At 52.5% G+C, this 57,671-nt stretch carries 56 protein-coding genes and 1 pseudogene (2 of these 57 only partly in view); 26 read left to right on the forward strand and 31 right to left on the reverse strand.

Going from position 1 to position 57,671, the window contains the following annotated elements; all coding sequences use genetic code 11:
- On the reverse strand, positions 1-386 hold the 5' end (the start) of the coding sequence (gene ade / locus AWR27_RS01240; RefSeq protein WP_077129516.1) for an adenine deaminase. 1,255 nt of this gene lie to the left of the window's left edge; only the first 386 of its 1,641 coding nucleotides appear in the window; its start codon is at positions 384-386; the stop codon falls past the left edge of the window.
- Positions 387-503: 117 nt separating this feature from the next.
- The gene (locus AWR27_RS01245) at positions 504-2,378 is read right to left on the reverse strand and encodes a cellulase family glycosylhydrolase (RefSeq protein ID WP_077129517.1); all 1,875 of its coding nucleotides are present in this window, start codon (positions 2,376-2,378) and stop codon (positions 504-506) included.
- 194 nt (positions 2,379-2,572) lie between these two features.
- Here AWR27_RS01245 and AWR27_RS01250 point away from each other — a divergent pair, with 194 nt between their 5' ends.
- Entirely contained in the window at positions 2,573-3,433 is an 861-nt protein-coding gene (locus AWR27_RS01250) for a fumarylacetoacetate hydrolase family protein (RefSeq protein WP_077129518.1), read from the forward strand.
- Between the two features lie 98 nt (positions 3,434-3,531).
- Here the strand turns inward: AWR27_RS01250 and AWR27_RS01255 are convergent, their stop codons facing one another.
- The 10 genes from AWR27_RS01255 to AWR27_RS01290 all read right to left on the reverse strand — a co-directional run bounded on the left by AWR27_RS01255 (position 3,532) and on the right by AWR27_RS01290 (position 11,730).
- Positions 3,532-4,425 (reverse strand): ATP-binding cassette domain-containing protein, encoded by an 894-nt coding sequence (locus AWR27_RS01255; RefSeq protein ID WP_077129519.1) that lies wholly within the window; start codon positions 4,423-4,425, stop codon positions 3,532-3,534.
- Entirely contained in the window at positions 4,422-5,729 is a 1,308-nt protein-coding gene (locus AWR27_RS01260; RefSeq protein WP_077129520.1) for an ABC transporter transmembrane domain-containing protein, read from the reverse strand. Before AWR27_RS01260 ends, AWR27_RS01255 begins: the two co-directional genes overlap by 4 nt.
- Before the next feature lie 26 nt (positions 5,730-5,755).
- Positions 5,756-7,114, reverse strand: a complete 1,359-nt coding sequence (locus tag AWR27_RS01265) for a hypothetical protein (RefSeq protein ID WP_077129521.1) — start codon at positions 7,112-7,114, stop codon at positions 5,756-5,758.
- 12 nt (positions 7,115-7,126) lie between these two features.
- Complete coding sequence (locus AWR27_RS01270; protein ID WP_077129522.1) at positions 7,127-7,876, reverse strand: ABC transporter ATP-binding protein; 750 nt, start codon at positions 7,874-7,876, stop codon at positions 7,127-7,129.
- 35 nt (positions 7,877-7,911) lie between these two features.
- On the reverse strand, positions 7,912-8,421 hold the full coding sequence (locus tag AWR27_RS01275; protein WP_077129523.1) for a peroxiredoxin family protein: 510 nt from the start codon (positions 8,419-8,421) through the stop codon (positions 7,912-7,914).
- 3 nt (positions 8,422-8,424) lie between these two features.
- On the reverse strand, positions 8,425-9,003 hold the full coding sequence (locus tag AWR27_RS01280; protein WP_157579035.1) for a hypothetical protein: 579 nt from the start codon (positions 9,001-9,003) through the stop codon (positions 8,425-8,427).
- Between the two features lie 545 nt (positions 9,004-9,548).
- Positions 9,549-9,710, reverse strand: coding sequence for a hypothetical protein (locus AWR27_RS25145; RefSeq protein ID WP_157579038.1), 162 nt, complete (start codon positions 9,708-9,710; stop codon positions 9,549-9,551).
- A gap of 12 nt (positions 9,711-9,722) precedes the next feature.
- Positions 9,723-9,866 carry a hypothetical protein gene (locus tag AWR27_RS25150; RefSeq protein WP_157579041.1) on the reverse strand — a complete coding sequence of 48 codons (144 nt, stop codon included), beginning with the start codon at positions 9,864-9,866 and terminating at the stop codon, positions 9,723-9,725.
- A 199-nt stretch (positions 9,867-10,065) separates the two neighbouring features.
- On the reverse strand, positions 10,066-11,358 hold the full coding sequence (locus AWR27_RS01285) for a glycosyltransferase (RefSeq protein ID WP_077129525.1): 1,293 nt from the start codon (positions 11,356-11,358) through the stop codon (positions 10,066-10,068).
- Between the two features lie 12 nt (positions 11,359-11,370).
- On the reverse strand, positions 11,371-11,730 hold the full coding sequence (locus AWR27_RS01290; RefSeq protein WP_077129526.1) for a hypothetical protein: 360 nt from the start codon (positions 11,728-11,730) through the stop codon (positions 11,371-11,373).
- Between the two features lie 212 nt (positions 11,731-11,942).
- Here AWR27_RS01290 and AWR27_RS01295 point away from each other — a divergent pair, with 212 nt between their 5' ends.
- Positions 11,943-12,767, forward strand: a complete 825-nt coding sequence (locus AWR27_RS01295) for an amidohydrolase family protein (RefSeq protein ID WP_077129527.1) — start codon at positions 11,943-11,945, stop codon at positions 12,765-12,767.
- A 45-nt stretch (positions 12,768-12,812) separates the two neighbouring features.
- On the forward strand, positions 12,813-14,297 hold the full coding sequence (locus tag AWR27_RS01300; RefSeq protein WP_077129528.1) for a gluconokinase: 1,485 nt from the start codon (positions 12,813-12,815) through the stop codon (positions 14,295-14,297).
- Positions 14,298-14,405: 108 nt separating this feature from the next.
- On the opposite strand, the gene AWR27_RS01305 is transcribed toward AWR27_RS01300, so the two are convergent.
- From AWR27_RS01305 to AWR27_RS01335, 7 genes are all read right to left on the reverse strand, one after another.
- Positions 14,406-15,278: a TolB family protein gene (locus AWR27_RS01305; protein ID WP_077129529.1), complete on the reverse strand. Its 873-nt coding sequence runs from the start codon at positions 15,276-15,278 to the stop codon at positions 14,406-14,408.
- Positions 15,279-15,282: 4 nt separating this feature from the next.
- The gene (locus tag AWR27_RS01310) at positions 15,283-16,530 is read right to left on the reverse strand and encodes an MFS transporter (protein WP_077129530.1); all 1,248 of its coding nucleotides are present in this window, start codon (positions 16,528-16,530) and stop codon (positions 15,283-15,285) included.
- A gap of 23 nt (positions 16,531-16,553) precedes the next feature.
- Positions 16,554-16,859: a DUF4926 domain-containing protein gene (locus tag AWR27_RS01315; RefSeq protein WP_083732717.1), complete on the reverse strand. Its 306-nt coding sequence runs from the start codon at positions 16,857-16,859 to the stop codon at positions 16,554-16,556.
- Positions 16,796-17,113, reverse strand: a complete 318-nt coding sequence (locus tag AWR27_RS26080) for a DUF6883 domain-containing protein (protein WP_198045087.1) — start codon at positions 17,111-17,113, stop codon at positions 16,796-16,798. The genes AWR27_RS01315 and AWR27_RS26080 overlap by 64 nt, the downstream gene beginning before the upstream one ends.
- The gene (locus tag AWR27_RS01325) at positions 17,113-18,810 is read right to left on the reverse strand and encodes a sodium:solute symporter family transporter (RefSeq protein WP_077129532.1); all 1,698 of its coding nucleotides are present in this window, start codon (positions 18,808-18,810) and stop codon (positions 17,113-17,115) included. Before AWR27_RS01325 ends, AWR27_RS26080 begins: the two co-directional genes overlap by 1 nt.
- Before the next feature lie 183 nt (positions 18,811-18,993).
- Positions 18,994-20,142 (reverse strand): MFS transporter, encoded by a 1,149-nt coding sequence (locus AWR27_RS01330; RefSeq protein WP_198045138.1) that lies wholly within the window; start codon positions 20,140-20,142, stop codon positions 18,994-18,996.
- A 203-nt stretch (positions 20,143-20,345) separates the two neighbouring features.
- A complete protein-coding gene (locus AWR27_RS01335; protein WP_077129534.1) occupies positions 20,346-21,614 on the reverse strand; it encodes an MFS transporter in 1,269 nt (422 codons plus the stop codon).
- Positions 21,615-21,780: 166 nt separating this feature from the next.
- Here AWR27_RS01335 and AWR27_RS01340 point away from each other — a divergent pair, with 166 nt between their 5' ends.
- The 3 genes from AWR27_RS01340 to AWR27_RS01350 all read left to right on the forward strand — a co-directional run bounded on the left by AWR27_RS01340 (position 21,781) and on the right by AWR27_RS01350 (position 25,098).
- Positions 21,781-22,986 (forward strand): hypothetical protein, encoded by a 1,206-nt coding sequence (locus tag AWR27_RS01340; protein ID WP_157579047.1) that lies wholly within the window; start codon positions 21,781-21,783, stop codon positions 22,984-22,986.
- Between the two features lie 47 nt (positions 22,987-23,033).
- Complete coding sequence (locus tag AWR27_RS01345) at positions 23,034-23,744, forward strand: glycosyltransferase family 2 protein (protein WP_077129536.1); 711 nt, start codon at positions 23,034-23,036, stop codon at positions 23,742-23,744.
- A 121-nt stretch (positions 23,745-23,865) separates the two neighbouring features.
- On the forward strand, positions 23,866-25,098 hold the full coding sequence (locus tag AWR27_RS01350; RefSeq protein ID WP_077129537.1) for a hypothetical protein: 1,233 nt from the start codon (positions 23,866-23,868) through the stop codon (positions 25,096-25,098).
- Here AWR27_RS01350 and AWR27_RS01355 read toward each other — a convergent pair.
- The 8 genes from AWR27_RS01355 to hemA form a co-directional block, all read right to left on the reverse strand.
- Entirely contained in the window at positions 25,082-26,029 is a 948-nt protein-coding gene (locus tag AWR27_RS01355; RefSeq protein ID WP_083732718.1) for a hypothetical protein, read from the reverse strand. The genes AWR27_RS01350 and AWR27_RS01355 overlap by 17 nt on opposite strands.
- 35 nt (positions 26,030-26,064) lie before the next feature.
- Positions 26,065-26,562: an NADH-quinone oxidoreductase subunit B gene (locus AWR27_RS01360; RefSeq protein ID WP_077133727.1), complete on the reverse strand. Its 498-nt coding sequence runs from the start codon at positions 26,560-26,562 to the stop codon at positions 26,065-26,067.
- Positions 26,563-26,601: 39 nt separating this feature from the next.
- Positions 26,602-27,120, reverse strand: coding sequence for a hypothetical protein (locus tag AWR27_RS01365; RefSeq protein ID WP_077129538.1), 519 nt, complete (start codon positions 27,118-27,120; stop codon positions 26,602-26,604).
- A complete protein-coding gene (locus tag AWR27_RS01370; protein WP_077129539.1) occupies positions 27,117-27,596 on the reverse strand; it encodes an NADH-quinone oxidoreductase subunit A in 480 nt (159 codons plus the stop codon). Before AWR27_RS01370 ends, AWR27_RS01365 begins: the two co-directional genes overlap by 4 nt.
- A 64-nt stretch (positions 27,597-27,660) precedes the next feature.
- On the reverse strand, positions 27,661-28,272 hold the full coding sequence (locus tag AWR27_RS01375; protein WP_077129540.1) for a porin family protein: 612 nt from the start codon (positions 28,270-28,272) through the stop codon (positions 27,661-27,663).
- A gap of 88 nt (positions 28,273-28,360) precedes the next feature.
- Positions 28,361-28,921, reverse strand: a complete 561-nt coding sequence (locus AWR27_RS01380) for a YqgE/AlgH family protein (protein ID WP_077133728.1) — start codon at positions 28,919-28,921, stop codon at positions 28,361-28,363.
- Between the two features lie 23 nt (positions 28,922-28,944).
- A complete protein-coding gene (locus tag AWR27_RS01385; RefSeq protein WP_077129541.1) occupies positions 28,945-29,520 on the reverse strand; it encodes a DUF4230 domain-containing protein in 576 nt (191 codons plus the stop codon).
- 87 nt (positions 29,521-29,607) lie between these two features.
- The gene (hemA, locus tag AWR27_RS01390; protein WP_077129542.1) at positions 29,608-30,885 is read right to left on the reverse strand and encodes a glutamyl-tRNA reductase; all 1,278 of its coding nucleotides are present in this window, start codon (positions 30,883-30,885) and stop codon (positions 29,608-29,610) included.
- Between the two features lie 332 nt (positions 30,886-31,217).
- Here hemA and AWR27_RS01395 point away from each other — a divergent pair, with 332 nt between their 5' ends.
- Complete coding sequence (locus tag AWR27_RS01395) at positions 31,218-32,414, forward strand: sensor histidine kinase (protein ID WP_077129543.1); 1,197 nt, start codon at positions 31,218-31,220, stop codon at positions 32,412-32,414.
- On the opposite strand, the gene AWR27_RS01400 is transcribed toward AWR27_RS01395, so the two are convergent.
- Complete coding sequence (locus AWR27_RS01400) at positions 32,411-32,959, reverse strand: hypothetical protein (protein ID WP_077129544.1); 549 nt, start codon at positions 32,957-32,959, stop codon at positions 32,411-32,413. The genes AWR27_RS01395 and AWR27_RS01400 overlap by 4 nt on opposite strands.
- Before the next feature lie 36 nt (positions 32,960-32,995).
- On the opposite strand from AWR27_RS01400, the gene AWR27_RS01405 reads away from it, so the two are divergent.
- Positions 32,996-34,111 (forward strand): acyl transferase, encoded by a 1,116-nt coding sequence (locus AWR27_RS01405; RefSeq protein WP_077129545.1) that lies wholly within the window; start codon positions 32,996-32,998, stop codon positions 34,109-34,111.
- 124 nt (positions 34,112-34,235) lie between these two features.
- On the opposite strand, the gene AWR27_RS01410 is transcribed toward AWR27_RS01405, so the two are convergent.
- Positions 34,236-35,387: a sigma-54-dependent transcriptional regulator gene (locus AWR27_RS01410; protein ID WP_077129546.1), complete on the reverse strand. Its 1,152-nt coding sequence runs from the start codon at positions 35,385-35,387 to the stop codon at positions 34,236-34,238.
- Between the two features lie 238 nt (positions 35,388-35,625).
- Here AWR27_RS01410 and AWR27_RS25020 point away from each other — a divergent pair, with 238 nt between their 5' ends.
- Both AWR27_RS25020 and AWR27_RS01420 read left to right on the forward strand, forming a co-directional pair.
- Positions 35,626-36,459 carry a DUF4190 domain-containing protein gene (locus AWR27_RS25020; RefSeq protein ID WP_083732719.1) on the forward strand — a complete coding sequence of 278 codons (834 nt, stop codon included), beginning with the start codon at positions 35,626-35,628 and terminating at the stop codon, positions 36,457-36,459.
- A 29-nt stretch (positions 36,460-36,488) separates the two neighbouring features.
- On the forward strand, positions 36,489-36,884 hold the full coding sequence (locus AWR27_RS01420) for a hypothetical protein (RefSeq protein WP_077129547.1): 396 nt from the start codon (positions 36,489-36,491) through the stop codon (positions 36,882-36,884).
- A gap of 61 nt (positions 36,885-36,945) precedes the next feature.
- Here AWR27_RS01420 and lacZ read toward each other — a convergent pair whose 3' ends face one another.
- Positions 36,946-40,191 carry a beta-galactosidase, LacZ type gene (lacZ, locus tag AWR27_RS01425; protein ID WP_077129548.1) on the reverse strand — a complete coding sequence of 1,082 codons (3,246 nt, stop codon included), beginning with the start codon at positions 40,189-40,191 and terminating at the stop codon, positions 36,946-36,948.
- A 65-nt stretch (positions 40,192-40,256) separates the two neighbouring features.
- Here lacZ and AWR27_RS25155 point away from each other — a divergent pair, with 65 nt between their 5' ends.
- The 15 genes from AWR27_RS25155 to AWR27_RS01495 all read left to right on the forward strand — a co-directional run bounded on the left by AWR27_RS25155 (position 40,257) and on the right by AWR27_RS01495 (position 54,910).
- On the forward strand, positions 40,257-40,427 hold the full coding sequence (locus AWR27_RS25155; RefSeq protein ID WP_157579050.1) for a hypothetical protein: 171 nt from the start codon (positions 40,257-40,259) through the stop codon (positions 40,425-40,427).
- Between the two features lie 33 nt (positions 40,428-40,460).
- On the forward strand, positions 40,461-40,769 hold the full coding sequence (locus AWR27_RS01430) for a nucleotidyltransferase family protein (RefSeq protein ID WP_083732970.1): 309 nt from the start codon (positions 40,461-40,463) through the stop codon (positions 40,767-40,769).
- Complete coding sequence (locus tag AWR27_RS01435) at positions 40,762-41,100, forward strand: HepT-like ribonuclease domain-containing protein (RefSeq protein WP_077129550.1); 339 nt, start codon at positions 40,762-40,764, stop codon at positions 41,098-41,100. The genes AWR27_RS01430 and AWR27_RS01435 overlap by 8 nt, the downstream gene beginning before the upstream one ends.
- Before the next feature lie 47 nt (positions 41,101-41,147).
- Positions 41,148-42,098 carry an alpha/beta hydrolase gene (locus AWR27_RS01440; protein WP_077129551.1) on the forward strand — a complete coding sequence of 317 codons (951 nt, stop codon included), beginning with the start codon at positions 41,148-41,150 and terminating at the stop codon, positions 42,096-42,098.
- 162 nt (positions 42,099-42,260) lie between these two features.
- Complete coding sequence (locus AWR27_RS01445; protein WP_077129552.1) at positions 42,261-43,520, forward strand: efflux RND transporter periplasmic adaptor subunit; 1,260 nt, start codon at positions 42,261-42,263, stop codon at positions 43,518-43,520.
- A 68-nt stretch (positions 43,521-43,588) separates the two neighbouring features.
- Positions 43,589-45,064: a TolC family protein gene (locus AWR27_RS01450; protein ID WP_077129553.1), complete on the forward strand. Its 1,476-nt coding sequence runs from the start codon at positions 43,589-43,591 to the stop codon at positions 45,062-45,064.
- A gap of 82 nt (positions 45,065-45,146) precedes the next feature.
- On the forward strand, positions 45,147-45,842 hold the full coding sequence (locus AWR27_RS01455) for an ABC transporter ATP-binding protein (RefSeq protein ID WP_077129554.1): 696 nt from the start codon (positions 45,147-45,149) through the stop codon (positions 45,840-45,842).
- 75 nt (positions 45,843-45,917) lie between these two features.
- Complete coding sequence (locus AWR27_RS01460; RefSeq protein ID WP_077129555.1) at positions 45,918-47,159, forward strand: ABC transporter permease; 1,242 nt, start codon at positions 45,918-45,920, stop codon at positions 47,157-47,159.
- Between the two features lie 100 nt (positions 47,160-47,259).
- Entirely contained in the window at positions 47,260-48,432 is a 1,173-nt protein-coding gene (locus AWR27_RS01465) for an FtsX-like permease family protein (RefSeq protein ID WP_077129556.1), read from the forward strand.
- Positions 48,433-48,537: 105 nt separating this feature from the next.
- On the forward strand, positions 48,538-49,926 hold the full coding sequence (locus tag AWR27_RS01470) for a sigma-54-dependent transcriptional regulator (protein ID WP_077129557.1): 1,389 nt from the start codon (positions 48,538-48,540) through the stop codon (positions 49,924-49,926).
- Positions 49,927-50,022: 96 nt separating this feature from the next.
- A complete protein-coding gene (locus AWR27_RS01475; protein ID WP_077129558.1) occupies positions 50,023-51,291 on the forward strand; it encodes a sensor histidine kinase in 1,269 nt (422 codons plus the stop codon).
- 43 nt (positions 51,292-51,334) lie between these two features.
- Positions 51,335-52,369 (forward strand): TIM barrel protein, encoded by a 1,035-nt coding sequence (locus tag AWR27_RS01480; RefSeq protein ID WP_077129559.1) that lies wholly within the window; start codon positions 51,335-51,337, stop codon positions 52,367-52,369.
- 22 nt (positions 52,370-52,391) lie between these two features.
- The gene (locus AWR27_RS01485; protein WP_157579053.1) at positions 52,392-53,732 is read left to right on the forward strand and encodes a glycoside hydrolase family 140 protein; all 1,341 of its coding nucleotides are present in this window, start codon (positions 52,392-52,394) and stop codon (positions 53,730-53,732) included.
- Positions 53,733-53,812: 80 nt separating this feature from the next.
- Positions 53,813-54,301 carry a hypothetical protein gene (locus tag AWR27_RS01490; protein WP_077129561.1) on the forward strand — a complete coding sequence of 163 codons (489 nt, stop codon included), beginning with the start codon at positions 53,813-53,815 and terminating at the stop codon, positions 54,299-54,301.
- 114 nt (positions 54,302-54,415) lie between these two features.
- The gene (locus AWR27_RS01495; RefSeq protein ID WP_232325942.1) at positions 54,416-54,910 is read left to right on the forward strand and encodes a CdiA C-terminal domain-containing protein; all 495 of its coding nucleotides are present in this window, start codon (positions 54,416-54,418) and stop codon (positions 54,908-54,910) included.
- Between the two features lie 94 nt (positions 54,911-55,004).
- On the opposite strand, the pseudogene uvrB reads toward AWR27_RS01495, so the two are convergent.
- Positions 55,005-57,025, reverse strand: a pseudogene (gene uvrB / locus AWR27_RS01500) (excinuclease ABC subunit UvrB).
- Positions 57,026-57,131: 106 nt separating this feature from the next.
- On the opposite strand from uvrB, the gene AWR27_RS01505 reads away from it, so the two are divergent.
- Positions 57,132-57,671, forward strand: partial view of a GNAT family N-acetyltransferase gene (locus AWR27_RS01505; RefSeq protein ID WP_198045088.1) — the 5' portion only. 72 nt of this gene lie beyond the right edge of the window; the window shows 540 of its 612 coding nt (coding positions 1-540); its start codon is at positions 57,132-57,134; the stop codon falls past the right edge of the window.

Genomic DNA, 57,671 nt, shown 5'->3' on the forward strand with positions numbered 1-57,671 from the left:
TCGCGGACGCTGATGGTGGCCCCGGCAGTTTCAAACGTAGTGGCCGGTACGCACGAGGGCGCACCAAACATAAACTTAAACGGTACTCGGTTTGCTTCCCGAATCATGTACTCCACCCCCGGCACTCCCAGCACGTTGCCAATCTCGTGCGGGTCCGACACGGTTGCTACGGTGCCATGCACCACTGCCAGCCGCGCAAACTGCGGGGGCGTCAGCAGCGAGCTTTCAACATGAACGTGGGCATCAACGAAGCCGGGTAGAATATAGGGTTCGCCGGGCTTTTCGGGACCGTACCGGTCAATGCGGGCAATGCGCCCATTTCCAAGCGTTAGGGTACCGTAGCTAATGGTTTGATCGAAGAGGTTCAGGATGTTGGCAGTTGGCATAAGGGCATGTTCCCAGGGGCGGGGCGTGTTGTTCGGCAAATATAGCTTCCGCGAGAATGTAAAACCCCGGCTGTTTTTATCGAATCAGCCGGGGTTCTGTTCTGTTGTGGATGGTGGCTACTGGCCCGCTTTTACCAGTTTTACCGTGCGTCGGGTTTGGGCGTCGTAACGCAGGTGCAACAGGTATGTGCCGGCATTTAGCCCATTACCAAACGAAACCGTTTGACCAACAGGCACGGCTCCGAGTCGGATGCGTTCGCGGCCCATCGCATCGGTTACGCTCACACCCTGAATGGCGCGTTTGGCAATGAACGTAAAACAATCTGCCGAGGGGTTTGGAAAAACAAGGTCTTCGGCCTCTTCAACCGATGCGGCCACCCGCGCTCCCGATCCACATCGGCTCACGTTTTTGCAGAATTGTTTGTACCAGGGTGCCGCCGAGTAATTTACGCCTACACAAACCTGCCCGCCCGAAAACCACGGCCCGAAATTGACGCTCACCTGCCCCGCCGAACCAGGCGTGATGCGCTGCGTCGAGCCGTTGGCCCACCACGAAAAGGCCGTAGCGTTGGGCATGTTGACCGGGTTGAGCGTAAACGACAATACGGCGTTTACCGACGCGCAGTTGGCCCCTAAAATCTCGCCCGTCGCACTGGTTGGCGGAGTCGGCGGCTGAGTGGGTGGATTGTTCACCCGAATGCTCACCTGCGCTGAGGTGGTTGTGACTCCGGCGTTGTCGATAGCTTTGGCGGCAAGGGTGTACGTTCCGGCTGCTACGTTAGTCCAGTTAAAGCTGTAAGGCGACGAACTGCTTTCGCCCACTTTTGTGCTGCCGCTGAAAAATTCGACTTTGCTGATCGTACCATCTGCGTCGGTGGCAGTGGCTGTCAGGTTGATGCTGGCCGGTGCGGTAAAGGTAGCATTGTTGGTCGGGGTCGTCAGCGCAACGGTCGGCGGCTGGTTGGCGGGGGGCGGAGGGGTGGCACCTGCCCAGCTATCGGCGGGGTTCAGAATTTTGTCTTTCACCCACGTGCCCGACGGGCTGGTGTTGTTCCACTGCTGATTGTTGCATGAGCCCGGATTCAGCGCGGAGGACGTTTCGGCTTTGTCGGCGAAATTCCAATTGGTCCAGCTAATCTTCTGACCACCCCGATTTTGACCTGCCATCAGCGTAAGCCATGCTTGCGCATTCTGGTAATTCACACTGCCATTGCCCGAATAGTCGGGGGTGCCCCATTCGCTGCAAAACATCGGAATCCGGTTGGAAACATTATCTACGTCGTCCTGAAAAAAGTGCGAGGTGGCGTAGAAGTGAAACGTGTACATCACGTTGTAGGCATTGGCTCCGGTGAGCGGATTGTTGAGTACGTCCTGCGGTTTCTGGCCCCATTGTGGCGTACCGACCAGAATAATGGCTTCGGAATCATACTGTCGAATTACCGGAATCACCTGATCGGCGTATTGTTTGATGGTGTTCCAGTCAACGCCATTGGGTTCGTTGCAGATTTCGTAGATGACGTGCTTTTTGCCCGCGTGGGTCTGGGCCATTGTGCGAAAAAAGTCGATGGCTTGCGGCAGACGGTCGTTAGGGTTGCCAGGGTTCAGTATGTGCCAGTCAATGATGCAGTACATACCAGCCTGCGCTGTCCAGCCAACAAGCTGATTCATTTTGGCCGTTAGCCCGGTTGGGTTGCTAAGGTAGCCGCCCTCATCGACATACAGAGCGGCCCGAAATACGTCGGCTCCCCAATCGCGGGCCAACGCCTGCACTGATGCCTGCGTAAAGCATTGGTCGAACCAGTGCAGGCCGTGCGAACTCATACCCCGTAGTTGAACGGCCTGTCCCGTTTCGTTGGTCAACTGAACCCCAGTCAGTTTCAGTCTGCCGTTGGCAGCTAATGGCGTGGGTGACTGACCGAAGGTGAAGGTAGTTATGCCGGAAAAGATGATAAATAGAAAGAGGCACAATAGTAAACTTGTAGTCGTTTTCATAAGGCATATCGGTTAAAGGTTATCGTAAACTACTTGTCTAATAGGAACTAAAGGTATCGTAATCAGACAATAGTACTATGAACGGTAGATAAAATTATTGGTAAGTTTTTAGGGTTGCTTCTGCCGAAATTTGGGCCGTATGGTTAGACCAACCGCATCGCCTTCTTTACTGACAAAGCCTGAATTTTCCATCCATGAAATTATTTCGTTTCGGTCCCGACGGCCACGAACAGCCCGGCGTTCTGCTCGCCAACGGTCAACACATCGACGTTACTCACTTTGGCGAAGATTTTGATGAATCGTTCTTTGCCAGTAACGGTCTTCAGCGGCTCACGCACTGGCTCGAAGCCCACGCTCCCACTTGCCCTGCCATACCCGCCGACGCCCGCTTTGGGCCGTGCATCAAACGCCCATCGAAAATTGTGTGTGTTGGCCTGAACTACGCCAAACACGCTGCCGAAACAGGCGCGGCCAGCCCCGCCGAGCCAATCATGTTTTTCAAGGCGACTACGGCTATCTGCGGCCCCAACGACAACCTGATTATTCCCAAACGTTCCGAAAAAACCGACTGGGAGGTTGAGTTGGCCGTTATCATTGGCAAGCGGGCCACCTACGTAGAATTAGACGACGCGATGGACTATGTGGCCGGTTACGCCGTGCATAACGACTACTCGGAGCGGGCGTGGCAACTCGAACGGGGAGGGCAGTGGATGAAGGGCAAAAGTGCCGATACCTACGCACCCATCGGTCCGTATTTGGTCACGACAGATGACGTGCCGAATCCCAACTCGCTGCATTTGTGGCTGAACGTGAACGGCGAACGCCTACAGGATTCCAACACCGACGATATGATTTTCAATGTGCCGACCCTCGTGAGCTATATCAGTCAGTTTATGACCCTGCTCCCCGGCGATGTCATCTCAACCGGCACCCCGGCGGGCGTGGGTCTCGGTCTGAAGCCCCCGCGCTACCTCAAACCCGGCGACGTAGTCGAGCTTGGCATCGAAGGACTGGGCGAACAGCGGCAAGTAGCAGTAAATCTGAACCAGGATTAGCCAAGATTGATAAGATTAAACAGGATTCTACGCTTCGCTTTTTCTTCAGGATCAAATAAGCGTAGCGCACAAATCCTGTTTAATCTTGTCAATCTTGGCTAATCCTGGTTCAGATGGTTCAGATGTTGACACAGCAACGTTCCCTGTTTCATTGTATAAACCCGGTCGGCGATGCTGACCGATTGGCTGCGGTGCGTGACCATCACAATGGCCGTGTTGCGTTTGATGTGCTGGAACAAGTTAAGCACAAACTGCTCGGTATGGCGGTCAAGGGCCGAGGTAGCTTCATCTAACAGTAACAGTTGCGGACGGCGGTACAACGCCTGTGCCAGCCCAACCAACGGCTGCTGACCGCCCGACAGGTTTATGCCTTCCTCGCCCACCAGCGTCAGGTAGTTTTGCGGTAGTTTCATGAAATAATCGTGAAAGCCGTAATCCTGACAGAACTGCACAATTGCTTCGCCTTCCTCTATTGAATTGCCCAGACAAATATTGTCTAACAATGTGCCATTGAAAATCTTGATGGGTTGCGGTACGGCGGCTGTCAGACTGCGCCAGTCGCTGACCGCAATAGTAGCCAGATTTTGATGAGTAGTTTGGCGGCTTTTATCGGCAAAAGCTACGCTGATTTGGCTGTTGCCTTCCGGTTCATAAAACTTCTGCAAAAGCTGGAGCAGCATACTTTTGCCCGATCCGGTTTCACCTACAATGCCAATAATTTCGCCCCGCCGAACCGTGAACGAAACGTTTTGCAGCAAGGACGGACGACCGGCAAAACGGTATGTTAACTCCTTAACTGAGAGGCTCTCAAACATCGGCATGTCTGTTGTCGCATTACTGTCAACGGCGTTAACAACCGGTTCTTTGGGCATTTCGGTAAACTCGCGCATCCGGTCGAAGGCAACGCGGGCCTCCTGCAACTGGATGTTGGTTGTCGACAGCTTCGATACCGAACCGACAAGCGTACTGGCTAAACTGACTACGGCCATCATCTCGCCAATTTCAGCCCGTTTTGCAGTACCAAATAAGCCGTTAGGCCAATGACCGATACCAACACGCCGACGCCGATTAGTTCGCTGAAAAGGCCGTAGCGATTGCCGAGTAGACCGAGGTCGTAAAGCTGTTGTTGAAAAAAGCGGTAAATGCCTTGCGTAATGCGGGCGAAGAACGCTTCCTGCCGGTGGGCTTTGATTGCGCCAATGCCGCCAATGCTGTCGATAAAGTGGCTTTCGGCGCGGGCATAAGCTGTCATAACGCCCCGCTGACCAGCAATGATGCGGCTGTTGTACGTCCAGACTAACCAGCCATAAAGCGGCAAACTCACCAGCGACAGCAACCCGATTTGCCAGGCATAACCAAACAGAAAGCCTGCCGTCAGCAACAACACAAGCGCGTCGATGATAACGCTGCCAGTCAGGAAACTGATGGTAGCCTGAATCCGGCTGGTGTCGGTTAGCCGGGCTACCAGATCACCGGTTTTACGGTTGTCGAAAAACGCTTTGGGCAGTTGGAGCAGATCGCGGAAGAAACTGTCGGTAATGCGAACATTGAACTCGCGGCTTTGCCGAAGTAGCAGAAACCCACGTAGATAGCCTATGCCCGTTCGGGCCAGTAGGAGCACTGTCAGCAGCAATAACCCCATCGACAGCTTTTCGAGATTACGTTTCGGCAGAATCTCATCGAGCAGTTTCTGCGAGAACAACGCCATCGACAAACCCAGCCCGGCCATTACCACGCCTAATCCGGCAGCAATTGCCAGCAGCGGCACGTCGTCATGAATCAGGTTTCTAAACCACTGCCACTGCGTTTGCCGACTTTGCGCCGTACTGACAAACCGCTCGGTTGGTTTCAGCGTCAGCAACGCCCGCGACTGCCAGATACCCGCCAGTTCGTCGCCCGTCATCTCAATAACCCCCCGCCCCGGATCACCAATCACATACCGCAACTCCCCTCCCCTTGTTTTGAGGGGAGGGGCTGGGGGTGGGGTGTTCGGGTAATATACCACATAATGCTGCCGATTTCCGTCCATAACCACGTGCAGAATAGCCGGTTCAGTCACCTCGGCCAGATTATGAACGCCTTCGGCTTCCAACCCCTCGGCGGCAAAACCCAGCGATTGTGCTGTTTGATACAACCCCAACAGCGTAGTACCCTGGATGCTTGTGCCACTCAGTTCGCGCAGCCGTTCGCGGCTGGCATCGCCCCCGTAATAGCGAATGACGGATAATAGGCAGGCAATGCCGCAATCGGTTTGGTCGAGTTGTTGGGTAAAGGTTTTGTAAATGTAATTGTGCATGGATGAGTGGGATAAGCCCAAATAAATCAAACTTTGTTTGTGAATAGCTGCCTGTAAAGTGTGTAAGTGTTCTGTGTGTCGCTCGGCAAAACTTTACTAAGTATGTACCAGAATATAACTATCAGACACAAGCCAAATATGAATGTAGTCATCAACGTCTTCAGGGCTAACATTGTCAAACCCAGCAGGACCGAAGCCGTGAACACACTCCATCCATTGACGTTATTTTTCATTTGCCCAAAGTTGAAACTGCTCTGTACGTAAAACGCTTTGTAAAGTGAGAATACAAGCCCATTAATACTGAGTACTATTGTAGTTAGCGCGTAAAAGACCAGCAGCTCTGAATCAACTTTACCTAAATAGAGCATGATGCCGAGCGTAGTTAGCAGGTCAAGTAAAAGGGGTAGTGCTATGAGCTGGAAATAGATACGGTAATTATCAGACCGCTTCCCCAATGTACTATTGACCCAAAGGACCGGAAAAAAACCCCAGATATTATTGGCGACGTAGGTGAACAGGATTAGGGGAGCTACATAGAGAGCCTCTAAAAAACTGGACATGGGGAGTTGATCGAACGTAAAAATTCCCGCAAATGATAGAAACATCGCTTTCAACCCAAGACCAAATAGAAAGGCATTTCGTGATTTTGGACTGTTCAGGAACGCAACATAAACCGGCGATAATTGCCTGAACAGAGAAAAACTACTCACAAAAACGGGAGAATTATTAGTTTCGGCGACCGACCGGTCAGCATACGCCAATACTGTAAACTGACTTGCTAAACAGAACGTCAGTCCGCTCATGAGCAGGTAGTCGTCTGGTAATTTGTAAACTACCAATATGACGACGGCACTTGACAAAATTGCCCAGGCGATTAACAATAGAAATCGTTTACGATGAACGTTCTCAACAAATGCCTTGGCAATTTGCACGAAAGCAAGCGTGTTTCCGAACAACAATACCGAGTTGGCGAGATGTGCGTGGGTGTATGTTTTCGACAATGCATCGATTAGGCAAAAGGCCATAACCGTTCCGACAGTGGTTGCGGTGATCATATCATACACTAAATTAGTTACCCATCGTTTCATGAAGTGAACCGGAAATACGCCCGAGACTAACTTTGAACGTTGTGTGTAGGTAGGGAAAAACTCCAGCAATGCCCATAACCCACAAAACCCTGCACTGATAAGTTGAATAAGCCTGTCACCTGTTATATCTCCGGCATTTGACGTAATAAATATGTCGATAAGCCAGCCAATCATAGCCGCGTTGACAAGCAGCACCGTAACGTAAAGAATACGCAACATCAGGCTCATTGCCGATCCGCCATTGCTAACATAATCTATAAAACGTCGGCGCAGGGCAAAGAGTAGTATAGTGTGCATACTATTGAGTGGTCAAATCCAGTCAAAAGTCATTACTTTCTTCCGGGGTGCTAAAAAATCAAACAGGGCCTCGCTAATCACCTTTGTACCCTGGGCTGTAAAGTCAGTCAGTTCACCGTCAAATTTAATTTTGGCGTCATCTAAAACGAGGATACGGTTAGCTACTTCCTCAACGTAATTCAAGTCGTGAGAGGCAATAAGAATAATCCGGTCGGGTCGGCGATACATTTGCAAAAAGGCGATTACCTGCTTAACCGCCACCGGGTCAAGACCGGCAAACGGTTCATCTAAAATTAGCATCGACGGCACGTTCAGAATGGCTCCGCATAAGCCAATCTTTTTGATCATACCTGTCGAATATTGGCTAATAGTTTTGTTGAACATATTGGTATCATCAAAGAAAAAATCAGTTAACTCTTTTGACCGCTTTTGAAAAGTAACTGCATCGATTTTGTGAACTAAACCAATAAATCGCAGATAATCGGTTCCCGTAAACTCGGGTATAGGTGGGATTACATCCGACAAAATACCAAGTACCTTTTTAAAGGCCAGCCGGTCGCCAGTCAATACCTGACCATTAAAAATAAACTGACCTGCATCGGGAGCAACCAGATCAATCAGGCAATTGATTAAGGTACTTTTTCCGGCCCCGTTCTTTCCCAGCAAACCAACCACATCACCTCCCTGAAAAGTTAGGTTAAGTGAGCTTAACACACTCTTACCTTGATATGATTTGCTAAGATTTTGAATACACAGTTCCATAATACGTTTGATTGAATAAGCTGGCCAAATAAGAATCAATGAAGGTATTTTGTCAGCGCGTCTACCTTCACTTCGCCTTTGTACTCTCTCTGCAATTGCCCATTGGCTCCGTAGATGAAAATATGCGGAACGCCCGCAGCTCCAAACGCCCGGTACGCTTCTTCGCGGGTGAGCGTGCCAACGTGCATCATGTTAAGCGAGTCTAACCCATACGCTCTGGCAAATGCCTGAGCGCGGGCGAGGGGTTGTGTGGTGAGCCAGTACAGACCAGCCCCGGCAAAATCGGCCTGACGAAGCCGCATCTGTTGCGCCTGATATTGGCAGTGTTCACAATCGGGGTCGAACAAGACAATAAGTGTGAGTTTGTTATGGAGCATGGCGGGCAGGGGTTTACGAACGAAGCGCACCGCCGACAAATTGGGCCGGTGCCGGAGTTGGGCCGAAAGGGCGGTTTGGGCAGTGAGCGTTTGCCGCATCTGAAAAACGGCTCCGCCCAGCCCACCCGCCAACAACACGAGCAACCCGATTTTGAGGTAGCGTTTCATGGCTTAGGCGTAGGTTATGGTAAGAAACATGACCAAAACCACCCATACTAATAGCCCCAGCCCGTAGCTCGACATAACCAGCCCGAACGCCCGCCAAAATGAAAGGTCCGTAACCTCATTAACGCCGTAGGCCAGTAGAAACCAATAAGCCACTTCGAACAGGTTGAGCGTAGCCAACGGGTAATGCCAGTAGCGGGGTAGTGTATCGGCGTCGAACAGATTGAGGGCCGAGAGCGGGTAGAATTGAGTCAGGTCGTCGAGGTCGTAGTCGGTTTGAACGAACAGGAACCAGAGTAGTTTGATGAGAATTGGAAGGAGGAAGATAAGTTCGGCTTGCACCAAGAAGTTCCAGAAGGGCTTGAAAGCAAAGCGATTACTGGCGAAATAAAGGCCCAGGCTCAGACAGGCAGCAAAAAATGAAAATTTCATCAAAAGCAGAATCGGCGTAAGAACGTAGCCGACCCATTGCCACTTTTTGCCCTGAGTAATGATCCGCTCAATCTGCTCATAACTCAACTGTGTTTGTAGCGCGTTGAAGTAAAGATTTTCGGAGAACAGCAGGTATTGGAATGCGGCTTGCAAAACAAGCATTAAACCGCATGATGCAATAAAATAGCTGAACGTAGGAGGTTTATTTTTTGCTAAGGAAGTGTTTATTACTATTTCCATGTCTCAGTTTTGTTTATCCCTTATAGCGTTGTAATAACCAATTACTACAACTATAACCAGTGTAAACCCATACAAGAAGTATGTTTCAGACTTCCCAACTTCAATTCTCACTAAAATCAATACCCATGTAGTAATTAATAGTGGTGACCAGTTTCTGAGAAATTTTCTAATGTTCATTCCGAAAAGTTGAATGATTAGTATTGATACCTTAGGCAATGGATTTACTACATAACGGGAATTTATGCACTACCTGATTGACCGGGCTGATGCATAAGTTTATCCTATTAGAAGTATTTCTGTAAGAAAGTCGTAATTTGATTCCGAAACAGGAAGTAAAAAAGAATGGCATCACCAAGCCCATTCACGACTACAACCAAAACTTTCCTCCAATTTATTTTATTAACCATAATTATCAATGTTTCAAAGAGCGACATATAAAGTATGTCGCTCTTTTTTAGCTAAAAACAGCCATAAACTGCTGAACCAGCACTAATTGTAAGAGCCGCTGGCCAAAGACCAAAGGCAGCAGCACCCATCACCAACCCTCCCAAGATCATACAAGTTCTGCCTGGACCTTCAGCCGAATAATCGGCTAATTGATCAATTGTTAGTTTTTTCATGGGTAAAACAAATTAGCTGTTCCAGCAATAAACGACTTTGGCAATGGCAAATCCCATTGATGCAGGTACAAAAGGTGAGCCAAGCAGAGCAGGTATTGCAAAAAAGCAACTCGCACCACTTATTCTCTCCATTTCGCTGACTTGAAGCGTTTTCATAGCTATTCTAAACATTTTTAGCCTACTCTGTTTCAGGCTTTTCGGCATCCGCCTTCGTCACGTTTAATTCGTCGGCCAACTCTGTCGCGTATGACAATTCAAACTTCGCGGTTGCCACTGCATTCTGAGTGCAGTGGGGTTAAAATTTTCAGTATTGCAAGATTTTTTATGCAAAAGATGTAGTTAATCCACACTTGCATCAAGCCAGCCTATTTATAGCACTATGTTCTTCTAAAATTCGTTCAACCACATCGCCAATGCTGGCGGTGCTGGCGTCGGCGAGTTCGTACATGGTTCCCCGGCCCTGTGCCACTACCCGTGCGCCATAGCCGGGCTGGTCCCAGAGGTGGCTGAGTAGGTACACCAGCATCGGCACGTTCAGGGCCGTAGCTTCCAGTACGGAGTTCAACCCGCCGTGCGTAATAAACAGGTCGCAGTGCTGCAATACGTGCAGTTGCGGCACCGACGTAAACACAAACGCATTCGCCGGGCAGTCGAATCGGGCTACATCGGCCCCGTCTCCAATTGCCAGAATCAGCCTCCAGTTGGGTTGCTGCCCAACGGCCTGTAGCAACTTACGGTAAAAAGCGGCCAGTTCGTTTTCGGAGCGGTGGGCCAGCATCACCGTACCGAGTGAAGCGTATACCAGTTTCAAATCGGCGTTGGTCTGCCGTTCCTGCCCGATACGTTCAAGTGCCATTGTGTAGGCCGGGGGCAGGGTTTCGGCGCGGCTCAGGTCGGGCATGGTGTTTTTAAACGTTTGGAAGGTCAACAGCCGCCGTTCGGCAAAGTCAAAGTCTTGGGGCGGCATAATCCACTCTGGCAGGTTGTCGATGCCTGCGTGAAATACTTTGTCGTAACGGAGCCGGTACGTATCGGGCAACTCGTTTCGGCGAAAGGCTCGCCGAATCTGCCGGTGCGAACTATACCCGGCATATTTTACCGTTTCCCATAATTGCCTGAAAAAGCGATTGCGGTATTCGCGCTGCCACGCCCGCCGAATGGCCTGTGGGCTGTCGCGGCCCGGAATCAGCGAGCTGTTGAGTGGTGGCGTGTGCCCGTCGTCGTAGGTCGAGAGCATGGTTTGAATCAGTACAACGTTTGCCGGATATGCCTTTAGCAATGGATATAGGACAATGAAATCGGTACTCAGAAACGCATCGAGCAGAATCAGGTCGGGCCGTAGCTGATGCAGCGTTCGCTGCCAGTCTGCCGTGCGGGTTTTCAGGTCGCGGCCCGTGATGCGGTCGAAAAGTGTCTCCAAATACGATTCGCTGCGGCCCTGATTCAGCACCTCGTCGGTGCCAACGCCGAAGGGGTAGCTTTCGAGCCAATGCACGGCAAAGCTCTGCTGCACAATGCGCTGCGCCAGTTCGGGCGGACCGAAATAAGCATAGATAACGCGGTATCCGTCGGCCTGTAGTTGCCGGGCCAGCCGAAACGTGGCGTTCAGGTGGCCCTGTGCCGTAGCCATAGCAAACAAAGCAATCATGGTCAAAACCGTTTACGGGGCCAACCTACCAAAAGCCACTGCATTCAGCGTGCAGTGAGCCAATGAATCAAAAAAAGATGCTGGCGAATCAGGCTGGTAGAGCCGCCCGCCTTCTAAGTTTTCCATACTGTCGGTGTCTAAGCGTCGGCGGAATTGAAAAATCAGTTCGCCTTCCTGCTCGTAGTAGTAGGTTTTACGGACGGAGCAGTAGGCAAGGGGAACGCCGATGTCGTTGATGAGTTCGTCGCGGAGTTTATACCAGGTTCGTTCCGATAAGCCTAATTTCTGTGCGAGTTCGCGGGGTGTTCCGGTAGCGCGTTTACGGATGAGAGAGTCGAGATACTGAAAGCGATTTCGGATTGTGTAAAGCACAAAGAATCCTGTTGGATAGAGTACGTTGCATTAGACGCTCAAACTACGCAGTTGTTTCGTTCCGAAAACCCCTATTTTTGTATGAAATCACCATTTTTCTGGACGAAATCACTCAAAAAGTTATGATAAAACAATATATGTTTAATTGTAAATATTTTTATATTGGTGAGATTTTGTCTTAACTGCCTACATCAAGGCTAATTCCAATTCAGATGACTATCGACGCGCACCAGCATTTCTGGCATTTCGACCCCGTTCGCGATGCGTGGATTACCGACGACATGGCCGTAATACGGCGCGATTTTCTGCCCGCCGATCTTGAACCCATCCTGGCCCAGAACGGCATCGATGGTTGCGTGGCCGTGCAGGCCGATCAGTCCGAAGCCGAAACACAGTTTCTGATTAATATGGCCCGTGCTTACGGTTTCATTCGGGGCGTAGTGGGCTGGGTCGATTTGCGGGCCGATACGTTGCATGAGCGGCTTGCGTATTATTCAACGATTGACCAGGTTAAAGGATTTCGGCACGTAGCACAGGCTGAACCCCACGATTTTCTGAGCCGCCCCGAGGTAGTGAACGGTATCCGCCAACTGGCTGCGTTCGGCTTTACCTACGATATTCTGATCTATCCGAATCAGTTAAAGGCCGCGCTCCATCTGGTGCGGGCGGTGCCGGAAGTGAAATTCGTAATTGACCACTTAGCCAAGCCATACATCAAAAAAGGCGAAATCAGCCGCTGGTCGAATTTCATGGCCGAGATTGCCAAACAGCCGAACGTTTCGTGCAAACTGTCGGGTATGGTAACGGAGGCCGACTGGCATAGCTGGAGCAAAAAAGACTTTTTTCCGTATCTCGACGTGGCATTCGAGCATTTTGGCCCCGACCGGCTGCTGTTTGGTTCCGACTGGCCGGTTTGCCTGTTGGCTGCCAACTACACGCAGGTCAAAACGCTCATCGAGGAGTATGTTCTGCTCTGGGGCGACGAGGTTCGGGCAAAAGTATTCGGGGCGAATGCCGTAGCTTTTTACGACTTGTAAATTATCAAGGTATTATACAACTCGAAAAATGCGTTGTTTTGGCGTATGAATACCCCCATCGCCAAAACCTGCTTTGTTGGTGTCGATATTGGCACTACCAACGTGAAAGCCTTAGCCCTGCCCCCCGACCTGAGCCGCGAACTGGCCCATGCGTCGCGGCCTGTCGAAACGCTGAATCCGCAGGCGGGCTATGCCGAGCAGGACCCCGAACAAATCTGGTCGGCCTTTGCTGATGTTATGGCTGAGGTTAGCCGGGAAGTGGCTCGCGCGGGCTACGAAATCAGCCACATCGCGTTCAGCACGGCCATGCATAGCCTACTGGCAATGGATGAAAACGGCAAGCCACTGAGCCACGCCATCATCTGGTCGGATAACCGGGCTGAACCGCAGGCGGCTGAATTGCGCGGTCTGCGGGCCGATCTGGGCCGGGCTATTTACGAACAAACGGGCATTCCGATGCACCCGATGATTCCGCTTTGCAAACTGGCGTGGCTGCGCGAACACGACCCGCGACTATTACGCCGGGCGGCTCATTTCGGCACCATCAAAGAATTTTTGTGGCATAAGCTGACCGGCCATTTTGAAGTCGATTACAGCATGGCTACCTCAACCGGCCTGTTCGATGCGACCCGCCTGACCTGGAGCGATCTGGCCTTAAACTACGCCGGTGTGCGGGCCAACCAACTCTCAACGCCCGTACCGACCACGCACCAACGTCCGCTTCAGGCCACTGTGGTTGGCGGGCGAACGGGTTTAGCCGAAACGGTGTCGCTACTGATTGGCGCGTCGGATGGCTGTTTGGCGAACCTCGGCGCGGGGGCTATCAAACGCGGCACCACTACGCTCACCATCGGCACCAGCGGAGCCATCCGGCAAACTGTCCGAAAACCCCTCCGCGATGAGCAGGGCCGGTTGTTTTGCTATATCCTCGACGACGACTATTTCGTGGTGGGCGGACCAACTAACAACGGGGGCAATGTGCTGGAGTGGCTTACTGAAAAACTGACGCAACAAGATACCACCACGCTACTGGCCGAGGCCGAAACCATTGCGCCCGGCTCCGATGGGCTGCTGTTTCTGCCGTATCTGCAAGGCGAACGCGCTCCACTCTGGGACGCTCACGTGCGTGGGGCTTACCTGCACGTTGACTGGCAGCATACGCGGGCGCACTTTGTTCGGGCTGCACTCGAAGGCGTATTATTTAATATGTTGAGCATCAACGAACTGCTAATGAAAGAAACCGGGCCAACACGCGTGATTCATGCCAACGGCGGGTTTGCCCAGTCGCGGTTTTGGGTGCAGATGCTGGCCGACATGGCAGGCGTTCCGGTACGACTCAATGCCAGCAATGAAAGTGGCTCGATGGGGGGTATTCTGCTGACGATGAAGGCCATCGGCCTGGTAAAAACGCTGGACGAAGCGGCCAAACTCGTAGCCTTCGGCGAGACATTCGAGCCCGACCCGAAACGGCACAGAGCCTATCAGCAAGTTTTCGCGAAATGGCAGGCAGGGCTGGGAAAGAATACATGAACCCGTTTTACCCCACCCCAACCCCTCCCCTGAACCCAGGGGAGGGGCTTAACAAGCCGGGTCCTTTAGCCCCTCCCCTTGTTTTAAGGGGAGGGGTTGGGGTGAGGTTCACTCATCCAGCACTATGGCTAACGTTTTGCCCTGCACGGCCAGCCGCGACAGTTTTTTGCGGGGTAGCGTTGTCGGCAATGGCACGGGTTGCCATTGCCGGGTAGTAGCGTCGAAACGCCACAACTCGTTGCCCCGGCTTTCGAGCAGCGTACCGGCATCCGTCCAGGCGTGGTAATGTTCTGAATCGGGGTGGCTATCGGCAATGTCACGAATCTGATTGCGGCCCGGCTCGAACGCCCGGATTTTCCATGAACTGCCTACCTGCTGAACAAAACTAAATGCATTCTGCCCCGGAATGCGATGCAGCGAACGGCCAATCTGGCTGGCAATAACCGTATCTTGCCCGGCACTTTTGTTCAGATAATGCATTGAATTGGGTTCGCCCAGTACAAATACCACAGCCTCATTGGCGTTGAGCCACGCCTGATAACCAATTTTGCCCGTTTTCTGCGACTCCAGCAGTATTTCAGTAATCGCTGGTTTGTCGAGTTGGTAGCTGACGAGGTCCTGGTCGCCGTTGCTTTTTCGCTGCACAATGCACGACAGATGACTCAGGCCGGGTAGCACCGTTGGCGAATATTCAGCGTCAGGGGTTTGGGTTAGTTGCGTGCGCGTTCCGGTTTTGAGGTCATACGCCCAGATGTCAGTCTGGTTGTTAGCCATCATAGACGTGTAGTAGAGAACGGGCTTCGCCGGGTGAAAAAACGGCTGATTATCGTAGCCCGGTTTATTGGAGATATTGCGCGGGTTCGCTACCGCCAGCCGACCGGCTTTTTCGGTCAGGTCTACCAAATAAATTTCGGTGCCGTTCTGGGCAAAAAGTGGCAGCGTTGTCAGCCACAGACTAAGTACAAAGAATCTGGTTCGCATCGGGTTATATCGTGTCTTCGGTAAAGTCGAGTTCCTGCTCGAACGTTTCGGGCATGGTTGCCAGCGACCAGAAGCCGATAATAAAGCATAGGGCTCCTACCAGCGCACCCGCTCCAAGCACACCCATTGCCGGTTTTAGGGCTTGAAACACTGGCAGTGTGAGCAACGTAGTCGCCCGGACATTGTTGGCTACTGAGGTTGTGGCCGTAGCCCTCAGGTTAGTGCCAAACTGCTCGGCAGTCACGGTCAGAAACAGGGCAATGTAGCCAATAGCAAAGCCCATACCCCCACAAACGAGGTAGAACGTGTCGGCGTCCTGTATACCGCCAAACAAGTAAATAAGCACGAAAACCAATGTCAGCGTTAGCATCAGCCCGATGGCCTTCAGCCGCGATTTCAGGAAATGGCTTAACGGGCCGCTCACCAAATCGCCAGTTGCCACGCCAATGTATACGAACAGAATACCCCGCCCCACCTGCACGTCGGCGATGCCGAGAGCCGCGCCAAACTCGTTGCCAAACGTTGCCAGAATGCCAATCACAAAATAGGTAGGGATTCCTACGCCGATGCAACGCAGGTAGCGCACAAGTCGGCTGCGGTTGGTAAAGAGGTCGAAGAAGTTGCCACGCCGAACGCTCGTCTGTTTGAGACTTGTGAACACGCCCGATTCCAGCACGCCCACCCGGAGCAGCAGCAGGGCCATGCCCATGCCACCCCCAATGAAATAGGCTACCCGCCAGTCGAACTGTTGTACGGTCAGAAACGCTACCACCGCACCCATCAGGCCGACCCCGGCCACCAAGGAGGTGCCATAACCGCGCAGGTGCTTTGGCAAAGTTTCGCTTACGAGCGTGATACCTGCCCCCAGCTCGCCCGCCAGACCCAGCCCGGCCACAAACCGCAGAATGGCGTAGGTATTCGGATCGTCGACAAATCCACAGGCGATATTTGCCAGCGAGTAGGTGATGATGGAGCCGAACAGTACCGACATGCGCCCGCGCTTATCGCCCAGAATACCCCACAGAATACCGCCCAGCAGTAGCCCCGCCTGCTGGTAGTTATAGATTTTGCCGCCAATGAGCGATACGTCGGCGTCGGACAAGCCTAATGCTTTCAGGCTTGGTACACGAACAATGTTGAACAGCAGCAAATCATATACATCAACAAAATACCCCAGCGAGGCTACAATGACCGGCAGCGAAAAAAGCGGGCGAAAGGACACGGTGGGGGCAGAGGAGGAAGCAACTTCCATAGGTGTGAATGGTTTTCGGCTTATTAAGCCGCCCGTTTCAACTCGCGATATGTTAGTACTGTGTTGGGTCGGGGGTGCTCCAGGTCTGATTCCATCAGAGGAACTACATCAACCGTCTGCCCCTGAGCGTCAAAAATTTCGATGATGTAGCCATCCTCTGCCGAAGATCGGGCAACATATTCGACAATCACCCCCATATCGCCCTTCTTAAGTCCATATTCAGGGAAGTCTTTTGTGAGAACAGCTCGGCTAAACAGTTTGAATTTCATGACTTTTGCGGAAATAGAGTTACGAAACGCCACGATGTAGGCTCGGCCAAATAAAGCCATACTGTAATAACACCGAAGTTACGCAATGTGCCCTTTACTTGGTACAAATCGCCCCCAAAAGGAGCCGGACGAGAGTAAATAGCAGACCCCTCGGCAATGATATAGCGAATGTCTGCTTCTAATTCTTGCCAGTTATCTAACGAGTATCCCAACCGTTGCAGGAAGGCCGATTTGTCGCTCTCGGCCTTCCATATCAATAAGTACTCGGTAATCTTACGACTTTCGATAATAACCTTGCCGTCAATTCTCAACATCACCAGAACCGCACGTATAAGGCGGAGATGCACAACAGAATTACAACAATCATGGCCGTATTGACCGGAGCCAGTTTGAACATCCGGGCGTCGATGTCGAACGCTTTCGGATTAATGACTGGCCCTCCTAAGCTAATCGCTACCATCACCAGCACCGTGAACACGAACGACCAGCCCATACAGATCAGGAATGGAATTTCGTAGCCGCCGTTGCCGTTCGGGAAGGCCGTATACAGGATGTTTTCGTTGCCCAGCACGGCGGGGGCATAATGGTTGAAGAAAACAGCCATAGCGAAACCCGTCAGAATACCCGCCACAGCCGCCGGGCCGGTGGTGCGTTTCCAGAAGAAACCCAGAATAAAGACCGCGAAAATGCCGGGACTGATGTAGCCCGTATATTTCTGAATAAACGTGAAACCGCCCTCGCGCCCGATGCCGAGCGTATCCTGCCACGTCAGGGCAATTGCCAGAATCATAGCACCCAGAATAGCGACGCGCCCTATCCACACCAACTGCCGCTCGTTGGCGTCTTTTTTGATGTATTTCTGATAAATATCCAGCGTGAAAATGGTGGAAATCGAGTTGGCTTTACCCGCCAGCGAAGCCACAATTGCCGCCGTCAGTGCCGCCATCGACAAGCCTTTCAGACCATTGGGCAGAAACGACAGAATGGCCGAATACGCATTGTCGGCCAGCAGCTTACCGCCGGGTGCCATTTGCTCCTGTAAACTCCCGTTTTTATACAGTACATAAGCGGCAATGCCCGGCAACATGACGATGATGGGCATGAAAATTTTCAGAATGGCCGCGAATAGAATGCCTGTACGGGCGGTTTTCAGGTCGGCACCGAGGGCACGCTGGGTAATATACTGGTTACAACCCCAGTAGTTGAGGTTTACAATCCACTGCCCGGCGAAGTACATGGCAATACCCGGCAAGGTCAGGTATTTGTTAATGTCAACCTGCGACGTGTTGGGGCCGGGTTTCTCGAAAATCATATGAAAGTGGTCGTCGGCGTCGCGCAGCATGGCCGACATCCCCGCGAAAATATCGTTGCCGAGGCCGAATTTCTGACTTACTAATGTCAGTGCAATGTAGGTCGTGACTAAGCCGCCGAAGATAAGTACCACCACCTGAATTACGTCGGTATAGCCAATTACTTTCATGCCACCGAGCGTGATTACCAGCGCGAACAGACACAGGCCAATGATGATTGGGTGAAAAAACTCCGTGCCAACCAACGTGCTGATTGCCAGCGCGCCCAGAAACAGAATCGACGTGAGGTTGACGAAGATGTACAGAAACAGCCAGAAAATCGCCATAATCAGGGCGACCGTTTCGTTATACCGCGTTTTCAAAAACTGCGGCATGGTGTAGATGTGGTTTTTGAGGTAAATGGGCATAAACCACACCGCCACAATAATCAGACAGACTGCCGCCAGCCACTCATACACGGCAATAGCCACGCCGAACGTAAAGCCGTTACCCGACATGCCGATGAACTGTTCTGCCGAGATGTTCGACGCAATCAGCGATGCGCCAATGGCCCACCACGTCAGCGACCCTTCGGCCAGAAAAAAATCTTTGGTATCGAGATCAGTTTTTTGCTTGCGTTTGTAAATCCAGTAGCCATAGGATGAAACGCCAATGAAATACAACAGAAAAATAATGTAATCCGTCTGGTTAAGTTGGTTCATTGCGGGTAAACGGGAAAAGGGTTAATCAGTTTATCACGTAAAAAAGCAATTATTTCTTCATTTTGCCCCTAAGATGGTACACAGATTTAACGGATGCTACGGATTGCCACGGATTTTTAGTGCCTAAAGTGACTCAAAAAGAAATCCGTGGCAATCCGCAAAATCCGTTAAATCTGTGTTCTATCACACCTCCACGAAATCGAGTTCTTTGCCAAAGGTTTCTTCTATGCGACTCAGCGACCAGAACGCCAGCCCATATACGACCACACCCAGCAAACCCGCCGACAGCAACGCGCCAACCGACGGTTTCAGTGCCTGAAATAGTAACGTCATCGGAATGAGTGTACCGCGCACGATGCTCGGCACCGAGGTGGTGGCCGTATTGCGAACATTGGTGCCGTATAGCTCGGCCACGGTGGTCAGATACATTGCAATATAGCCCGTGCAAAAACCCGTCAGCAGAAAAACGGTGTAGACGCCCGCTGCCGTATCAAGACCGCCAAAAAGCAGAAAACTACTCAGGGCCATGCTGGTGATGAGCAAACTGGTAATGGCCTGAATTCGCGACCGAAGCCATTGACTCAGCGGGCCGCTCAGCAAATCGCCCCCGGCCAGCCCGACGTATAGCAGCATCACGCAACGGCCCGGTTTCACGCCCTCGGCTATGCCCAACGCCTGCCCGATTTCGTTGGCGAACGTGGCTAAAATGCCCACTACAAACCAGGTAGGCATACCCACCGCCACGCAGCGCAGGTACTTGATTGTTTGCGGCCACGAACTAAAAAATTGCAGAAAATTACCCCGGCTAACGTGCCCGTGTTCGGTTTTCATTCGGTTAAATAACCCTGACTCAAGCACCGAAACGCGCAGAAGCAACAGGGCCAGTCCCATGCCTCCACCAACCCAGAAGGCTGTGCGCCAGTTGAAATATTCGACGGTGAGGTAGGCCGCACCCGCACCTAAATAGCCCACGCCCGCTACCACCGCCGAACCGTAGCCACGTATGTCTTTCGGCAGAATTTCGGACACCAGCACGATAGCCGCGCCAATCTCGCCCGACAGCCCTACGCCCGCAATGAAACGCAACAGGGCATACGTATTTACGTCCTGCACAAACCCGCAGGCAATATTGGTGAGTGAATACGTGATGATGGAGCCGAACAGTACCGACATGCGCCCGCGCTTGTCGCCCAGAACACCCCACAAAATACCACCCAGCACGAGCCCCGCCTGTTGGCAGTTCAGAATAAACGTTCCGGCTGTTGATACCTCCGCTTCCGAAAGCCCCAGCGATTGCAGACTCGGTACGCGTACAATACTGAAAATCAGCATGTCGTACACATCCACAAAAAAGCCAAGTGCTGAGACGATAACGGGCAGGGCGAAGAGTTCTGAACCAGGATTAGCCTTGATTTTCAAGATTATTAAAGATTTTACGCTTCACTTATTCGGTTCTGTAGTTAAACAGGATTGTACATCTTGTTTAATCTTAATAATCAGGGCTAATCCTGGCGGCCGGCGTTCCGGTTCAAAGACTACTCTTCCAGATAATTCAAATCCTTCCCATGCGTTTCGGAGATGGTCAGGATGGAGTAAAAGCCGATGGCGAAGCTGATAATACCCACCACAGCCCCGGCATTGATGACGTCGAGGGAGGGTTTGAGCGCCTGATAGGTGAGGGTCATAGGAATGACTAAGCCGCGTACCATGTTGGGAATGGTGGTGGCGGCAGTGGCGCGGAGGTTGGTGCCAAACTGCTCGGCTCCGATGGTTACGAACATGGCCCAGTAGCCGATGCCAAATCCCATTGCCAGACACAGACCGTAGAGCGCAGCCGCGCTGCTAACACCGAAATAGAGATAGATAACGCAGAAAATCAGCGTAAACGCCATGAGTAAGGCTACGGCTTTTTTGCGCGACGCCAATGCCTGACTGATGAATCCACTCGACAGGTCGCCGACAGCCAGGCCAACGTAACACCACATAATTGCCAGACCCGGCTGAATTTCTTCGGCAATGCCGAGGGCCGTGCCAAACTCATTGCTGAGCGTAGCCAGAATGCCAATCACAAACCACGTTGGCAACCCGATGCCAATGCATTTGAGATAACGGACCAGCCGTTCGCCGTTGGTGAAAAACGACAGAAAATCACCCCGGCTGACATGCTTCTGATCGGTTACGTCTTTGAACATGCCCGATTCAACTACGCCCACCCGCAGCAGCAGCAGGCCAATGCCTAAGCCACCACCAATAAAGAAGGCCGTTTGCCAGTCGAACAATTTTACGGTGAAATACGCCACCACGGCTCCAGAAAGGCCAATACCCGCCACCAGCGACGTGCCGATAGCGCGTTTCTCTTTCGGCAGCACCTCGCTAACGAGGGTAATGCCTGCGCCCAACTCGCCCGCCAGACCGATACCCGCTACAAACCGCATCAGCGCGTAATAGGTAGTCGGTTCCATGAACGTGACGTTTTTAACGAACCCGCAGGCAATATTCGCCAGTGAGTAGGTGATAATGGAGCCGAACAGCACCGACAGCCGCCCGCGTTTATCGCCCAGAACGCCCCACAGAATACCGCCCAGCAGCAGCCCGCCCATCTGCCAGTTCAGAATCGACACGCCCACGGTCGAAATCTGCTCGGGCGACAAGCCGAGGTCTTTTAGGCTTGGTACCCGAACAATGCCAAAGAGAAGCAGGTCGTAAATGTCGACGAAATAGCCCAGTGCAGCCACAATAACGGGCAAACTAAATAGACGAGCCGGTGATGTATTGGGCTTGGAAGAAAGGGTAGGAACAGCCATGCGGCAAAAAGAGCGGTTACAACATAAATATTCCGCAATAATACAAAATGAGCGAAGAAGATTGGGTATATGGAGGGTGAAAGGACCGTATACTCGAAAGGATTCGATAGATTTGGTGGAAAACCGGTACTTTGGGCCGATCAGTGATAAGCAGAAAGAACAGAGCATGTCTTACAGTACAGAAGCCGTTGAGCTACCCGTAGCGGCAAAGCCGGCAAGTCTGTTCCCATATTATGCATTAGTTATACTCGCCACCTGTCTATCTCTTTATCTGGCCCTTACCTGCCAACCGAAGGGTGACGAAGGTGGCCTGTATCTGCCCGCTTTTGAACAGGCGTTTGACAAATGGCCAGCCATCGACATGAGTCCATACTGGCCGATTTCTTCGGTTTATCTCTGGATTATCGCCTTGCTACAGGCACTGACAGGCGATAGCTTTGGTACACAGTTTATTAGGATTGGCCGAATCGTTTCATTGCTTTGCTGGATGGCTGTGGTCGTTGATTTACTGCGCACGGGTCGTTATCAGGGGTTTATCGTACTATTTAACCCGTATGTACTGATCTACGCCATCCGGGCGCATCCGTTCGTGCCGAGTATTCTGCTTTTTTATCTTTTCTGGAACCTATCCCGGCGAAACAAAGTGGCAGGGCTCTTCTTTCTTCCATTTGCTGTTAATTTTCAGGTGTTTATGGCGGGTGTGGTGGGTTTGTTCATGCCTCCGTGGCCGCTGCATCCAACGCCCGTCATGCGTGCTTTTGGCTTGGGCCTGCTGGTTATAGTTGGTGTTGGCCTGACGTTTCTGACGTGGGGTGGTATCTATCCTATAAACTTCACAAAACACCATTTCTATAACCATTACCAGAAAACAGGTTCGCCTACATTCGCTTATGTGATCTCGGTACTGTTGCTGGCCGGTATGGTTTTCTGGGTCGTTGGTGAGCGGTCGGTAGCTCAAATCAGGCATCATGCCGGCTATTCACTGGCAGTGGTTGGCGGGGTGTTGTTGGGGAGTTTATTTCTTTTCTTTACAACCGATATTATTGGTATCGCCCGTGAAGTTAGCGTAGGGGTAATGGGCCGGGCTCATCCGTATGGCTGGGTAGGTGCCTATGGCTTGCTCGGGTTGGGTTGGCTACGGCTTCACCGCGATCATTACATGGTCTTTTTCGGCCTGCTGGTTTCAGCGTTAACGTTGGTTTCGCTACACTATTTCTACGAACGATTGTCGGTATTTGCCTTCGTTGCGCCGTGCTTAGCCTGGTGTCTGGCTGGTGTTGCACCCGGTAGGCGGCACTCGTGGCTGCTTCCACTTATATGCAGTATATTTCTGGTCTGTTCTATTCTATATCAACGTTATGGCTCTTTGTAAACACATTGTCTGTTGCCCATCAGGCTTACAACACGTCCTTCCTCTCCATGAAGCTATCCGTTATTGTACCTGCGTACAACGAAGAGCGCACAATCAACACAATTCTTCAGCGAGTTGCCAATGTAAAACTCTTAGATGATACGAAGCTCGAATTAATTGTAGTAAACGACTGTTCGACAGACCGAACAGCAGAGCAGATACTGGCCTACAGGCAGGCTAATCCGACTGTGTGCGTTCTCTACCTGGAACACAACATCAACCGGGGCAAGGGCTACGCCATCCGAACGGGCATTCAGGCGGCAACCGGCGATTTTATTATTGTGCAGGATGCCGATCTCGAATATGACCCCGACGAGTTCAATGTCTTACTACGCCCTGCCCTGCGCGGAGTGGCCGATGTTGTCTACGGCTCGCGATTTATGGGCGGCAGACCCCACCGCATTCTGTTTTTTTGGCATACCATTGGCAATAAGTTTCTGACGTTTTTCTCTAACCTGATGAACAACCTGAACCTGACCGATATGGAGACTTGCTATAAGCTGTTCAGAGCCAGCATTGTAAAGGGAATTGAGTTGAAAGAAGACCGATTTGGGTTTGAGCCGGAAGTTACGGCGAAACTTGCCAAACTCCCCGGTATCCGCATCTATGAGGTAGGAATTTCATATTATGGCCGTACATATGAAGAGGGCAAGAAAATTAACTGGAGAGATGGCTTTCGGGCTATTTACTGCATTTTTCGCTACGGCGCGTTCAGTTGAACAAAAGATAAACAGGCTTAGGTAAATGATTAACGGGGGCGTTAGTGTAGTCGATCAATTTATCCGAAGACAGGTTTGATTCAAAACTGGTATTTTTGTGCAGAATTATTAATCTGCTTTCATGCGTCCCTATCGCTCTATTGCCGCCGTTGTTTTGCTTGCCGTGTATGTGGTTGTCTTTTTTCTGAGAGACAAACTGGCCTACGCTATCGCTGGCGATGAAGTACACTTCTGGCCGACTGTGCTGATGTTTGCCAAAGAACCCATTCCGTCGGTACACCTGCTCAACAACTATCCTGAGGTGATAGCACCTTTGCCGTTTATGATGGGTGGGTGGCTGGTCAACCTCTTCGGCGAAAGCATACAGCCGTTACGCGTACTGAACTTTCTGCTGAGCTTCGGCCTGCTCATGGTATTTCTGACCCTCAGTTCGGGGCCGCGCCGGTTCTGGATCGCTGCGCTGGGGCTAATTGCTTTTCCTTACTACTATTTCTGTAGCACGATTTACTACACCGATATGATTGCCCTCACCTTTATCCTGCTTGGCTGGGTGGGCTACCTGAAGGGTGTTCACTGGGCCGCTTGCCTGGCGTTTGTAGCGGCTATTTGTTCTCGGCAGTACGCAATCGTTTTTCCGGCCACTATCATTGCCTACGAACTGGCCCCTGCGGTGATGCGGTGGCCTGTGCAAATTGCGTCGACCTGGCGGCAGGTGCTGGCAAAACCGTATTTGTTGTACTACGTGCTGGCTGGTGTGACTTTGCTGGCGTGGGTGCTGTTCTGGGGGGGCTTAGGCCCGGCCCCCGAAGTAGCCCGGCAGAAATACAATGACACCGTACATGAGTTTATGTACAAGCCCGGTTTCGTGCTGTATGCGTCGGCCTGTCTGGGTGTGTATTATGTGCTGCCCGAAATGATTCTGGCCCGCACCAACACGCTTCTGGCTCTGCGGCCTGTGCGACCGCTTTGGCTGGCCGCTGGCGTGGGGTTGGTAGCTGTACTGGTGATTTTCTTCCCGGCGATACAGATGAACGACGGCTTTTTTGTGGTGCCGGTCATGGGCATGCTCGATCAGGTGCTGATTTTCTTCGGTATCGTCGGTACGGTCAAACAAATCGTTTTAGGTGGGCTGATGCTGCTGACATGGCTGCGGTTTGCCTCTCCGGCAAGCGGATTGGCCGGTTGGGTTGTGTTGCTCAATTTAATACTGATGGGCAAAGCGCATATCGCCTGGGACAAATACCTGCTGCCTACCATCGGCACGCTCTGGCTACTGACACTGTGGGATAAACACTGGCCGTTCAGCCGAATTGCCGCCGAACAACCCCGCTCTGTTACTATTCAGGAAGCGTAGAAAGGCCCCGCGTGGATTCGCCCCGCGCGGTCGGCGTCCCGATGGATTCGCCCGTGAGCGAAGGTGCGTTTGCAGGTTTGGGTAGCAACGTATAGGAGTGATAGGCCGTGCCGAGCCACCAGATTTTCAGACCAATTCGTTTAACGATTACAACCTGCTGCACCACCGTCATAATCAGTATGGTGGGCCAGTTGCGCATGGTAATCAGGTCATCGAGAAGAAAATAAACGCCAAACAATATCGTGCCAAGCAGAATCATGAGCCAGTACAGCCCATACGTCCGGGTCAGATTTTGCCAGACGAGTTGCCCGGCCCGGCCAAACGCCCGAAATGCGTTACGCTCATCTTCCCGAAACATAAGCACTTTGGCGTAATCGCCAATGCACAATACATACGTGGCCGTAAGCGCGAACAGGCAAAAAAAGCCACCGCCAATCCAGAACAAACCGCGCTCAGTCAACGTATCGCTGAGGGCTATGCTTACCACCGACCCTGCCACCAGCCAAACGCCTGCCCCTGTCAGCACAAATAACAACGTAACGCCGAAGAGCCGCAGAAATCGCCCGGCATAATGGCTGCAAGCCGCCAGAAACGCACCGACGCTAAATCGTCCGGTCGGTTGCGAAAACCGGAATAAAACGCCACCGGCCAGAAAAACGCTCAGGAAAACGTAGAGAATACTCATCCACCGGCCAGCCCGTAGTAACGGACTGATTGCCCGTTCGCTGCGGTGCATGAAATCGGAGTAAATAGTATAATCGAACCCATCGAGCAATGTCAGAAATGCCCGCGAATCCTGATCTTCAACTTTTAAGGTGCTATAAAATGGTAGGGCTACCACTAAGGCCAGTACCAGCGTAAGGCCATAAATCAGGCCAACGAGCCGTAATGAACCAAGCGTTTGGCGAAAAGAGAGAAGCAGGATGTTCACAGGAAAAGGCTGGGTTGGCTTGACCAGACACAGCGTCAGATTTTCTGCGCCAGTGGGTGTTCTGTTCGGATTTTCTCCTGCAATTTAAGAAAACCATCGATTAGTGCTTCGGGGCGGGGCGGGCAACCCGGCACGTACACATCAACCGGAATAATTCGGTCGACACCCTTAACGACGTGGTAGCCATGTTGCCAGTAAGGGCCACCACAGTTGGAGCATGACCCCATCGAAATCACGTAGCGCGGCTCGGCCATCTGCTCGTAAAGCCGCCGGATGCGGTCGGCCATTTTGTACGTTACCGTACCCGACACAATCATGATGTCGGATTGCCGGGGCGACGGGCGTGGAAATACGCCGAAGCGTTCGAGGTCGTAGTTGGCTGCGAATGTTTGCATCATCTCAATGGCGCAGCAGGCCAGTCCAAAACTCATAGGCCACAGCGACTTCTCGCGCGACCAGTTCAGGAGTTCTTCCGAGCGCATCAGCAGCACGCTCGCATCGCCCGATTTTTCAGTTGGAGGAGTCAGATTCATTGGGTAAATAAATACGTGCGGGTATGCCAACAAAACACATCACGGCTGAACTCGGTTCAGTACGTCTTGTTGAGACCGGCTGGTGAATGGGTCGAGTTGCCGACGCAAATTCTCAGCCACCTCGTTGGGAGCGGCTACAATCGGTCGGATAACCCGCCTGTTGATCGGCCCGATGGCATAACCGGCCAATGCACCGGCACCAGCCCCTATCGCTGCAGTCATGGTCAGGCTCAACCCAAACAGAATCGGACTTTGAAACCGACTTTTCTGATTCGACCTAATAGATAAGAAGCCCGTTGTCAGCCCGCCAATGATTGCACCGTTGAGCGCGGCCCCCCGCCGGTTGGCCCGCCGGATGATGATTTTGCGAACCGTTACCAATGGCACTTGTTCGTCGTCAATATGCACATGAGTAGCCGTAACGTTGGTTAATATGCCCTGAACCCGATACCGGTCTTCGGTAACGACCCTTGCCTGATAGCGGTTACCCGTCAGCAACTGCGCGTGCGTTTCATAGGCACACACCAGCAACAGCAGCAGACCCGTAGCGTAGCTCATGCAGGCTTCCGGGTAGCATATTTCCGATTAACCTGCTCGTACAAACTCATCGGCACGTTGGTGTTGGCCGTTGGTAGTTTAGGTTGTGGTTTCACCCAGTCGAGGTAGCCTTTCGCCCAGACATACGCCAGCCCCAAGGCCAGAATCGCTACGAAAATAGCGGCTTCAGCGAGTGCAAACCAGCCCCAAAGCCCGTCGGTTTCGCGGATGAGCTGCTCCTGCCCGAACACCGTAGCCCACGGAAACAGGAAGGCCAGTTCGACGTCGAACAGCACAAATACTAACGCCACCACGTAAAACCGTAGATTGAACTGAATATTGGCATTGCCAATTGGCTCCTCGCCCGACTCATACGTACTGTTTTTCTCTATGTTAGGCCGGTGTGGTCGCAGTAGCCGCGCCACAAACAGCACCACCGCAATGAACGCAAACGCGGCCAGAATGAACAACAGCAATATGCCAAAATCTGAAAGCATAACAGCTATTATTTTATAGAGACGCAAAATCTTTTATTTTATAGAGACGCAAAATCTTGCGTCTCTACTTTTTCTTCTTTTTATACAGATTATACACCATCGACACCTGTAGGTTCCGGTTGCGATAGGTTGCCAGCGGTTCAGGTGAAACATTGTTCAGGCCGTATACGTACCGAACGTGCAGACTGAATTTATCGAGCATGTCCAGGAAATCGTAGTGAGCACCCACAACAATACCAACGTCGCTATTCGAGCCGGGGCCACCCGTTTTCCCGGCATTAAGGGCGTAACTAAACTCTGGCCCGGCCTGAAGCGTCAGCCCCTCGGTTGGGATGTAACCCAGCAGCAGCGGCACACTGACGTAATAATATTTGGTCGGGAAATTGATGCGTTGGGTGGTGCCAATTTGTGTTTGTTGCAGGTTGGCTCCTTTAACGGTCAGCAATACCTCGGGTTGGGCCACAAATCGCTGATACCGATACCGATACATAACGCCACCATGCAGTTGAAGCATCTGTTTGGGAATACTCGATGAGATACCCGATACGTTCAGGCGCGTTAGGCTGCCGCCTGCTTTAAATCCAAAATGCCCACCAATGGGGTTATTGCTTTGTGCCCGAACAGATGCGAACGAGAAAAGAAAAATGAAAAAAAATAGAATTCGGGACGTATGCATACAAGGAATGAGTGGTAGATGAACAACCACACTAATAACGGCTGATTAAGCTGCAAATTTGGTTAAAAAAAGTTAAGATGTCGTCCGTTTAGTTCAGGCGCGGGTCAACGGGGTAATGTGCAATGGCCTTATACTCGCCCCCCATGCGTTTCAGCACACCCCGCCAGAACGCATTGGCGGGCGTACTGAACAGGAAATCGGCATCGGTTTGACTCACAATCCAGGCTTTCTGTTCAAGTTCATTGGCTAATTGTCCTTCGCCCCAACCCGAGTAGCCGATGAAAAACCGAATGTCGCGCTCGGTTAGCGTGCCGAGGTTAACGGCCTGTTTCACCTGATCGAAGTTGCCGCTCCAGTACAACCCGTCGAGAATCTGAATCGACTCGTCGAGTAAATCGGGTCGGCGGTGAATAAAATGCAGGGTATTTTGTTGAACCGGCCCACCTACGTACAACGGCAGATCGGCGTGCATATCTTCGATGACGTCGCTCACGTTTACATCGGTAAGTTGATTCAAGACCAGCCCAAACGTACCCGCCTGATTGTGTTCGCACACTAAAACCACGCTTCGCTCAAAATTGCTGTCGCCCAAAAACGGCTCGGCAATTAGCAAACTTCCATTCACAACGATTGGCAAATTCGTATTCATAGTCGGCCCAATTAGAAAAACGCTCAAAATATAATACCAATTTTTTTGCCAGATGTTCGCTCCAGCAACGGGCGCAGGATGCGTTCGGCATTTTGGCGAGTCTGGGCCAGAATGCCGCTGTTCAGGGCCGACTGCCTGATTTGCCGCTCGGCCTGCCGATACGCGTCGCTCACCAACTGGGCTTCGTTCAAAAACGAAAACCGGGTGTCATATACCCGCGAGCGGTCGTGGCTGATTTTCCAGCCGCAGAGTTCAGGTTTGGGCAGACGAATAGTCAGCGAATCGCCAGTGCCGGTAATGTCGGCGGCACTAATGCGGGTCAGGTCGATGCAGCCGGTGGCTTCGCCTTCCACAATCAGTACAGCATTGGCGTTGGGTAAAAACAGGTTTAGCTGCTCATGCTCAACGATGTCTTTGAAGGTATATTTTACCAGTTCGAGTTTGCCCAGCGTGGTTATTTCTTTCAGCACCACAGTATGCGCGGTTTGGTCACCCCGCCGGAACCGGCTCAGTGCGTCGAACCCGCGAATCTGTTCCCAGAAGGCAATCAGGCCAACGATAAGCAGGGCAAAAACGAACAGGCGAAAGAGGGATTGCATAGTTATCGGAGAAGAATGCCAGCAACTTAACGAAGAACGCCCAAACTGATCTGGTTTGGGCGTTTTACACTGACAATAATTTATACGTTACCGTTTGGGTTCGTCGGCGGTTTGGCTTTCGAGGTCGAACAGGTCATTCAGCACGTCGATGAGTGTTTCGGCTTCACCTCGTTTGCAGGCGGCTTTCAATTGCAGCACCGGCAGTTTGATGATCTTCTGCATGATGCCCCGCGTAATCTTATCGACCTTCTCTGATTCATCGGGAGTAAGGTGTTTCAGGTGCCGGGCAATTTCATCTTTCCGAATCTGCTCCAGCGCGTTTTTCAGCTTGTTGATCGTTGGCGATACAATCATCTCCTTCGACCAGTCGCCAAATTCGGCTACGGCCTGAGCAATAATGGCTTCGACCTGCGGAACAGCCGCCAGCCGCTGATTCAGTGCTTCGTCGGCGCGGTTGCGAATGTGGTCTATGTTGTAGACCAGCACACCCGGAATCTGCTCTACCGATGCATCGACCGAGCGTGGCACGGAGAGGTCAATGAAATACTTGTAAGTCAGCACGTTGACGTCTTGCAGCAGGGCAGGTGTAATCAGCGGCTCGTCGCGCATCACCGACGAAATAATTACGTCGGCTCGCTGAATCTCCTGAGTCAGATCGGCAAAATCAGCTACGCGGAAATTGTACTGTTGGGCAAGCGCTTCGGTTTTGGTTTGCGTGCGATTACAGAGGGTAATATGTTGCACGTCACGCTCGGCGAGGTTCTTACAAACGTCGGTACCAATTTCGCCCAGACCAATAACCAGAATGTTTGGGTTGGGGCGGTTGCCGGTCAGTTCATCAATCAATTCAACGGCAGCATACGACACCGACGCGGCCCCATCACGAAACGACGTTTCCTGCGCTACCCGCTTGTTGGTAAAGAAAATGGTATGCATCAGCCGGTGCAGAAACGGCCCGGCCATGTCTAAATCTGCCGACCATTGGTAGGCTTGCTTTACCTGATTTGGAATCTGCATGTCGCCCACCACCTGCGAGTGCAGACCCGTGCAAACCTCAAACAGGTGCTGTACGGCTTTGGTGTGGGTATCGAAAAACTGAAAATAAGGCAGGTACGAATCCGTATCGGTCAGCCCTTTTTCAATGAGCAGCAGCCGGGCAATGTCGGCGTTGCTGTTCTGTTCGCTGGCGTAGTAAACTTCAGTACGGTTACAGGTCGAAACAACGAGCAGATCGGACAGGCCGAAGAAGTCGCGCAATCGAAGCATCAATTGCTTGGCTTCATCTTCGTTGAGTGCAATTAATTCGCGCACCGACAGTGGAGCCGTTTTGTGCGATAAACTAATTGATTTGAAGGTGTCTAACATGGTTAAAAAACGCGCTGTTCGCCTTTCGGCCTTACAAAATTAAAGCATTCTACGCGGACATGATTATAGAAAACCGGCTATCGCCCTTATTTGGAATCTGTCCAAATAATAAACAGATTTCTTGCCACAATCCTATTCTGACAGAGAACATTTACGAGCAAATGCGGGTTCGTTTTAGCACCATCAATCCACATTATTCGTTTATTTATCGAGCACGTATTCAGGCTGGCGCAGATTGGTATCAAAATTCGGGGCTACTTGTCTGTCGAAACCATGACGCTCGTCAGTTAACAACCTGATAAACGTTCAACTACACGGGGCTACGGCACACCATGCTGAAATCATTTGACATTTATAGTCAGAATAACATTCTGAAAATTATTGTAGCTCTGAACCTGCTGCTGGTGGGTACGGGGTCGCTGTTGTACACGAATCGGCTCATTAGCAGACTCGAAGATCGCGAGGAGCATTACGTTCAGCTCTATGCTAAAAGCATTGCCTATCTGTTCGGCTCAAACAGTATCAATGCGGGTGATCTGAATTTCGTAACGAGCGAGATTCTGGAAGCTAACAAATCCATCCCGGCCATTTACGTCAATCCTGATGGGCAGATTGCCGGCAAACTCAACATTGAGGTGCCGTCAAACCTGACCGACGCCGAAATAGAGCAGTTTCTGCGCAAAACAATTGACGAAATGCGTAACCGGCATCAGGCGTTGGTTGTAGACATGGGCAACGGTGAGCGGGGGCTGGTTTATTACAACAACTCCAGTTTGCTGCGGCAGCTTCAGTATTTCCCGTATGCGCTGCTAACCATTCTGACCGCGCTGGGCGTGTTGGCGTATCTGGCGTTCAGCTCATCGCGCCGGGCCGAGCAAAACCGCGTGTGGGTGGGGCTGGCAAAAGAAACGGCGCATCAGTTGGGTACACCGATGTCGTCATTGATGGCGTGGGTCGAGTACATGCGCTCCGACCCGGCGCAATACGATGAGTCAATCACCGACGAAATCGAAAAAGACGTTCGTCGGCTCGAAACCATTACAGCCCGGTTCTCCAGCATCGGCTCTATTCCGACGCTCAAAGACGAGAACCTCAACGAGGTGGTTCAGCAGTTCACTGATTACCTCGCCCGGCGCATCTCGACCAAAGTAAAAATGAGCGTATCGAGTCAGCTACCGGCCAATCAGACCGTGAAAATCAATAAGTTACTGTTTGAGTGGGTGATTGAAAATATCTGCAAAAACGCGGTCGATGCCATGAAAGGCGTGGGCGAACTGCGCCTAAACCTGACGCCCCTGCCGCATCAGGAGGTCGCTATCGACATCACCGACACAGGCAAGGGCATCTCGAAAAAGAATATTCAGAAAGTATTCACGCCCGGTTTCAGCACAAAACAGCGGGGCTGGGGCCTGGGCCTCACGCTCGCCAAGCGCATCGTGGAGGAATACCACAACGGGCGGCTGTTTGTGAAAAGCTCCGAGGTGGGCAAGGGCACCACGTTTCGGATTGTGTTGAGTGCTGAGCGTTAGAATCGCGGCCACGGCACCCACACCGTGTCGGTTTCAACCACGTTGCTTTCGTTTAGCTGGCGGTCGCGAATCGTAATGCGGAATTTGGTAGGCAGTAATTGAAAACTGCTGCCATACAGGAACGTCTGGTTAAAATCCAGCGTACCCTGAATGGCTCCGGGCGGTTTCCCTTTTGCCAGATCGGGAAAGAAGAGCGATGAATTGACTCGTTGCTCAACCTCGACGTATTGCCGGTTGATAAGCCGAAAGGTTTGAATGCGGTAGTTACCCCATCGGCCATTCGACGCGTACAGTGCCGAATCGGCCTTTGACAGTGGTAAAGTATTCCCCAAATCGCCCCGGCCATCTTTGAAGTCGATACTGATTACCACCGAGTCGCGTCGGCCCCTACCTACACCGGGCCGGGCCGGCAGGTTTTTGTACGGAAAAATGCTTCTGAACTCGATTTCAGGCTTGTCGGCGAAGTCGGGTTCGTTAAAACAGCCCGAGAGCGTCAGGCCAACGGCCAGCGCGAGGCAATACGTTTGAATTACTTGCCGTTGCATACTGTTGTACTCGTAGCTATCTAATTCGATTTTACTTTGTTTTCTTCCTTAACGCTCCCGGCTGAGGTTGCCCAGTGGCGGCAATCGCTCCGTCAGCAAATTCTGGCCCTGTCTGCCCAACCACCCAGCCGCCCGGCATTCGAGTCGCTGGCGTTGGCTGTATTTCGGTATCAGGCTGCACATAATCCCGTTTACCGGGCATACGTAGGGCATTTAAACATCCGGCCCGAACACGTCAACGAGGTGCGCCGGGTGCCGTTCATGCCCATTGGCTTCTTTAAAAACCACGCTATACTGACGGGTTTTTCATCCGACATTATACAACCCGAAACGATAACCTTTGCCAGCAGCGGTACAACCGGCGTACTGCCCAGCCATCATTACGTGTTCGATGCCGACCTGTACAAGACGGTCAGTACGCAGATTTTCAGGCAAACATACGGTTCACTGGCCGGTATGCCTATTCTGGCTCTGCTACCATCGTATCTTGAACGAAATAACTCGTCGTTAGTGTACATGGTTCAGCAATTTATGGAAGAATCCGGCTCTCCGTTGTCGGGTTTTTACCTGAATAACCACGACAAACTAACCCGGCAGCTACGTCAGTTGGCCGAGCAGCCTGATCCACCCCGAACGCTGCTTATCGGCGTCACGTTTGGTTTGCTCGACTGGGTTGAATCGAACCGCGATTTGTCGTTTTTAACGATGCATCCAAATTTGATCGTAATGGAAACCGGCGGTATGAAAGGACGCCGGAAAGAACTGCTGCGTGAAGAAGTACATCAGCTATTGCAGCAAAAAATCGGCGTGTCGGCCATTCATTCAGAATATGGCATGACCGAGCTGTTGTCGCAGGCATACTCCACTGGCGCAGGCATTTTCCGGCCCAGCCCGACCTTACGCGTCTATCTGCGCGACATCAACGACCCGTTTCACCTCTATGCCGATGCGCCGACAGACACCCATGAAACCACGCCCGGCACTCGTCGCACTGGCGGCATCAACGTAATTGATCTGGCGAATTTAGATTCCTGCGCCTTCATCGAAACCCAGGATTTGGGGCAGTATGCCGATAACGAAAGCGGCCAATTCAGTGTAATTGGCCGCTTCGATAACTCGGATGTGAGAGGGTGTAATCTGATGATAGTCTGAACCAGGATTAGCCAGGATTATCGCGATTAAACAAGATTTATGCGCTCTGCTTGTTCGATTTTGAAAGAAGCGCAGCGTAGAATCCTGTTTAATCGCGATAATCCTGGCTAATCCTGGTTCAGTTTTACGCGTACAACTTCACATCGTCGAGCGTAATTTCGTCGCCACACATGATAATCAGCCGCTCGATCACGTTGCGCAGTTCGCGCACATTACCCGTCCAGGGCAGCGATTGCAGGTAGGTCATCGCATCGGCTGTAAACTCTTTGACAGGTGAGCCGTACTCTGTGGCAATGTCGTGCAGGAATTTGTCGGTCAGCAATGGAATATCCTGCCGACGTTCGGCGAGGGGTGGTACGTGAATCACGATCACGCTCAGGCGGTGAAATAAGTCTTCGCGGAAGTTACCATTGGCAATTTCCTGCCGAAGATCTTTGTTGGTGGCGGCAATTACCCGCACATTGACCTTAATCTCTTTGTCGCCCCCAACGCGGGTAATCTTGTTTTCCTGCAAGGCTCGCAGCACTTTTGCCTGGGCCGACAGGCTCATGTCGCCGATTTCATCCAGAAACAGCGTACCACTATCTGCCTGCTCAAACTTGCCCACGCGCCGGGCGGCTGCACCCGTAAAAGCTCCCTTCTCGTGACCAAACAGTTCGCTTTCGATCAGTTCGCTTGGAATGGCCGCGCAGTTGACCTCGATAAGCGGCTGAGTAGCGCGGCTGCCTTTTTCGTGTATCTGCTTGGCAACCATTTCTTTACCCGATCCGTTGGCTCCGGTAATCAGTACGCGGGCTTCGGTTGGAGCTACCCGGTTAATGGTTTCTTTAACTTTCCGAATCGGCTCAGATTCGCCTACGATTTCATTGATTTTGTAGATCCGTTTTTTCAGTGTCTTGGTTTCCTGAACCAGTTTGGAACGCTCGATGGCGTTGCGAACCGTGATCAGCAGGCGATTCAGGTCGGGTGGTTTAGTGATGAAATCAAAGGCCCCCAGTTTGGTGGCTTCAACGGCGTTTTCGATGTTGCCATAAGCCGAAATCATTACGAACTGCGTGTTTTTACTGGCTTCGCTGGCGCGCAATAGCAACTCCAGCCCGTTGAGTTTTGGCATTCGGATATCACAGAGAGCCACATCGTAGCTGGCCTGCATAATCATCTCCAATCCTTCTTCGCCATCTTTCGCTTCGTCAACATCGTAGCCTTCATACTCTAAAATATCGCGTAGAGCTGCCCGAATGGGTTTCTCATCATCCACGATAATCAGTTTAGCCATACTCCTCGTCGGTAGGGTTTGAACAATGGATTTTGTCACGCCGAAAATAGCGGATTTCAAGTTGCATCTGCAAAGAAGCGGCCAAAATTCCCGGAATAATCAATAATAACACACACAAAAGTTAGGCAATCAGGGCTTTACCTTTCGCTCAAAGTTTAGAGACATACGTAAAAGATAACAATCAGATAAAACCCTTATACCCTATATTCACGGTTGAGTCTATAATCCAACTTTACTTATGTACACACTCTATCGAAGCGCGTCGGCCTGGTCCTTCGTTTACTTGCTTTTTCTTGTTAGTCTGGCAGGCTGTAGCCGCGCCCCGCAAGCGTATTTTCAACCCACCGCCCGAACGGTTTATGAACGCCCCGCTTCAGCAACCCCTCAGCGCGTTGAAACGGCTCCAACGCCCGACCTGACAGCCTCGCTGGCCGAAGTACCCCCCACTGCTCCCCGCTCCGTTTACGATGTCGAAACGGCTCTGCCCGCTGCCAAACCGGCCATTCCAACAACGGTCAGGCGGCCCAATGCGCTCAGTTCCCTGAAACGGATGATGCCCCGAAAGCCAGCCGCGCCCGGCTGCGATCAGATCGTGCTGCGAAACGGCGACGTCATCGACGCCAAAGTGAAAGAGGTGGGTGTCAACGAAATCCGCTACAAAAAATGCGACCGGCAGGACGGCCCCGACTACACGATCTCGAAACGCGACGTGCTGAGCATCAAATACTCGAATGGCGAAGTGGAGCGGTTCAACAGCAGCCCGACCCAGAGTAGTTCGAGTAGTTCGGGCGGACGCAACCAGTCGTACAACAGCCCAACAAATCCGCAGAACGACGGCCCCCGCACCGACCCATTCGCGATTGTGGCGTTGGCCGCTGGTGGTTTAGCCATTTTTACCAGTTTAGGTGCTTTCCTGTTGGGCGCAGCGGCCATCGTGTTTGGTGCGTTAAGTCTTCAGCGCATCAAGCGGCAACCTGAACGCTTCAAAGGCCGGGGTATGGCTATCGGCGGTATGGTGGCGGGTATTGTGGCGGCTGGTATTATCCTGCTTGCTCTTCTGGGGGTTATTTGAGATTCCTTTTTATCTAATCTAACGTACTCATGAAAAATTTCCTCATTGCATTCTTGTTGCTGTTTACAGTAGCTGCTTGTTTGCCGAACAGAGATAAAGATGATCCCGAACCAGAATTGGCCGGAACGTATAATCTTACCAGCTTTCGGGTCAATAACCAGGAGTTCATAACTGCAAACACAGGCGTGACTGGAACTATTGTGGTAACGCGCCCCAGCGATACCCGCATCTCACTAACACTGTCGTTGCGTGGGAACGGGCAAACCCAAACTGACAATTTGGGCGAAATAGAGATTCGGAAAGCAAGCGGTCGAAATTATGATATGTATGAATCAGGAACCCGTTTGGGGTCAATTAATGGTACTGACCTGAATTTCGACATATCGGACGGTAGTGACCGTATTGTAGTTGCTGCCCGCAAGTAGCATTTTCATACTTTTAACGGCCCGGTCATCATTACGACGACCGGGCCGTTCGTTTGTGAAACTATCTCGGCAATACTACCGAAATGGCATTTTCCACATTTGTTTGCGTAACGACGGGCCGCAGCCGGAACGAGTAGCTGTATGGCTTTGTAGCAGGCAGTTGGTATTCGGCATGAACGCGTGGCTCCCAGCTATCGTCGCCACCGAGGCCCATCTGTGCCAGATCGATGTTTACGACCGTACCATTGCCGCGTTCCAGTTCCTGGTTGTCAGGGTTTTTGGCCCGAAGCAGAGCCGCATCGGTGTAGTCGCGGGCGTTTATATTGAGTAGCGGACCGCCCGTAGCCTGATCACTTATGATGAGCAGACCCGTACCGCTGTTATCTGTCAGTTCGGCCCAGCGCACGTCGGTTTTATTGCCGTTCTCCTGCGCCATTATGTACGGGAAAAACTGATCGGCCACGGTGCTTTCGTACAGGCCGACGCGGGCGGCTTCTTTGCGGTCGGCGTAAGTTTCAAACGGACCGCGTCCATACCAGCGCAACTTCGTGAAGGTGGCCGGTAGCTGCATCTGCACTCCAACGCGGGCCAGTGGGGGCAGTGTGCCGGTAGGGGTGTAAGTGGTTGTTACCAGCACGTCGCCGGTGCCGTAGACGATGTAGTCGGTTTGCTGCCGGATGCTGCCGTTCGTAGCCATAATCTCGTTACCGCAGCTAACCCGTACCAGTTGCGGGCGCGATCCATCGATGCTCATACTTACGGGCCGGGCCGTGGCGGTGTCTAACCCTGCCTGCCGCCAGCGGTCAGCAAAGCTCAGCTTGCCGCCCCCTTCGTCGTTGTCGGTCGGTACGCGCCACAGGCTGGGTTTCAATCCGTCTTTCAGTAGGTTTTTTCCGCGAAACAGGTATTGGCTGAGGGTGCCGGTGGCTTTGTCGAACACAACGGCGAAGTCGCGCCCGCGCACGGTAACGCTGGTTGGCGAAGGCGTTGCTTTCACGGGCGGAATCCGGCTCATGCCTATCACTGGCGGCATTGGCACGCTGACCTGGATGGGAAACTGCCCCGTTGCAATCTCATGACCCGCGTCGGCCCAGGTTGTGGCCTGTTTCTGCCGGATGCTGACGTTGAGGAAAAACTCACTCGGCCCGTCGCTCGTGCTGAAGCCAGGGTACTTGAGCGGCAACGTCAGTACCTGCGTTTGGCCGGGTTTGGCTACCAGATTGTTTTCTCCGCCCTGCTGTACGACTTCGCCGTTTCGCACCAGCGACCACTCTACCCTATACGGCTCGAGGGACTGAAAATCAAAGGTATTTTTTACGTTCAGCCTGGCTGGTTGCCCTACCGACAGGGCCGTGGGTGTGCTGAGTTTAACGAACTGATGCACGTATTTTACCTCGTGGATTTCGGGTTGGGGCGTTCGGTCGGGGTTAACGAGTCCGTCGCCTGCGTTGGCTCCGTCGATGTAGTTGATATGGTCAGTAAATTCTTTCCCTGCCCGGTTGCGCGACCGCAGCCCCTGATCGACCCAATCCCAGATAAAACCGCCCTGCAAGCGCGGGTACTTGTCGATAGCTGCCCAGTAATCTTTGAAATTACCGACGCTGTTGCCCATGGCGTGGGCGTATTCGCAGACGATGACCGGGCGCGTGGGGTCTTTTTCCATCATAGCAATCATGGCCGCTACGGTCGGGTACATGGTCGAAATGATGTCGAAACTTGTTAGCGGCTGGTTCGTCGCCATAAACGCCGGGTAGTTGTTGCGGCCTTCGTAATGAATGGGCCGGGTGGGGTCGATGAGCCGGATAATGTCGGCCATGTCGCGGAAATTCTGGCCCATGTCGGTTTCGTTACCCAGCGACCAGATGACGATGCATGGGTGGTTTTTATCGCGCTCGACCATTGCCCGGCCCCGTGCTACAAAGGCGTCGCGCCATTCGGGTTTGGCGGCAGGTGTTTGGCCGGTCTGCCAGAGGTAATGGCTTTCGATGTTGGCTTCATCGATAACGTACAGACCGTATTCGTCGCAGAGGTCGTACCAGTCGGTTACGTTGGGGTAGTGCGAGGTTCTGACGGCGTTGATGTTATGCTGTTTCATCAATTTAATGTCCTGAATCATGCCCTCACGGCTGATTACGCGCCCGGTGTTAGGATCGAACTCGTGCCGGTTTACGCCCTTGAACGTCACAGCTTTGCCGTTTACGAGCAATTGCCCGCCCGTCAGCGTCATCTCCCTAAAGCCAATACGCTGACTAATGGCTTCGGTTGGTTGCCCATCGGCTCCAATCAGTTGCGCCGTGAGCGTGTACAGAGCGGGTATCTCCGCACTCCAGAGTGTCGGATTTTTCACCGCTTTGCTAAGTCGAAACAGCAGTTCCTGCCCGGTATCGGTGGCGTCGGTCGAACGAATGGTTTCGCTGAAAACTACGGCTTGCTTCGGGTCGTAAAGCGTAAATTTCAGCCCCACCGGTGCCTGTGTCGACGTTGGCACGAGGTTGCGGACGTTGGCCGTTAGTTTCAGCGTAGCATCGCGGTATTGGTCGTCCAGGTCGGTCACTACGTAGAGGTCGCGGAGGTAGGTGTGCGGAGTAGCGTACAGAAATACGTCGCGGAAAATACCCGACAGCCGCCAGAAATCCTGGTCTTCGAGGTAGCTGCCATCCGACCAGTTGATAACCTCTACCGCCAGCAGGTTTTCGCCCGGCTTCAACTGATCTGTCACTAAAAACTCGGCGGGGGTCATGCCATCCTCGTGGTAGCCAATTGGTTGGCCGTTCAGAAACACCCGGCAGGTGGACTGCACCCCGGCGAAGTGCAGAAATACATTCCGGTTCTGGAAATTAGCCGGTACTGTAAACCGCAGCCGATAGAGGCCCGTGGCGTTGGTATCTGATGTGATGCGCGGGGGCGTGGCCGGAAACGGATGTTTGATGTTCGTGAAGATAGGCCGGTCGTAGCTGCGGCCTTCGCGGGCGGCCACCACCTGCCAATTCGACGGTACGGGTAGGGCGTCCCAGTTTTGATCGTTCAGCGAAGGCTGGAAAAAGTCGCCCGGCACCAGATTAGGGTGTTTCACCCAGCGGAATTTCCAGGTGCCATTCAGCAATTTAACAAACGGCGAACTGCGCCAGTCGGCAGCGGCCAACGCTTCGGCATCGGTGGCGAAGGGCACCAGCGTGGCATGTGGTTTTTCGGTGTTGCGGCTGATGACCTGCGGGTTTTCCCAGTCGGGCAGGGCAGGGGTTTGGGCCAGTAAGTGGGCAGAAGAATAGAGCGTTAGCAGTAGAAACGGCAGGATGCGGGCAAGCATAGTCGGGTTTTTTCGTTAGCCGGGTAAATTTTGCCTAAATTTAAACCGCTTATCCTTACTTCTCCATGTCTTCACGTCGCTCATTGATTTGTTTTTGGTTGCTTGTAGCCATCACGTTTTCCACATCGGCGCAATCGCGTCGGCGGGCGCAACTCACTACTCCGCAAAATAACGGCCCGGTGCCAGTGGTTACGGCCCGATTATCACCAACCTACGTGGTTCTGCATACTGTTTGAAACTACATTTGTCTGACTAATTGTTGAATGGCTATGATTCAAACCGCTTTAGCAAAAGAGTTACCGGCTGTGATCCGCATCTTACGCGAAAATCATGTGCAACGGGCATATGCTTTTGGCTCTGTCTGCACAGACCAATTCAATGCAGACAGCGATATCGATCTGCTTATTGCATTTGACGAGTCTCTTGATTCTGTACAATACGGTGAACACTATTTTGCCATCGCTCACGCCCTGGAACGCGTATTAAAGCGGCCTGTTGATTTAGTGACAGAGCGTTCGTTGAAAAATCCGTATTTTATTAATATGGTCAATAAGACTAAAACGCCCATTTATGAGTGAAGAAGTACGCAAATGGCTTATCGACATAGGCGAGGCTATTGAAAATATTGACGTACATCTTGGCAGGAAGCGCGATTTTAGTCTTTATCAGGCAAATATCACGATCCGCAGGGCTGTGGAGCGTGAGCTTGAGATTATTGGTGAAGCAACAAACCGTGTTCTGAAAGTGGATAATACAATCGGTATAACCGACGCAAGGCGCATTATTGATTTGCGGAACCGTGTCATTCATGCTTATGATGCAGTGGATGACGTGATCGTTTGGGGTGTAATTCTAAAAAACCTGCCAGCCTTGAAGCAAGAAATTCGCGATTTATTGGCTGTTGATTGACGTTTTAGTGTTGAATTAGCTACAATAGCATCTCTTAAATCTGGCGTATGCACTCACGTTGTTTATTATTTTGTCTGTTGATTTTGTTGAGTCTGTCTGCACCGGCGCAATCGCGTCGGCGGGCGCAACTCACTACTCCGCAAAATAACGGCCCGGTGCCGGTGGTTACGGCTCCGCAGGCCCGGCTGCTGGAGAGCATGGTGTTCAACAGCTCGCTGCTGAATCAGACCGTTAAATACTCGATTTATTTTCCGCCCGATTATTACATTTCCAACCGCCGATATCCGGTTGTGTATTTGCTGCACGGCTACGGCGATAACGAAACCGGCTGGGTGCAATACGGCGAAGCCGACCGGATAGTAGACGATAAAATTCGGTCGGGCGAGTTGCCGCCCATGATTATTGTGATGCCCGATGGCGGTAAGTCGTTCTACATCAATGACTATCAGGCGAAACTACGCTATGAAGATATGTTCGTGCAGGAGTTTGTTCAGCACATTGATGCAACGTATCGCACCCGCACACAGCGGCAGTATCGCGGTATTTCGGGGCTGTCGATGGGCGGCTTTGGTTCATTGGTACTGGCCATGCACCACCCTGAGTTGTTCGGATCGTGTGCGGCCCTGAGCGCGTCGGCCCGCACCGACGAGATGTTTATGGCAATTACCGACGAGCGGTATAACCAGGTTTTTGCGCCCGTATTCAGCGGCCCCACCACCGGGCAGGATCGGCTTACCGTGACCTGGAAACGCAACAGCCCTGTTACGCTGGCCCGCTCAGCTCCCGAAGGCGACCTGTCGCGGGTGCGCTGGTACATCGACTGTGGCGACGACGACGCGCTATCGCCCGGTAATGCGACGTTGCATATTGCGCTGACGGAGCGGAAAATTCCGCACGAGTACCGCGTTCGGAATGGTGCTCATACGTGGGATTACTGGCGCACTGCCCTGCCCGATGCACTCAAATTTATCAGTGACAGTTTTATTGGTAACGATTGAGATACTACCCGCAGCACTGGGCGTGAAACTCGTGCGAAATCGCACAGGACGAGCGTAAACGCACAGTATTTATCGTCTAATAGTAGGTTAATATATTGATTGTTAGCTGGTTATTTGCTGGCATATCGTTCGCAAAGAGTATGAGCAAAATGCTTGTATTCAATGGATCGCGAACTGGCTCCTGAACTTGTTTCCCGCTCTCGCCGAAAGCCCTGGCTGATTGGCCTGACCGCCGTTGTTGGCCTGACCGGGGCTGTGCTGGGTATGCGTTCCTGGCTTAAAACATCGGTCGAAGCCAGCCGCATCCGCACGGCGGTGGTGCAGACCGGCCCCGTCGAGAATACGCTTACGGCAACGGGCGAGGTGATTCCGGCTTACGAACAAATCATGACCAGCCCCATCCGGGCCAGTATTCGGCGGATATTGTTTACGCCCGGTGCGCGGGTGCGGCCCGGTCAGCCTCTTGTTGAATTAGATAAATCGCTGACACAGATCGAGTATGAGAAGTTGCAGGACCAACTGGCCCTGAAGCAGAACGGCATCGAACAACTGAGGATGAAATTAGATAAAAACCTCTACGATGCCGATATTAATGACCAAATCAAGTCGCTCAATATCAATAAATTACGCGCTGAGGTAGAGGATGCCCAGCGGCTGCTGAAAGTGGGTGGGCAAACACCCGAAGACGTTACCCGCGCCGAAAACGCGCTCCGTATCGCGCAGTTGGAGAAGAAGCAGTTGGAAAACGATCTGACCTACAACCGCCGGTCGATGGGCGCGAGTTTGCGCGAATCGCAGTTGCAGGCTCGCATTGAAGCGACAAACCTGAAAGTACTGGCGCAGAAACTCCGGCAGGCCAACGTTCTGGCCGACCGGGCGGGCGTGCTGACGTGGGTCAATGAAAACGTTGGCTCGGCGGTAAACGAAGGTGAAATGCTGGCAAAAGTGGCCGATTTGGGCAGTTTTCGGGTCGAGGGTTCGTGTTCTGATGCATACGCCGATCAACTGAAAATGGGTCTGCCCGTTATTGTCCGCATCAACGATACCGACCTGCGGGGGCAGATTACGCAGGTGAAACCCGCCGTGCAGAATAACACCGTGCGCTTTGCCGTGTCGTTAGACAACAGCAGTCATGCTTCATTACGGCCCAATCAAAAAGTCGAAGTTTTTGTCGTAACCAACCGTAGTTCGCAGGCTTTGCGCGTGGCAAATGGCCCGGCGTTTAAGGGCAAACGGAAACAGCCGGTGTTTGTGCTCGGAACCGACAATGTAGCGCACCGGCGCGAAGTCGAAATAGGGTTGACTAACTTCGATTGGGTCGAGATTAAAAGCGGGCTGCAACCCGGCGAGCGGGTCATCGTGACCGACCTGAGCGAATACGAACACGTAGAGCAGATCACGATAAATCCCGCGAAGCCATGAGAATACCCCACCCCAACCTCTCCCCGTTAGGGAGGGGATTTTGCACCCGGATGGTAAGCCCCTCCCTAATGGGGAGGGGTTGGGGGTGGGGTATCTTGCTCCTCCTCCCGTTCCTCACCCATGCCCAGCCGCTGACGCTCTCGCTGGATGAGGTGGTAACACTGGCCCGGCAACAGTCGATTGCGGGCAAACAGGCGGCTACGTTACAGAAAACCAATTACTGGAAATATCGGTCGTTTCTGGCCGATTTCAGGCCGCAGTTGAGCCTCGACGGATCGCTGCCGAGTTTTACGCGCTCGTTTATTCAGGTGCAGCAGCCCGATGGCACTATTGCGTTTCAGCCGGTATCGAACAATAATTCGGTGCTCAATTTATCGCTGAGTCAGAATATTCCACTTACGGGTGGGTCGATTTACGTCCAACAGCAGTTGCAGCGATTCGATGATTTTCTGAACCAGAACACACTCTATAATGGCATTCCGTTCGCTGTTGGGCTAAGTCAGCCGCTGTTCCGGTTCAACCCCATGAAGTGGGATCGTCGGATTGAGCCGCTGCGTTACGCCGAAAGCAATCAGCAATACATTGAAAGCATGGAGCAAGTGGCCTTAGACGCCACCGGCCTGTATTTCGACCTACTGGTAGCGCAGGTCAACCTCCAGATTGCCGAAACCAACCGGGCCAATAACGATACGTTGCTGACCATTGCCCGGCATAAACTCGAATTGGGTAAAATCTCGCGCAACGACTTGCTGCAACTGCAACTGAGTGTACTGAATGCCCGTAAAGATTTGGCGTCGGCCCGGCAAACCGCCGAAGTGGCTTCGCTGAAACTCCGAACCTTTCTGAACATACAGGGTGAAATCAACGCGCTCCGCCCGTTCGATCTGGCAATCCCGAATCAGATTCGTTCGTTTTCCGTCGATGTGAAACAGGCACTTAATCAGGCGTTTGCTAACCGCTCGGATGCTATTGGGTTTCAGCGCAGAAAATTGGAAGCCGACCGCGACGTAGACCGGGCGCGTAAAGAAAACGGCCTGAACGCCACCCTGAACGCCGATTTCGGTCTGACCAACCGGGGCAACCGACCGGGCGACGTGTATGTGCGTCCACAGAACCGGCAGTTTGTGGAGGTAAGCTTTACGGTGCCCATTATGACGTGGGGGCGGCAGCGGGCGCGTCTGGAAACGGCCAACGCCAATGCCGAACTAACGGTGCAAACGCTCGAACAGGCCAAGCGCACGTTTGAGCAGCAGGTTTACACGCAGGTGACGCTTATCGAGATGCTTCGGCAGCAGGTGAAACTGACCGCCGAAGCCGACGAAATTGCCCAGAGCCGCTACCAGATTGCTCAGGAACGCTTCAAACTCAGCGACCTGACCGTAACGGACCTCGGCATTGCCATTCAGGACAAAGACCGTGCCCGGCGCGACGCCATCCTGGCCCTGCGCGACTATTGGCAGGCCTATTACACGCTCCGCCTGCTGACACTGTTCGATTTTGAAACAAACCAGAAAATTACCCCACCCCCGGCCCCTCCCCAGTAGGGAGGGGAGCAATGCTCCGCCAGTGAGACGTTCCGTCTCCGCTCCTTAATGGGGAGGGGCCGGGGGTGGGGTTCAAGCAACTATGATACACCTCAAAAACATCGAAAAAGTCTACCGTACCAGCACCATCGAGACGGTGGCCCTGACGAAAGTAAACCTCCACATTCGGGCGGGTGAGTTTGTGTCCATTATGGGGCCAAGCGGCTGTGGTAAGTCAACGCTGCTCAACCTGATGGGCCTGCTCGATACGCCCAGCGCGGGGCAGGTTGAGATTGGCGGGCAGGCCGTGACACAGTACCGCGACAAAGAACTGGCCCAACTCCGAAACCAGAACATCGGTTTCATTTTTCAGAGCTTCCACCTCATTAACGACCTCTCGATACTCGACAACGTAGAGATTCCGCTGCTGTATCGAAAAGGCGATACTACAGGCGCGTCGCGTCGGCAACTGGCGCAGGAGGCTTTGGCGAAAGTGGGGCTGAGTCATCGCACAAAGCATTTTCCGGGCCAGCTATCGGGCGGGCAGAAACAGCGCGTGGCCATTGCCCGCGCCATTGTGGGCCAACCCAGCATCATTCTGGCCGACGAACCGACGGGCAATCTCGACAGCGCGATGGGTAACGAGATCATGAACATTCTGCAACACCTCAACACCGAGGGTAGCACCATCATCATGGTAACGCACGACGAAGCAATGGCGAAAAAAACGCACCGGCTCGTGCGGCTATTCGACGGGGCGATGGTAGGAGACTCTGTTTTAGTGATGAGCGATAAGTGATGAGTGATGAGTGGGCTGACCGCCCCATCGTTTGCTCACCTATAACTCATCACTTATCGTTCATCACTCATCACTATGTTAACTAACTACATCAAAATCGCCTGGAAGGTGTTGCTGCGGCACCCGTTTTACACCTTCATTACGCTCTTCGGCATCAGCCTCACGCTCACCGTGCTGATGGTGCTGACCTCATTTCTGGATCACCTGATCGGGAGCCATTACCCTGAGTACAAACGCGACCGTTCGCTGTACTTGCTACATATCAGGCTGACCGATTCAACGAACCGGTCTGGTAATATGAGCGATTTTAGCTACAAGTTTCTCAAGCAGCACGTGTTCTCGCTCAAGACGCCCGAAAAAGTGGCTATGGTATCGACCTGGGCCTGGGCAAACTCCTACGTCGACGGCAAGCGCATCAAGGTCAAAAGCAAGTTCAGCGACGCCAACTTCTGGGACGTAACGGATTTTACATTCCTCGAAGGCAAGCCCTACAGCGAGCAGAACATCGCCAACGCCGACCCCGTAGCGGTAATTACCGACGCCTTTCGCACCGACTACTTTGGCCTGAACACCAACGCAGTAGGCAAAACCATTGAAGTCGATAATGCACGCTACCGGGTCATCGGCGTCGTGAAAGCCGCGCCGATCACGCGTTTGTTTTCGTCGGCAGAGGTGTACTTGCCCTATACATTGCCCAAAAGCAACTACCAGAAAGGCGAGTATCTCGGCTCGTTCAACGCCATTATTCTGGCCCGTAACCAGCGTGATTTCAAAGCCATTCAGGATGAATACAATCAGTCGGTGAAGCGCATACCGATACCGTTTATGGAAGGTAACTGGCTGAAAGTATTCTACATCCGTGCCGAAGCAAAACCGTACTTAGATACGTTCATACAGAACTTCCCCAGTGGCCCCAACAGCACCACAGTGTACACAGTGATTACACTCATTATGCTGCTGTTTATGCTGCTGCCCGCCATTAATTTGGTCAACCTCAACGTGGGACGTAGTATGGAGCGGGCGTCGGAAATTGGCGTTCGGAAAGCGTTTGGTGCGCCCGTCCGTACACTGCTGGGCCAGTTCGTAATCGAAAACGTATTCATCACGCTCCTTGGCGGACTGATTGCGCTCGGGCTGTCGGCACTCATTCTAAGCCTGATTAATCAGAGCGGGTGGATTCTGCACAGCGACCTGACTATCAATCTGAGCGTACTGGCTGTCAGTATTTTTCTCTGTCTCATTTTTGGCATCCTGTCGGGCGTTATTCCTGCCTGGCGCATGGCTAAACTTCCTATTGCTGATGCACTTAAAAGTTAATCTTTGAATGATTGAATGACTGAATGATTGAATTACTGACGTCCAGCTATTCACTCATTTGGCTACTCAATCATTTAGACATTCAATCATTCAATAAACTATGTTACAACACCTCATAACCCTCATCTGGAACAAGAAGCGGACGCACGCGCTGCTGATTGTCGAAATTCTGGCTTCTTTTCTGGTGCTCTTTGGTGTGTCGAGCCTGATTATCGACAATCTGGGCAATTACCAGACGCCCATTGGCTACCAGTATAAAGACCGCTGGGTCATCAGCATGGACTGGGGCCAAACGCCCGACTCGCTTGCCGACCCCATCCGGCAACAACTCAAACAGCGTGTACTGGCTTATCCGCAGGTGGTAGCGGCCAGCCTGTCGTCGGGCAACACGCCTTTTTCCAACGGTACGTCCAACGGCGAGCCAACCTACAATGGCGTGAAACTGATGACCTACAACTACTGGGTCGATACCGATTATGCCCGAACGTATGAAATACCCGTGCTGGAAGGCCGCTGGTTCGATAAGTCCGACGAAGCCGCAGCGGTTACGCCCGTGATTATCAATGAACCATTCCGCCGTAAGGTGTTTGGCGGTAGTCCAGCGGTAGGCAAACTGCTGCTCAACGACGAAGATAAAAAAGACAAAAAACGGATCATCGGCGTGATTGGTAACTTTAAGAAAGATGGCGAATACGAGAAGAATGAGCCGGGTATGTTTTACCGCGTGAAAAGCAATGAATGGCAGAGTTCTCTGAGCATCCACGTCCGGCCCGACACCGACGCTACGTTCGAGGGGCGAATGATGCGCGACCTGAGTCAGATAGCCAAAGGCTGGAACCTCGAATTGAGCTACCTGACCGATCAGCGGGAGGGCAAGCACAACATAACGCTCGTACCGATGATTATCTTCTTAGTAGTCAGTACATTCCTGCTCATTAACGTGGCCCTCGGCCTGTTTGGGGTGCTCAACGTAAGCATCACCAGACGCCGGGGCGAAATTGGTCTGCGCCGGGCACTGGGGGCTACGGAGAGAAGCATTTCGTGGCAGTTTGTTGGCGAGATGTGGGTGCTGGCTACCTTTGCGCTACTGCTGGGGCTGGTGCTGGCCGGGCAGTTTCCGCTGCTGAACGTGTTCGATCTGAGCGCAGGCGTGTACCTGACCGCAATGGCCGTTTCGGTCGTAGTCATCTACGTCATAATCACTTTGTGCGCCTTATATCCCAGCAGGCAGGCCGCCACTATTCAACCAGCCGTGGCCTTGCATGAGGAATAATCCGAACCAGAATTAGCCATGATGTTTAGGATTAAACAAGATTGGCTGATTCGTCACGAATAATCTTGTTTAATCCAAATAATCCTGGCCAATCCTGGTTCAGACATGCTGCTACTAATCGACGACGATATCGCTATTCAAACTTCGCTTTCGCTGCTGTTCAGGAAAGAAGGTTTCGCCGTGCGCATGGCCGACGGGCCGTTTGAAACCCGCGACGTGCTGGCCGAAGAAACGCCCGAAGCTATTGTACTCGATATGAACTTTTCGGTCGATACGTCGGGCGACGATGGGCTGCGGCTGTTGCGCTACCTGCGCGAACACCTGCCCACCGTGCCGGTGATTTTGCTGACAGGCTGGGGTAGCATCGATCTTGCCGTGCAGGGTATGAAAGCCGGAGCCAGCGATTTTATTACCAAACCCTGGCAAAACGAACACCTCGTACAGTCGGTCAGAACGGCCCTGAAACTGTCGGCTGCGGCCCGGCAGTCGGGCGAACCCGCATCGGCCAGTCGGCGGCAGTTGGACGAGCAGTTCCAGCTCGACAACATCGTGGGCGAAGACCCGCGCCTGCTCGACGTGCTGGCAACCATCGGGCGTGTGGCCTCTACCGACGCGCCGGTGCTGATTACGGGCGAGAGTGGTACGGGAAAAGAACTTATCGCCGAAGCCGTGCATCAGAACAGCCGACGCAAACGCCAGCCATTCGTGAAAGTCAATCTCGGCGGCATTTCGAGTACGCTCTTCGAGAGCGAACTGTTCGGTCACGTGCGCGGAGCCTTCACCGATGCCAAAACCGACCGCGTGGGCCGGTTTGAGTTAGCCAGCAAAGGCAGTATTTTTTTAGACGAAATCGGCGATCTCGATCCGGCCAGTCAGGTAAAACTGCTGCGCGTGTTGCAGGACCGAACGTTCGAGCCGCTGGGCAGCAGCAAAAGCCGCACAGTGGACGTGCGCGTGATTTGCGCTACCAACCGCAATCTGGAAGAGATGGTAGCCAAAGGCGAATTTCGCGAAGATTTGTACTACCGTATCAACCTGATTACGGTTCGTTTGCCTGCCCTCCGCGAACGCCCCGCCGATATTCCGCGCTTAGTCGATTTTTTTGTCGACAACCTGAAAACGCTCTATAATCGGCCCAACCTGCAAGTCGATAAATCGGCGCGACAGTGGCTTAAAAATTTGACGTTACCCGGCAACATCCGGCAGTTGAAAAACATAGTCGAGCGCACCGTACTGCTGTCAGGCACGGACATACTCACCATTGACGACTTTGAAAAACACCTTCCTACCACCCATGCCGCCCCCGTTACCCATGCGTTTTTACCCCCCGTTGGCAGCATGACGCTCGATGAAATGGAACGGCAAATGATTGAGCGGGCTATGACTTTTCACAACAACCGCGTTGCCAATGTGGCGCGGGCGTTGGGCATTACGCGCTTCGCCCTGTATCGGCGATTAGAGAAATACGGTCTGAACTATGATTCGTCGGATTGAACTGATTCGTCTGATTCTGCTTTTGGCGGTGAAAAATAAACCGGCAGAGCCGGAAAATCATAGTAAATCAGTTCAATCCGACGAATCATAGTTCAGATGACTCGCTACTTAGTCTACATTATTGCCGTTCATGCGGTGCTTGTGGCCCTGACGTTTCAGGTGCTGAAAACAAGCAAACAATGGTTTATTGCCTCCGAAGTGCTGATTGGGCTGTCGCTGGTAGTGGGCTGGCGGATTTATCGGTCGTTTCAAAAACCGTCGGAGTTTATTGCGTCGGGTATCGAAGCCATTCGCGATCAGGATTTTACGGTCAAGTTTGTACCAACCGGCAACCGGGACGTCGATGAACTGATTCGGGTGTATAACCTGATGATCGACCAATTGCGGCTCGAACGCACACGGCAGGCCGAACAGCAATTTTTCTTAGACAAATTAGTCGATGCGTCGCCCATTGCCCTGCTCATTCTCGATTTCGACGAGCGCGTATCGGCCATCAATCCGAAAGCCCGGAAGCTGCTCGATCTGCCCGATAATCAGTTGATTGGTAAACCGCTGACTGCAATCGGGCATCCACTGCTGGCGCAACTTAGTACGCTGCAACCCGATCAGCCGCAGACCGTAAAACTGGCGGGCGTTGAAACGTATCGGGTATTGCTGGGGCAGTTTATCGACCGTGGATTTCGGCGGCAATTTCTGTTTATCGAAGAACTCACGGCTGAGATTATCGAGACTGAAAAGAAGGCTTACGGAAAGGTAGTCAGGATGATGGCGCATGAAGTCAACAACTCCATCGGGGCAATCAACTCCATTCTGCACATTGCTGAGCCGGAACTACCAAATCCCGATTTGCGGCAGGCTGTTCGGGTAGCTATCGAACGCAACGACCGGCTCAACCTGTTCATGCGCCGGTTCGCCGACGTAGTGCGGTTGCCAGTACCAAATAGAGCATCGACCAACCTGACTGTATTCGTAGACGCTGTGGGGCAACTCATGCAGCCTCAGGCTCACGCCCGTGGTGTGCAGCTAACCACGCAGCTACCCGCCGAGCCGGTATACTGGTTAGTCGACATAGGGCAAATGGAGCAGGTATTAGTCAATGTTGTAAAAAACGCACTTGAAGCTTGCACTGCCGGTAACGTGGTTGATATTGAGTTGACTAATAGGCAGTTGGCCGTGCGAAACAACGGTCAGCCGATTCCCGATACTGTGGTTGCAAACCTGTTCGATCCGTTTTTTAGCACCAAAACTATCGGGCAGGGTATCGGCCTGACGCTAACCCGCGAAATTCTGCTTAATCACGGTTTTTCGTTCTCACTCGCCACCGAAGCCGATGGCTGGACGGTGTTTCGGTTGAATGGGCATTAGAATAGACTGGCTGAACGGCTTTAGACAGAAAGCCTAAACCGTCATGGAAAACCAATCACGCCGACGCTTCCTCGGCACATCAGCCGCCCTTGCTGCCGGAACGCTACTTGGCACGAACAAACTCTTCGGTGCCCCGGCCATTATCCGGCATTACAATAAACCCAACTCGCTCATCAACGGCGTACAGATTGGCACCATCACGTACTCGTTTCGCGATATGCCCGACCAAAGTGCCGAAGCCACGCTGAAATACGTGGTCGAGTGCGGCATCAGTGCTATCGAGCTGATGGGTGGCCCGGCGGAGTCGTTTGCAGGTATGCCGAAAAGCCCTGTCGACATGCGAACGATGTTTCCGCTTATGCGTAAACGGCGTGAGAATCAGCCGCTCACCGCCGATGAACAGAAGCAGTTGACCGACGCCGAAGCCCAGCTAAACGCCTACCGCGAACAGGTGTCGAAATGGCGGCTAACTGCCGATATGAAAAAGTTTGAGCAGGTGCGCCGGATGTATAATCAGGCGGGCGTGAGCATCTACGGTTTCAAGCCCGATGCGTTTGGGATGCAGGCTACCGACGCCGACATCGACTACGGAATGCGGGCGGCCAAAGCACTGGGAGCCAATCAGGTAACGCTCGAACACCCTGTCAATGATGCCCATACGCTGCGGTTAGGCAAGATGGCTGAGAAACATGGTCTGCGCGTCGGCTACCACGGCCACGAACAGCAAACACCCACGTTCTGGGATACGGCACTGGCACAGTCGCCGGGCAACGCACTGAACTTCGACCTCGGCCATTACGTAGCCGCCAACCAGCCCGACCCGCTGGGCCTGATTCGGCAAAAACACGACCGCATTGCCAGCATGCACATCAAAGACCGGCAAACGCCCGCGCACGGCAAAGGCAACCTTCCCTGGGGACAGGGCGACACGCCCCTGACCGACGCGCTGCGGCTGATGCGTGAACAGAAATATACCTTCCCGGCGGCTATTGAACTGGAATACAAGATACCGGAAGGTTCCAATTCAGTCGCCGAAGTGAAAAAATGCGTTGATTACTGCCGGAACGCGCTGAGTTAGGTTGTATAATCCCGATTTTTGCATGAAAACCCGGATACTCATTGGCTGGCTCTGGCTGGCTGTTACTGTTTGCTCGGCCCAGTCCAAACCCGCTTTCCCGCTCAAAACCAGCGAGAATGGTCGCTATTTTGTCGATCAGACTGGTAAACCATTTTTCTACCATGCCGACACCGGCTGGCAGCTATTTGCCCGACTCACGCTGCCCGAAGCCCGCGAATACCTGACACTTCGCAAACAGCACGGCTTCAATACCATTCAAGTCCATATTTCGATGAACCCCGACTCGGTGAACCGGGCCGGGCAAAAAGCACTTATTGACTACGATTTCTCGAAGCCCAACGAACCATATTTCGCACACGTTGAACGGGTAATTCAGGTGGCCGATTCGCTGGGGCTGCTGCTTACGATTTCGCCGTTCTGGATTGGGTGCTGCCGCGAAGCACACGGCGTAGAAGCCAAACACGAGGTGTATAAACTGAGTGGCCCAGCCAAATGTCGGCAGATGGGCGAGTACCTGGGCCGGCGGTTTGGCAAGTACAAAAACATTCTGTGGCTAATGGGGGGCGACAATGACCCGCGCAGCATCCGGGCCGAAATCGTAGCTATGGCTGAGGGTTTACACGCCCCCGCTCCGCAGCAACTGCAAACCTACCACGCCACGCCACCGCACTCCAGCACCGACCTGTTTCAGTACGCGCCCTGGCTGGGGTTCAGCATGATTTACACCTACTGGCGCGAGAAACCCAACGAATGGTCGGACGGGCAGCAGATGCCGCACGTATATGAGGCTGCGTTACGCGAATACAACAAGAGTGACCGGATGCCGTTTGTGCTGGGTGAATCGCAGTACGAAGGCGACGGCGTTCGCTATGGCAACGACATTGGTACGCCACAGCAAGTTCGCCGACAAGCCTACTGGACTATGCTGTGTGGGGGGGCGGGCCACGCCTACGGACACGATGGCTGGGATTTTCCAAAGCAATGGCGCACAATTATCAACTACCCCGGCGGTTCGCAGCACATGAAGCACGTCAGAACATTGTTCGAGTCGCTGCCGTGGCATACGCTCGTGCCTGACCAGAAACATACAGTCATCGTGAACGACTACGGCGAGTTTATGAAAGCCGACTACGTAGCAGCCGCCGTGACAGCCGATAAAACTACACTCGTGGCCTACCTGCCCCAACCCGGTCGGCCCGTAGTTGACCTCAGCCAATTGAAAGGTCCCAACCTGACTGTGCGCTGGTACGACCCTCGCACGGGGCAGTTCGGTAAAGAGCAAAAAATGCCCGCGCAGGGTGTAAAACGGCTTGTTTCGCCCCCGCAGAACGATTGGGTGCTGGTCGTTCAGTCGGGGCAGTAGCGGCTATGTTTGGCGGTGACGTAGTGAATAAGGGTCGCTTTTTGTAACTTGCGGCCTTCGCTATGTCACCGTTAACTTGTATGTCCAACACCCGTACCTATCACCTTGTCTATCCAGACCCAATTACAAACGAAGAAGAGCCATCGGGCGGCTATGTAGAAGTGCATATTACGCACAATTCTCACGAAGCGGAGCGCAATGTCGAAACAGCTATTATTCTGGCTAAGGTCGGATTTAAGATTAGGCTATTAATGATTGATGATACACCCCACACCAAAAACCCTGATGCTTACTTTTTTAATGAACAAGTAACGGTGGAATTCAAGCATAACTTTACCCCTACCCGCTCTGCTATTGAACATGCGGTCCGCGCAGGGCGTAAGCAAGCCGATTATTTATTGCTGCACATACTGAGTAGCATTGATGCAAATCATCTTCTGGATGGCCTTAAGAATAGGCTTTACTTTGCCGATAATGTGAAAGGTCTGTGGCTAATTTGGCAGGAAAGGCTTTACTATTTTGAGCGTAGGGAGTTTTTCGACGGTACTATTGACCTAAAAATACAATGAGGTGATGCTATCCGGCCGGTCGCATCACCTCAAGGTCATGGCCGAGGCTCTCACCTCAACCGTTGCAAAGATAACCATTAATAGTAATATCTGTCAAGTTAATCCCCACCGTGCTTGGAAACATCTCCCTTTCTTGAATGCCTGCTCATCTATCCAGACCTTCGTCAGAATCAAACAGAGCCATCTGGTGGCTATGTAGAAATGCACCTTACGCACGCATCGCAGGAGGCCGTGCGAAACATAGAAACGGCCATTTTTCTGGCGCAATTAGGTTTTAAAGTGAGACTATTAGCCATCAGCCACGAACCAGGCGTCAAAAATCCCGATGCGTATCTGATTGAGGAGCAACTCATTATCGAGTTCAAACATAACAGCACCCCTACTGCGTCGGCTATTGAAAACGAACTACGTGACGCGAAACGTCAGGCCGATTATGTGTTGCTGCACATCAAAAGCACAATTTCGAGAGAGGATTTAATCAAGGGGTTACGTCGGCAAATTCACCGGGCTGAAAATGTAAAAGAAGTATGGATAATTTACGGCCAGGTATTAAGTCGCCTTACACCAGAGGAGATACGCGACAAGAACGCAGAAGCTAAAATACAATGAGGTGACACAGTTGCCTGCATCACCTCAAGGTAGGGGTCGAGGATCTCTCCCCAACCGTTGCAAATGTAAGCAAATGATTGCAAAGCTACAAGCCCTACGCCTTCTCCGTCTTCAGTTTATCGCGCAGTTGAAACAGTTCGTCGCGTAGGCGGGCGGCTTCGAGGAAGTCGAGTTCTTTGGCGGCTTTCTCCATTTTCGATTGCGTTTCGGCGATAACCTTTTCCAGATCGCCCCGGCCCATGTATCGCACCACCGGGTCGGCGGCAATGCGGATTTCGTCGGGTTCGACGTAAAACTGCCGCACCTTCGAGTCAGCAACTTTGGTTTGACCCATAATGGCCTCGCGCGATTTTAGCACCGTGGTCGGCGTAATGCCGTTGTCTGTGTTGTATTCCATCTGAACGGCCCGGCGTCGGTTGGTCTCGTCAATCGCTTTCTGCATCGACCCCGTAATGGTGTCGGCATACATGATTACTTTGCCGTTGGCGTTTCGGGCAGCCCGGCCAATAGTCTGAATCAACGACCGAATGTCGCGCAGGAACCCTTCTTTGTCGGCGTCCATGATGGCTACCAAACTCACTTCGGGCAAATCAAGCCCTTCGCGGAGCAGGTTTACGCCTACCAATACGTCGAAATTACCCAGCCGCAAGTCGCGCAGGATTTCGACCCGGTCGAGGGTTTTTACTTCCGAGTGAATATAGCGGGTTTTGATGCCTACACGCTCAAGATACTTCGTCAGTTCTTCGGCCATGCGCTTGGTCAGGGTTGTTACCAGCACACGCTCGCCCGCTTTGATGCGGCTATCGATGCTTTCGAGCAGGTCGTCGATCTGGTTCAGGCTGGGCCGTACCTCAATTTCGGGGTCGAGCAGACCCGTTGGCCGGATGAGTTGTTCAACCACTACGCCCTCAGCCTTGCGGAGTTCATAATCCGACGGGGTGGCCGAAACGTAAATGGTTTGGCCCGATAATTCTTCAAACTCCTGAAACGTAAGCGGGCGGTTATCCATCGCGCTCGGCAGCCGGAATCCGTAGTCGACCAACGCCGTTTTGCGCGAACGGTCGCCCCCCACATGGCCCGAATCTGCGGAATAGTGACGTGGCTTTCGTCGACAACCAACAGATAATCGTCGGGGAAATAATCGAGCAAACAGAACGGGCGTTGGCCGGGTTGCCGCCGGTCGAAATAGCGCGAGTAGTTCTCGATGCCGGAGCAGTAGCCTAATTCGCGCATCATTTCGAGATCGAACTCGGTGCGTTCTTTAATGCGCGTAGCCTCCTGTTCCCGAAACTCGCTCTCGAAGTAGCGAATCTGCGCTACCAGATCATCCTGAATCTCGTGGATGGCATTATTGAGCGTGTCGCGGCCCGTCACGAACAGATTGGCCGGGAAAATGGTCACGAGGTTTTCGTTCGATATTTTCTTGCCCGTCGATGGCTCGATGCGCTGAATGGTTTCGATTTCATCGCCGAAGAAAATCACGCGATAGGCAAAATCAGCGTAGGCTACGAACACATCGACGGTGTCGCCCTTGACGCGGAAGTTGCCGCGCTGAAACTCGCCTTCGGTACGACTATACAGAATCTCGACTAACTTGTGCAGGAACTGATTCCGGCTCATGCGTTCGCCTACACCAATCCGCACCACGTTGCGTTTGAACTCTTCGGGGTTGCCCATCCCGTAGATACACGACACCGACGCCACCACAATTACGTCGCGCCGGCCACTCATCAGGGCCGACGTAGCCGACAGCCGCAGCTTATCGATTTCTTCGTTGATGGCGAGGTCTTTCTCGATGTAGGTACCGGTGGTAGCGATGTATGCTTCGGGCTGGTAATAGTCGTAGTAGGAGATGAAGTACTCGACGGCATTTTCGGGGAAAAACTGTTTGAATTCGCCGTAGAGCTGGGCGGCCAGTGTTTTGTTGTGGCTCAGTACGAGCGTTGGTCTATTAAGTTGAGCGATTACGTTCGCAACTGAAAATGTTTTACCTGATCCCGTCACGCCCAGCAACACCTGCGCGGGTTCGCCTTCTTTAATCCCGCCAACCATCTTGTCGATAGCCTTTGGTTGGTCGCCAGTGGGTTGAAATTCGGAAGTTAGTTTAAAGTTCATCAGCGTTGCCATGCTCGGGGCCAACTTGTGTGCGTTGGCCCAGTGTAATCAGGCTAAATTACAAAAAAACGGGCTGAATTGCAAGGCTGACTTTATTTTGCGAACTATGCGGTCTTACGATCAACCTACCCGTCACGGACGTATGCCCGATGTTCTGTTTACGCCTAAACAACTTGTCCTGACCGACGACGAAACGACCACCATTCGTCTGCTGAAGCCAACCGACGTGCTGCCATTAATCAACTATTTTGGCGGCTTATCGGAGCAAACGAGGTCTTATTTTTCACCCCATTCGTTCGACCCCGTAACGGTGCATCAAATCTGCAACTCAGTAGAACAGGACGACACTATTCGCCTGGTTGCTGCCCTGCCCAACGGTGAGATTGTTGCCTACCTGCTGTTGCTGCCCGGTGCCACAACATCTGATCTGACCCGGTATGGAACTGCGGGCGTATCGGTACAACCCGACACAACCTATTCATTCGCCCCCTCCATTGCCGATGCTTACCAGGGCCGGGGGCTGGGCGGACATCTGCTACAAGCGGCTATAGATGTAGCCCGGCAAATGGAGAAACGTCAGCTTATTTTGTGGGGCGGGGTGCAGGCCAATAACGAACGCGCTGTTCACTTCTACCAAAAACATGGG

The sequence above is a fragment of the Spirosoma montaniterrae genome, assembly GCF_001988955.1.
Classification (GTDB): Bacteria; Bacteroidota; Bacteroidia; order Cytophagales; family Spirosomataceae; genus Spirosoma; species Spirosoma montaniterrae.

Bases quoted from the DNA above. Each gene is read 5' to 3' on its own strand.
- AWR27_RS01445 (WP_077129552.1), top strand. From the start codon at position 42,261: ATGGATCGCGAACTGGCTCCTGAACTTGTTTCCCGCTCTCGCCGAAAG.
- AWR27_RS01455 (WP_077129554.1), top strand. From the start codon at position 45,147: ATGATACACCTCAAAAACATCGAAAAAGTCTACCGTACCAGCACCATC.
- AWR27_RS01255 (WP_077129519.1), bottom strand. From the start codon at position 4,425: ATGATGGCCGTAGTCAGTTTAGCCAGTACGCTTGTCGGTTCGGTATCG.
- AWR27_RS01470 (WP_077129557.1), top strand. From the start codon at position 48,538: ATGCTGCTACTAATCGACGACGATATCGCTATTCAAACTTCGCTTTCG.
- AWR27_RS01325 (WP_077129532.1), bottom strand. From the start codon at position 18,810: ATGAACCAACTTAACCAGACGGATTACATTATTTTTCTGTTGTATTTC.
- AWR27_RS01370 (WP_077129539.1), bottom strand. From the start codon at position 27,596: ATGCTTTCAGATTTTGGCATATTGCTGTTGTTCATTCTGGCCGCGTTT.
- AWR27_RS01315 (WP_083732717.1), bottom strand. From the start codon at position 16,859: ATGGCTTTATTTGGCCGAGCCTACATCGTGGCGTTTCGTAACTCTATT.
- AWR27_RS01350 (WP_077129537.1), top strand. From the start codon at position 23,866: ATGCGTCCCTATCGCTCTATTGCCGCCGTTGTTTTGCTTGCCGTGTAT.
- AWR27_RS01285 (WP_077129525.1), bottom strand. From the start codon at position 11,358: ATGATTGCTTTGTTTGCTATGGCTACGGCACAGGGCCACCTGAACGCC.
- AWR27_RS01385 (WP_077129541.1), bottom strand. From the start codon at position 29,520: ATGCAATCCCTCTTTCGCCTGTTCGTTTTTGCCCTGCTTATCGTTGGC.
- AWR27_RS25145 (WP_157579038.1), bottom strand. From the start codon at position 9,710: ATGAAAAAACTAACAATTGATCAATTAGCCGATTATTCGGCTGAAGGT.
- AWR27_RS01430 (WP_083732970.1), top strand. From the start codon at position 40,461: ATGATTCAAACCGCTTTAGCAAAAGAGTTACCGGCTGTGATCCGCATC.
- AWR27_RS01345 (WP_077129536.1), top strand. From the start codon at position 23,034: ATGAAGCTATCCGTTATTGTACCTGCGTACAACGAAGAGCGCACAATC.
- AWR27_RS01265 (WP_077129521.1), bottom strand. From the start codon at position 7,114: ATGCACACTATACTACTCTTTGCCCTGCGCCGACGTTTTATAGATTAT.
- AWR27_RS01460 (WP_077129555.1), top strand. From the start codon at position 45,918: ATGTTAACTAACTACATCAAAATCGCCTGGAAGGTGTTGCTGCGGCAC.
- AWR27_RS01480 (WP_077129559.1), top strand. From the start codon at position 51,335: ATGGAAAACCAATCACGCCGACGCTTCCTCGGCACATCAGCCGCCCTT.
- lacZ (WP_077129548.1), bottom strand. From the start codon at position 40,191: ATGCTTGCCCGCATCCTGCCGTTTCTACTGCTAACGCTCTATTCTTCT.
- AWR27_RS01485 (WP_157579053.1), top strand. From the start codon at position 52,392: ATGAAAACCCGGATACTCATTGGCTGGCTCTGGCTGGCTGTTACTGTT.
- AWR27_RS01335 (WP_077129534.1), bottom strand. From the start codon at position 21,614: ATGGCTGTTCCTACCCTTTCTTCCAAGCCCAATACATCACCGGCTCGT.
- AWR27_RS01270 (WP_077129522.1), bottom strand. From the start codon at position 7,876: ATGGAACTGTGTATTCAAAATCTTAGCAAATCATATCAAGGTAAGAGT.
- AWR27_RS01305 (WP_077129529.1), bottom strand. From the start codon at position 15,278: ATGCGAACCAGATTCTTTGTACTTAGTCTGTGGCTGACAACGCTGCCA.
- AWR27_RS01410 (WP_077129546.1), bottom strand. From the start codon at position 35,387: ATGGCTAAACTGATTATCGTGGATGATGAGAAACCCATTCGGGCAGCT.
- AWR27_RS01465 (WP_077129556.1), top strand. From the start codon at position 47,260: ATGTTACAACACCTCATAACCCTCATCTGGAACAAGAAGCGGACGCAC.
- AWR27_RS01340 (WP_157579047.1), top strand. From the start codon at position 21,781: ATGTCTTACAGTACAGAAGCCGTTGAGCTACCCGTAGCGGCAAAGCCG.
- AWR27_RS01275 (WP_077129523.1), bottom strand. From the start codon at position 8,421: ATGAAACGCTACCTCAAAATCGGGTTGCTCGTGTTGTTGGCGGGTGGG.
- AWR27_RS26080 (WP_198045087.1), bottom strand. From the start codon at position 17,113: ATGTTGAGAATTGACGGCAAGGTTATTATCGAAAGTCGTAAGATTACC.
- AWR27_RS01250 (WP_077129518.1), top strand. From the start codon at position 2,573: ATGAAATTATTTCGTTTCGGTCCCGACGGCCACGAACAGCCCGGCGTT.
- AWR27_RS25155 (WP_157579050.1), top strand. From the start codon at position 40,257: ATGTCTTCACGTCGCTCATTGATTTGTTTTTGGTTGCTTGTAGCCATC.
- AWR27_RS01490 (WP_077129561.1), top strand. From the start codon at position 53,813: ATGTCCAACACCCGTACCTATCACCTTGTCTATCCAGACCCAATTACA.
- AWR27_RS25020 (WP_083732719.1), top strand. From the start codon at position 35,626: ATGTACACACTCTATCGAAGCGCGTCGGCCTGGTCCTTCGTTTACTTG.
- AWR27_RS01395 (WP_077129543.1), top strand. From the start codon at position 31,218: ATGCTGAAATCATTTGACATTTATAGTCAGAATAACATTCTGAAAATT.
- AWR27_RS01295 (WP_077129527.1), top strand. From the start codon at position 11,943: ATGACTATCGACGCGCACCAGCATTTCTGGCATTTCGACCCCGTTCGC.
- hemA (WP_077129542.1), bottom strand. From the start codon at position 30,885: ATGTTAGACACCTTCAAATCAATTAGTTTATCGCACAAAACGGCTCCA.
- AWR27_RS25150 (WP_157579041.1), bottom strand. From the start codon at position 9,866: ATGAAAACGCTTCAAGTCAGCGAAATGGAGAGAATAAGTGGTGCGAGT.
- AWR27_RS01375 (WP_077129540.1), bottom strand. From the start codon at position 28,272: ATGCATACGTCCCGAATTCTATTTTTTTTCATTTTTCTTTTCTCGTTC.
- AWR27_RS01360 (WP_077133727.1), bottom strand. From the start codon at position 26,562: ATGAATCTGACTCCTCCAACTGAAAAATCGGGCGATGCGAGCGTGCTG.
- AWR27_RS01260 (WP_077129520.1), bottom strand. From the start codon at position 5,729: ATGCACAATTACATTTACAAAACCTTTACCCAACAACTCGACCAAACC.
- AWR27_RS01435 (WP_077129550.1), top strand. From the start codon at position 40,762: ATGAGTGAAGAAGTACGCAAATGGCTTATCGACATAGGCGAGGCTATT.
- AWR27_RS01450 (WP_077129553.1), top strand. From the start codon at position 43,589: ATGGGGAGGGGTTGGGGGTGGGGTATCTTGCTCCTCCTCCCGTTCCTC.
- AWR27_RS01440 (WP_077129551.1), top strand. From the start codon at position 41,148: ATGCACTCACGTTGTTTATTATTTTGTCTGTTGATTTTGTTGAGTCTG.
- AWR27_RS01420 (WP_077129547.1), top strand. From the start codon at position 36,489: ATGAAAAATTTCCTCATTGCATTCTTGTTGCTGTTTACAGTAGCTGCT.
- AWR27_RS01400 (WP_077129544.1), bottom strand. From the start codon at position 32,959: ATGCAACGGCAAGTAATTCAAACGTATTGCCTCGCGCTGGCCGTTGGC.
- AWR27_RS01475 (WP_077129558.1), top strand. From the start codon at position 50,023: ATGACTCGCTACTTAGTCTACATTATTGCCGTTCATGCGGTGCTTGTG.
- AWR27_RS01380 (WP_077133728.1), bottom strand. From the start codon at position 28,921: ATGAATACGAATTTGCCAATCGTTGTGAATGGAAGTTTGCTAATTGCC.
- AWR27_RS01310 (WP_077129530.1), bottom strand. From the start codon at position 16,530: ATGGAAGTTGCTTCCTCCTCTGCCCCCACCGTGTCCTTTCGCCCGCTT.
- AWR27_RS01365 (WP_077129538.1), bottom strand. From the start codon at position 27,120: ATGAGCTACGCTACGGGTCTGCTGCTGTTGCTGGTGTGTGCCTATGAA.
- AWR27_RS01300 (WP_077129528.1), top strand. From the start codon at position 12,813: ATGAATACCCCCATCGCCAAAACCTGCTTTGTTGGTGTCGATATTGGC.
- AWR27_RS01245 (WP_077129517.1), bottom strand. From the start codon at position 2,378: ATGAAAACGACTACAAGTTTACTATTGTGCCTCTTTCTATTTATCATC.
- AWR27_RS01330 (WP_198045138.1), bottom strand. From the start codon at position 20,142: ATGCTGATTTTCAGTATTGTACGCGTACCGAGTCTGCAATCGCTGGGG.